We start from the raw sequence: 57,671 nt of genomic DNA, 5'->3' as shown, positions 1-57,671 counted from the left end.
CCAAGATACCCACAGGAAACGGCATGACAGGACGCGACGTAGCTATTAAAATGTTGCATGACAATGGTATTTACGATGTTCAGGTGACTCACACTCCCGGACAGTTGACCGATCATTATAATCCTGCCAATAAGACAGTGAACCTGAGTGAAGGAGTTTATGAAAGTAATAGCATCATGGCTGCTGCCGTGGCTGCTCACGAATGCGGACACGCTGTTCAGCATGCACGGGCTTATGCGCCGTTGACGCTCCGCAGTAAGCTGGTGCCGGTGGTTTCTTTCGCTTCACAGTGGATGACGTGGTTATTGCTTGCCGGCATTTTGTTACTGAATTCGTTCCCGCAGTTATTGCTTGCCGGTATTATCCTGTTTGCTTTGACCACCTTATTCAGCTTTATCACACTTCCGGTAGAGATTGACGCGAGCAAACGTGCATTGGTATGGCTCAGTGCATCGGGAATTACTAACTCGTATAATCATGCCAAAGCGGAAGACGCTCTCCGTTCGGCTGCATACACTTATGTTGTTGCTGCGTTGGGCTCGTTGGCTACGCTGATTTATTACATTATGATATTTATGGGACGCCGGGATTAATCTCTCCTTCCCATACGGAATAAAAAGAAAGGCTCGGTAGAGGAATCTATCGAGCTTTTTGTGTATGGGAAAGTATTTTTTATGTTTTAAGTGCTGATGGTGCTTTTTTTATATATCTTTGAAGAAATAAGAATAATGTTTAAGAAAAAAAGTATTAATATCAATCAATATGGTCCTTATCTTATAACCCTGAGAGGACAAAACGTTTTTGCATATCGCGTGGTAACAGAAACATCTTGTTTTGGACTTGGAGTGATAAACTGTACATCAGGTATAACCGAAAGTTGGGTTCCGGTAAATTGAAAAGTATGAAAATTAGAATAGCCCTTTTTATATTTTGTATTTCTTTATTGTTGGGGGCCTGTAGGCAAGTTGCAACAGATTCTCGGGTGCAGTTAGTTCCTTTTAAAGACGGTTCTCCTATGATAGCTGATACGGTTTTCTTAGATAGCTTATCTCTTTTTATGCCCGAAACAAATGAAGAAGCTTTAATAAATAACATTGATAGAGTATATGAATCTAACGGACGATATTTTATTCTGGATAAGCGGATGAAGCAGGTGCTTTGTTATACTCTTTCCGGGAAACATTTATTTACGATACATGCTGTGGGGAATGGGAAGGGAGAGTATGTTGACCTGTTCGATATCGCTATTGATGAAGCAGAAAATAAATTGTTGCTTTTAACCTATCCTTCGCAAATTCTTTACTATGATTTGGAGGGTACATACCTGTCTTCTTATCCATTAGACGATATGTATCAATCTTTTGCCGTGGATAAAGAATTTATTTATTTGCGGAATGATACTTATGCTAATGGAGTGGTATCAGATTATTCTCTGATAGTGATTAATAAGGAAACGGGTAAACAAACTTCTTTATTAGAACCTTTATACGAAACAGCACCGTTTTGTTCTTTTGGTAATTACCAAATTACGAATACTGCTTCAGTGTTATTTACCCGTAAGTTTGATAATTATATATATCGAATAACGGGAGAATCGATTGAACCACTTTATATGGTAGATTGGAAAAGCAAGGCTTTTCCGGAAAGTGATAAGCAGCGTCAGTTCCAATGTAACGATTTGAATCAGTTCTGTTATCAAGGGAAATATATATATACTATGACTGATTTATGTGATACTCCTTCCTGTTTGTTGTTTAGAACCAATCAACCGGGCGTGTGTCTGCTTTCAAAAGCTACCGGTACAGTGAACAATTATCAGGTAATTATCAATACGGATTATCAGTTACCTTTACCCAATTATATGCCGGTAGATGGGAAACAAAGTCGGATTTTTTTTATTTATTCATCTGAAGTACTATGCGAGCAGAAGAGATTGTCTGCTGAAGAAGGTATTAATGAAAAAATGCGCTGCTTACTGGATCGGATAAAGGAGGGAGATAATCCGGTTATTTTTACATATCATGTAAAGTAAGTCATTTAAAGATTGCCCCAAACATCATAGATTCTATAAATGGCGTTTTAGAGTTGATGTTGTCTATGACGCTTGGGGATAATATCGTTTGGTCTTTTAGGTTTATTCTTGATAAGGTGATTGCCAGAAGTAAGAGTCATTATGTGAGTCGTAGACGGTGGCACCGGGCTTTCCATTGGTACTGTATCCTTCCGGAACTAACGAGATATACATCGACCACTTTTTGCCCGGATAGTTTGTTTCTGCGTTATATTCGCTTTGCAGAGGGCAAGTTACGTAATACAGGTTCTTGGCCATATAGTAATCCAAATAATACTCTTTGGTCTGCTTATTTTTATTATTCCAGTTTGCGTCTTCGTTTAGTACAACGGGTTGATTGTTGCGGAGGCGTTCGCGCACTTCACCAATGCCCAGAAGGTTTCCTTTTTCATCTGTTACATAAGCGTTGAATGTCGGGTCCATCCATAACCATTTGTTGAGGGTGTTGGAGTAGACCGCATTGATGACGTGGCAATCATTGATCATCACTTTGGGCATACAGGTGATGAAACGGGATTTGAATCCCATAGCCAGATAGCACTCGTTCAGCATTTGTGCCATCATCCGGCAGTTTACGCCCCGGTTCTCCTTTTTGCAAAGTTCTACCATGGCTATTGTGTTCCGCTCTTCCGGATTACGTGAATTGCCATCATGTGGAACTATGTTGTGAACCCAGTAGAGAAGGTTTTTGATTTTGGAGATTTCGTCTCCGCTTCCGGCGATACTATCCAGGTTGAAATGTTTCCGTAACTGTACCAGATTACTGTCGTTAGGATTCATGTAGGTGAAGCGGGGTAGAGTGTCAGTTACTGATTCATTATAACATATCGGTTTTGTTTCAGTTCTGTTGTATCCTTCGGCTTGTTGCAGAATATACAGATAGTCACTGTCCAGACGCATTTTAGCCATTACTTCCAGATACTTCTTCTCTTTACGTAAATTGTCGATGTCACTGTCACCTTTAGCATGGTTGTAATCATTCCATCCGGAGTTGAAAGCCTTCTCAAAGTTTTTCAGGGCTGCCTTTTTCTTTCCCTGAAGTGCCTGATAGCAAGCAAGGTCGTAATAAACCAGTCCTGTTATATTTTTTGCTTTTTCCTGAAGTTGTTGAGGCAATCCTTGATACAACTTCAGTTTCTCCCAATTTAATTTCTCGGCCTTTTTGTAATCTTTCTGTTTGCGGGCGTTTGCTACTTCCTGAGTGAGTGCACTGTACTTTCTCTCAAATTCTTTTTTTTCGTTGTTTTGTGCCATTCCCGGTAGTCCAAGGCATAACATTGTAATGATCAAAAAAACTGTTTTCATATGATTCCTGTTAGATAATGTGATTTCTTTGTCTTTCAGAAGGCAAATGGTATACCAAATTAATAAATATCTCTTATTGAGCAGAATGGCATTAAAAAGTATTGTCCGAAAATGAACAGTCTTAACGGAACCGGACACCGGATACATTTGCTTACAGATTCACAGAAAGTCTGTGGTTTCTGTTTTAATAATCAATTATTTCATCTAACTTTGCAACTCAATTCAATAAAACAGTTAAAACAATGGCAGCAAAACCAGGTATACCTAAAGGAACCCGTGATTTTTCGCCCGTAGAGATGGCGAAACGTAACTACATATTCAATACAATTCGTGACGTATATCATCTGTATGGTTTCCAGCAGATTGAGACTCCTTCGATGGAGATGCTTTCTACCCTGATGGGAAAATACGGTGAAGAGGGTGACAAATTACTTTTTAAAATACAGAATTCAGGTGATTACTTTTCGGGTATTACAGACGAAGAGCTATTAAGCCGTAACGCCGCTAAACTGGCCAGTAAATTTTGTGAAAAAGGGTTGCGTTATGACCTTACCGTACCCTTTGCCCGTTACGTGGTAATGCACCGTGATGAAATAACTTTTCCCTTCAAGCGTTATCAGATTCAACCTGTCTGGCGTGCAGACCGTCCGCAGAAAGGACGTTATCGTGAATTTTACCAATGCGATGCCGATGTGGTCGGTAGTGATTCACTGCTGAACGAGGTAGAGTTGATGCAGATAGTAGATACGGTGTTTACCCGTTTCGGTATCCGTGTCTGCATAAAAATCAATAATCGCAAGATACTGACCGGTATTGCCGAGATCATCGGAGAGGCGGATAAGATTGTGGATATAACTGTAGCTATCGACAAACTGGATAAAATCGGTTTGGAAAATGTGAATAAAGAATTGGCTGAGAAAGGGATTAGTGATGAGGCTATTGCCAAACTGCAACCTATCATTCTTCTGAGTGGAACCAATGCTGAGAAGTTGGCTACACTGAAGACTGTACTTTCCGGTAGCGAAACAGGTTTGAAGGGAGTGGAAGAGAGTGAGTTTATTTTGAATACCCTTCAAACGATGGGGCTGAAAAACGAAATAGAGCTTGACTTGACATTGGCACGTGGATTGAATTACTATACAGGTGCTATTTTTGAGGTGAAGGCGCTTGATGTGCAGATTGGCAGTATCACCGGTGGAGGTCGTTACGATAACCTGACTGGTGTATTCGGTATGGCAGGAGTATCAGGCGTAGGTATTTCGTTTGGTGCCGACCGTATTTTCGATGTGCTCAACCAGTTGGAACTGTATCCGAAGGAGGCTGTTAATGGAACTCAGCTTCTGTTTATTAACTTCGGTGAGAAAGAAGCTGCTTTTTCTATGGGTATTCTGGCTAAGGCCCGCGCAGCCGGTATTCGTGCCGAGATATTTCCCGACGCTGCGAAAATGAAGAAACAGATGAGTTATGCAAATGTTAAGAACATTCCTTTCGTTGCTATCGTAGGTGAGAATGAAATGAATGAGGGAAAAGCTATGCTGAAAAATATGGAAAGCGGTGAACAGCAAATGGTTACTGCTGAAGAACTGATTGGCGTTTTAACAAAATAAGGAAAATGCCCTTACCTTTTTAAAACCGGGGACTGTTGGCGTAAAAAAGGTAGGGAGATAAAAGGAACGGGACCTTGGTTTAAAACCAAAGGCCCCGTTCTTTTTTATAAGTCTTTTCAACGCCAATACTGATTGGATTGATGATTGCTGTTTTCATCGGATTCTACCGCCATAAAGATCACAGAGTTTTAACTGTTTTCAGATTAACTTCATAATAAATCAGTGCTCTCCCTGTCTTTTTCAGTGGAATATGTTTTATAAATGACGTTCCGGATACATATCTTCCCACCACTGAGGACTATCCTGCAACCAGCGGGCAAACCATGCCATAATACTGTTATGCCATTGCACGCGTTTCGGATAGTCGGCAATGAAGTGGTTTTCTCCATCTACAGTGATGAACTCTACTGTTTTACCCAATATTTTCAGGGCATTGAATAGCTGGATGCTTTCACCGATAGGTACATTGGTATCTACGGTGCCGTGCAGCAGTAAGAGTGGAGTGTTGATCTTATCGGCGTTGAAGAGCGAGCCTTGTTTGGTGAACAGTTCCGGATTGTTCCAGGGATAACTGTCTGCGGCGGCTATGGCATTATAACCGTATCCCCAATAGCCTTCACCCCAATAACTGGTCACATTGCTGATACCGGCATGTGAAACTGCGGCGGCGAAAATATCCGTCTGAGTCTGGAGATATTGCGTCATGAATCCACCGTAAGATGCACCGAGACAACCGATTTTCTTATCATTCACGAACGGGTGTTCTTTACAGAACTGTTTGGTACCTTCAATGATGTCGTCGGCAGTACGTTTTCCCCAGGCATTGACATGGCGTGCTGAAAACTCCTGTCCGAATCCGATTGTTCCGCTCGGCTGGATAACATATACCACGTAGTCACGTGAGGCAAACAGTTGTGCGCAGTACGGATTGCTGATGCCTCGTTCTGTCGGGGTCGTTCCTCCATAGTAATACACAATCAGCGGATACTTTTTATTAGGATCGAATGAAGGCGGCAAACACATCATACCTTTAATCTCAGTGCCATCTGAAGCAGTGAAATTCCATGGTTCCATTTTACCCAGTTCAATTTTTTCGAGGGTAGGCTTCATCGGGTCGGCTATCAGTCGAGAGGTTTTCTTTTTCAGGTCGTATACATAAGCAACTCCTGCATTGTAGCATCCTTGTCCGATGTAGGCTGCCAGCGACGGATTGTTTTCTGACAGGGCAAATGCACTGGTAACGTCAGTCTCCAGATTCAACTTCTCAAACTTACGGTCTTTGGGAGAGTAGCGATAGATGTTCCGGCAATCTTCGTCATTGGTGCTAAAATAGATGCACCCGTCACCTTTGTTCCATTGCAGGAAGTTGACAGACGGATTGAACTCTTTAGTGATCGGATCGATCTTGCGGGTAGCTAAATCCATGATGAATGCCTGAGAGTCGAAATCATTGGCGATCGGATGATTACCACAATTCTTGCCGATACCGTCAAAAGCTTCCGGGCTGGCGGTGAGCAGTAATTGTTTGCCGTCCGGTGAGTAGCTGGCTCCTCCGAGGAAGCGGTCTTCAAAGAACAGAGTATCGACAGCCAATGTTTCAAGGTTCACTTGGAACAGTGAACTCAGAGAGAAAGGACGTTGCGTGATATTTTCCTTCGAACTGCTGTAAAGTAAATATTTGCCGTCCGGTGAGATATCCTGCATATACGTACTGTGATTGCCGTAGGTCAGTCGTTCGGAAGTTCCGTTGGCAATGTCATATCTGGCCAGAAAACTACGTCCGCGTGTATTTGGAATACGGTCGGCGGGGCTGACAATGCGTTTCAACGGCCCATCATCTTTCACGCCTTCTTCACGAGGATAGTATATCAGGAAGTCTTCGTTGGGCGACCAGCTGAAACCTTGCTCGGGAATGCCCTGCAGGAGAACTTCTTCCTTCAGCGTGATGGGATCGAGAGTGATGACGTCATTTCCTTCGGATGCCACTGCCGTATAATACAGTTTATTACTTTTCGGCATCCATCTCATGCCGTCCCTCAGATTGGTGAGGAGTACTTTTCCTGTTTTCAGTTCAGTCAGTTCACAGTAGGTGCGTGAACGTTTCAACGAATGATTGTCCCAATAGCGGGTCAACAGATATTTCCCGTCCGGTGATACGGAAACAGCAATGGCGCGGTTGCCGTATACGGTATTGTCGAGCGCGAAACGGTGTTTCTGATCGGGATCGGTGCTACATGCCACTTCTTTGAATTTATCATCTTTCACCAGTTCGCACTTCAGTGAAGGCGCAGTCTTATCGTCCGGGGTTGAAAGTAGTTTAATGGCAATTTCATAATCCATTTCCGGTTCCAGGCGTAGGGCAATTTCTTTGGTTGCTGCTTTGGAGATACTGTCTTCCGCAGCATCTTTCACCATTTTCGATTCGCCGTTGATGAAAAGCTCCCACCGGACCGGAGAGGTCACTTTCAGTTTGCCTTTCATGAAGCGTTCGGCCCGTAGCTGAGTCTTCAGCAGATAAAGCAGATTGTCTTTATCGGTTTTCGCAAAAGTGACCAAGCCTGCCGTGTCGGCAGACAGCATTTGTGTCGGTGCATTGGCAAGGTCAAGCATTACCGGCGTTTGCAGCAGTGCTTTGGCGGTGTGTTTTTCTCCTTTTGGGTTGATACTGTCGTTCATGATCGGAGTGCGTACAGTAATGGCATTTCTTACCTGATACTGCGTCAGCCTCTCTTGTGCTTGTGTGGCAAGTCCTGTTGTCATCAACAGCGCCATCATCAGTAACTTTTTGTCCATTGTTTCTTTGAGTTTATAATTGGTTATTTCATTTTATATACCAGCGTACCACCCTTCACGATGTCTTCGTGGGAGATATAGTTTTTAGTATAAAGTTCACCATTTAGTGTGATGCTGTCGATGTACTTATGTTCTTTCGACAGATTTTCGGCAATGACTGTGAACGTTTTTCCATCCGGCAGGTGAAGTACTATTTTCGGCATCTGCGGAGCACCGAATATATAATGCCCGCTCACCGGATCGACCGGATAGAATCCCATTGCATTGAACATATACCAGGCTGACATCTGTCCGCAGTCGTCGTTTCCACAGAGACCATCGGGCTTGTTTTTGTATTGGGTATCAAAGATTTCACGTATCAGCTCCTGAGTGCGTTCCGGCTTGCCGGCCAAAGCATACAGGAAGGTGACATGGTGGCTTGGTTCGTTGCCGTGGGCATATTGTCCGATCAGTCCGGTAACGTCTGCCAGTCCGCTTCCTTCCAGTTTGATAGTGAACAATGAATCCAGTTTGTTGAGGAAAGGCCCTTTACCACCGAATAATTCGATCAATCCCGGTACATCGTGCTGAACATGCCAGGTGTATTGCCAGGCATTTCCTTCAGTATAATCGCCTCCGCGGCTTTCGGCATGTGCCAGATAGCTGGGATTGAAAGGAGTTTTCCAGCGTCCGTCGGCATAGCGCGGGCGCATAAACTGTGTTTCCTTATCGAACAGGTTCTTATAGAATTCCGAACGTTTACTGAAGTATTCCGCATCTTCCTTTTTACCCATTAACTCTGCCATTGTAGCTGCGGCGTAGTCATCGTAAACCGATTCAAGTGTACGTGAAACCGATTCGGCATCTACCTTGTCTGTCGGATAATAACCATATTTCATATAAGTTTCCCAGTCCGATTTCGGATGCGAAACAGTCAGTGTCTGTTTGATGGCATCGAATGCTTTCTCGGCATCAAAGCCACGGAAGCCCTTCTTATAAGCTTCGGCAATAACCGAAACAGAGTGGTTGCCGATCATAGTATTCGTTTCTTTACCCCACAAGGTCCAGATAGGTAAGTAGCCTTGTGCCTGATTTTGTTCGATCATCGAATTGATGAAACCGTCTACTCGTTCGGGTACGGCCAATGTATAGAAGGGGTGGGCAGCGCGGTAGGTATCCCAGATCGAGAAGGTGGAGTAATAGACTCCCGATGCTGATTTTACTACCGAGTCTTTGGCGTTACGGTATCTTCCGTCTACATCGGCAATATTATTAGGCTGTATCAGTGCATGATAGAAGCTGGTATAAAAATTCTCCAGTTCGTCCGGAGTACCTGTCACTTCGATACGGCTCAAGTAACTGTTCCAGATGTCCTTGGCTTTCTGTCTTGTACCGTCGAAATCCCAGTCTGCCAACTCTTGATCCATATTCTTACGGGCACCGTCTACACCGACTGTAGAAATGGCTACTTTCATCAGCAGTTGTTCGTCCGGCTTCATGTCGAAACTCATTAACAGACGTTTTCCTTTTTCAGTTTCTTCCATTGGCAGGGAGATGGAATCGGTCACCGGCTTGCTGAACTTCATTACAAAGTATAAATCCTGATTCACCCATACGCTGCTGCGCACGTGTCCTGTCAGTGTTTGAGCATCTTCCCAATTGATTTCGCAAGCTTTTACGTGCGATTTATATTGTTGGGGATTCCATACCAATCCGTGTTGAAGGTCGAGTAACAGTGAGGCTGAATCGGCATTCTGATAAGTGTAACGATGCAGTGCTACATGATCTGTTGCGGTCAGTTCTGCTTTTACTTTATATTTATCGAGTTCTACAGTGTAGTATCCCGGTGTTGCGCTTTCTGTCTTTTTAGAGAAACCGCTTTTGTAGTCATCCCGTACTCTTTGTCCGGTGACAGGCATTACAAGGAGGTCGCCCAGATCCATACATCCTGTGCCATTGAGGTGAGTTTGAGAGAAGCCCCAGATCAGTGAATCCTGATAATTGTATCCTGAGCAATACTGCCATCCGATGGCATTGGTTTCCGGGCTTGCCTGTATCAGTCCGAAGGGCAGGCAGGCACCCGGGAAGGTGTGACCGTTGTCGGCTGCTCCGATAAAGGTATTTACGTACTGAGTGTAGTCTTGGGGTGCTGTCGGAGTTTCGGGAGTGCAGGATGTGCAAAGACCGAGTCCTAACCATGCAAGCATAAAGGTTGATTTGAACTTCATAGAATGACCTTGATTAATTGTTTTGGTGACAAAGATAAGGAATAAAACCGAAAGATAGTAAAGAATAGAGAAAGAAGGCTGTAAACAAGAGGCTTAGATTTAATTTATTCGTTTCAAGAAGCTACCTGTCGTTATCCTAAATAAGTGAGATGCCGATGGATCGGAAATTAAGTTCTGAATAATGAAAGAGTATCTGTGAGGTATTCAAAAGAGAGCCTGTGAATGAAGTTACTGATATATTCGGGTGAATGATTGTCTATTAATCTATATATTTGTGGAACCGTATGTCGTGATAGTATTGAATACGGTCCGACGATTATGGCGAACTTGGGAATAAGTATTCTCTATGTCATGGGCTATGATTGAGTAGAATACATTCAAAGAAAAAGAAGAAAAATGAAGAGAATGAATGCGTATCTGTTGACAATGATTTGGATTTTGGGAGCGGTATTGGTTCTGATGCTCTTATGTTATGTGATTTCCGGTTTTGATTTAGGGGCACTTGTCCTGGTATCAATATTATGGTGCATTCCGACGTTGCCGTTTCTCCTGTTTATAGCCTGTAGTTTTATATTTGGACTGAAAGGTTTGGACCATTTATATTGGGCGATAGGGTCGTTGTGTGTGTATGGGCTGTTGACCTATATGTTGCTGACTTCGTGCCAGATGGCTGCCGATCCTAAAATTGTTCACGGAACTTTGAAAGTAGTTCTATTTTTTGCCATTGCTTTCGGGTGTGGCTGTTTGTGGCGCCCGACTGTATGCAATTTCTCTGTTGTACTGGGCATTGCAAAGATTTCTGCAACTTTGTGTGCTGTGTTGCTATTGGGTTATGTTATGCTTGCAAATATGCGAGAAATGGGTGGAGTCAATGATTTATACTGGGCAGGACCCCAATATAATGCGGATAAAACACTGTTTTATGATTATAAGATGCGCCTTTCTCCTTTCCCTGCCCGGGTTGTCGGTGTGCGCTATTTCAACAAATATGGGCATTACGTTGGAGGAAGTGCCGAGCAACCGTGCAATAATGTCCTTATGGATATGCGATTGGGGGACATCCCTGACGGGAGTGCCGATATTCTGCTTCACAAACGGTATAAACCCACTGTGGTAGGTTTACTGGCTGACTGCAAAAATGCCTTTTGTTACGATCGGGATCATACCACCATTTATTTATTTTACAAGAGTGATTCTTTGCGTCGTGTGGAAGTAGACCATCACGAAAACGGTATTATTTCGAAGATTCGCAAGTATCAAGCAGGAACTGTCGATGAATATGATACGGTAGAAATGTTCGACGAACTGGGTGTGCCACAAAAGATGTTTTATAATAACAATTCGTGGTTTCGTCTCTGGCGTATAAACGATTTTCAGGTAGAGCCCGAGGTTCCTTGTTTCAAGTATGGATATGCCAGTCCGGATCATCCGGCAATAGATGAACGGCTTCGTAAAGTATTGGACTTCAGTAAACAAAAGGAGCAAACACGCGATTCACTTCGGATGCTGGGAGAGTCCGGGGATAATCTAAACATCGCTCTTCTGTTAGAAGGATTTATAATTGACAACCATACTACGATCTCGGTTGCGGTTGATGCTGATTCATATTACGGGGAGAACCATAATAGTGATTTTGAGAATTTGAAAACCGTTCGGCAGATGGAGACCATCTGTGATGCATTGTCTTTATGCCGTCTGGAATCGGGAATAACCGAACGCATTGTGCACTATTACGATGAATCTATTAAGTGTCCCCGAATCAGGATCAAAGAGAATAGTAAGCGTAACAAGTATATCATTTTCTATCTATTAGAGAATCGGGTTGTCAGTTCTGATTTTAAGCTTTCTTTTGTTTTTGACCCTTCGGCTCATATGGACAAGGTTAAACGGAGAGATGCGGTTGATTATTGGGAAAAGATGCATCAATTAGTGGATAAGTCTGCTGATGATAATGGGGATATGCCGACGATCGAAAGTGAATGATTTAGAAGAAGAACATTCTCGTCACAAGTCCGTCAAACAATTGTAATACGTAAGCTGTTTCTTTGCAAACAGATAATGGAATGCAATGATAGGTCTTTTTAACGATTGTTTCCCTCCGATCATGGATGGGGTATCACTTACTACACAGAACTATGCCTACTGGCTGCATAAGAAGACGGGGAATGTTTGTGTAGTGACTCCTAAGTCGCCTGATGCGAGAGATGCGGAAGAATACCCGGTTTACCGGTATTCATCCATTCCCATTCCTATGAGAAAGCCTTACAGATTAGGTTTTCCGCGCATCGACTGGCCTTTTCACGAGCGTATCAGCCGGCTTTCATTTGAACTGGTACATGCGCATTGTCCTTTTTCTTCGGGAGCACTGGCCATGCAGATTGCCAGAGAACAACATGTTCCGGTTGTAGCTACGTTTCACTCCAAGTACCGGGCGGATTTTGAGAGGGCCATTCCTTCCCGTCTGTTGGTAGACTATCTGATACGAAAGGTGATTCGTTTTTACGAAGCTGCCGACGAAGTGTGGATTCCGCAGGCTGCCGTAGAAGAAACTTTGCGGGAGTATGGGTATAAAGGTAGGGTGGAAGTGGTGGATAACGGAAATGATTTTGCGGGTGTCCCTTCATTGGAGTCCATGCGGCGGGAGGCACGTCGCGAACTGGGACTCTGCTCCGGGGAGTTTATGTTTCTTTTTGTCGGTCAGCATATTTGGGAAAAGAATTTGGGCTTTTTGCTCGATGCACTTGCACTATTACCGGATGTTCCTTTCCGGATGTACTTTGTAGGTTCAGGTTATGCAAATGATGAATTGAAACAAAAAGTGGCGGGGTTGGGATTATCTTCCAAAGTGACTTTTGTCGGTAGTATTGTAGAGCGTGAAGTCTTGAAACGCTATTATGTGGCTACCGATCTTTTTCTTTTTCCTTCTTTATATGATAATGCCCCGTTGGTAGTGCGTGAAGCTGCCGCTCTGGGCACTCCTTCGATACTTATCAAAGATTCGACTGCTTCGGAAATTATTTCCGATTCGGTAAATGGTTTTCTGAGTTTTAATAGTACGGATGCCTATGCCGGTCGGATACGTGAAATATTGCAGGCCCCTGCCGTGATCAGACAAGTGGGAGAGGAGGCGTCGCGAACCATTGCCCGTTCGTGGGAAGATGTCACCGAGGAGGTGTACGACCGTTATAGCCGGTTGATAAAACGGAAAGAAAACCGGTAACTTGTAATATCCCAATTCTTTTAATCATGTCAGATTCTATTAAAACCTTTAAAGCCGGCTATATCCTGCTTCCCGTCCTGATAGGGCTGTCAGTGGTAGGGTGGCTGTTCTACCGGGAGTTCAATCCGGAACTTTTCAGTGATATTCATTTCTCCTGGCGTCTGGTAGGCGGATTGCTACTTGCCATACTTTTTATGTTTGGGCGAGACGGTGGGTTGATGTGGCGTTTCCGCTTTATTACTGACAGGGAATTGACTTGGCGTCAGGCATTTCGGGTAAATATGCTTTGTGAATTCACATCGGCAGTGACTCCCTCTGCAGTGGGAGGGAGTAGTCTGATTGTGTTATTTTTGAATAAAGAAGGCATTAATGCCGGACGCAGTACAGCTTTGACTATCTCCTGCCTGTTTTTGGATGAATTGTTTCTTGTATTGGGCTGCCCGCTGGTTTTACTCTTATTTTCGTTTGATGATTTGTTTGGTAATGTGGCTATATTATCGTCAGGAATTGAGATTCTGTTTTTCCTGATTTATGGGGTCGTTACGATCTGGACTTTCCTGTTGTATCTTGCTTTGTTCCGGCGTCCGGAATGGGTAAAACGTTTGTTACTCACTATTTTCCGCTTGCCACTGCTCCGACGTTGGCACAAGGCCATCGAGACACTTACGGACAATCTGGTATTAAGTTCCAGAGAGATGAGTCAGAAGTCTTTTACCTTTTGGTTGAAAGCTTTTGGGATTACTTGCTTGGCTTGGATTTCACGTTATCTGGTAGTCAATGCTTTGCTGATAGCCTTTACCACTTCGGGCAGCCAACTGTTGGCCTTTGTACGTCAGCTGATTCTATGGGTAGTTATGACTATCAGCCCTACTCCCGGCGGCAGCGGAGTGAGCGAATATATGTTTCGTGAATATTATACCGATTTTTTTGATGTGGCAGGCATGGCTTTGGTTGTTGCTTTCGTTTGGCGGATTATTACCTATTACATGTATTTGCTGATAGGTGCTATAATTATTCCCGGTTGGGTGAAGAAGTTGAGAGATTAAACAATGTTGTCACAAGCCTGTAAAAAGAACGTAAATTCTTGCCGCTATCTTTGTCCTGTCAAAATTAAAAGAGAAAAGCCTTATGAGTAGAGAAGAATTACAGCAGAAAAGTCGTTTCGCCATGATAGGAACATTGATGACCATTGTCAGTCTGGTGTTTTTGTTTTATGTAGGCAGTTCGCTGCTCAATACAACCAAGAAATATAAAGAACAAGCCATTGAGATAGCGTGTATGGACAGATAGTTAGTTACTTAGTATCCGGTGACTACTTGATCAGTTCTTAGGCTGATGAGATTTTTTGGACCTCCTTTTCTACATGCGGATTATTAATAAAATAACTCGATTTTGTGCTGCTTATAATGCATTGTAAATAAGAATATTACTGTTCTTTTCGATGTCTTTATCTCAGCCCGGGTACGAGGTTCCATGGGTTTGTGTACCCAGGACAGGATAATACTCAAACCATTTTTGCTTAATATACTAAGGAGAATAAAATGCTTTATATGATACAAAGAGATAAGTAATTAATGTCATTTTCTTGTTTATTAGGACTTTATAACGAATAAATCCTCTTAAATGAAGGGTGGAAGATGGAAGATCGAAATGCATTTTCTGAGTTCTTCTTCAAATTTGGTGGTAAGTTTTCTTTTACTCATGGAATTTAATTCCGTTTTCGGAAGTGTAAGCCCTCGTTTATAGTTGACAAAAAAGCAAGTATCCCGGCTTTCCCCCGAAGAGTCCATCCATGAGGTGAAGAAGCAAATTTTAAAATAAACCATCTGAAAATCAATATCTTTAAAAAGTAAGATTTCTATCCTCAAAAGCTTTGTTTTAACACAGAGTTAAAGCTTGTTCTTTGGATGTGAATAACAAGTTCTTTAAATGCAAAAGCCTTATTATTTGCGCATAAGAACCTGACAAACTGCAAAAGGCGTTAACAATGTTAATTGAAGAAAGGTATAAGGATGAAGATACCGGTCCGGACGGCGCAAATTCACTTCCGAAACTTGAGTTATCTTATTCAGCCGGTGTCTGTTTTTTCTTATTAAAGCAAGCAAAAAGGACAATTATCAACTTGAAAATAAAGAAATAAAGAATTTACCACCAAATTTGAAGAAGAACCATTTTCTGTATGAGAGGAAGCAAGTAATGTATCTTAATTTATTTCTCTTTTCTCTGAAACTATTTTCTTCTTTTACCGACTAATGGATTAAAAGAGACAAGAAACATGGAAATAGAAAAGGATTTTATAAACCTGTTGACTTTACACAAAGCTCTTATATATAAAGTTTGTTTTATGTATACTTCCAACCAGGAAGATTTGAACGACCTCTATCAGGAAGTAGTAGTAAACTTATGGTGCTCTTATCCGGGATTCAGGAATGAAAGCAAGTTGTCTACGTGGATATATCGTGTAGCTTTGAATACTTGTATTTCGGATTTACGAAAAAAGAAAGCATTGGATTATGTGCCGTTGAGTATGGAACTCGGAGTGTATGATGATTGTTTGCGCTATGAGTCGTTGAAGGAAATGTATCGGTTAATACGTCAACTGGATAAATATGAACGAATGTTTGTCTTATTGTGGCTGGATGAAAATAGTTATGAAGAAATAGCAGCCATCACCGGAAGTAACCGGAATACTGTGGCTGTAAGGTTACACCGGATCAAAGAGAAATTAAAGAAGATGTCGAACCAATAAAAAACAAATATGGAACTGGATGAATTAAAACAAAAATGGATGGAACTCTCCGAACAGGTGGAGAAAAATGAATTACTCAACCGCCAGATAATTATAGATATGATACAGTCAAAGAAAGAAACCTATTTGCAGCAACAATTGCGTGTGGAAAAGATCGGTTTCGGTGTCTTAGGTATCTTTCTGGGTGTGGTATGTTATACCTTTTGGAGAAATGTAGCTCCCGACTGGATTTCATGGTATTTGCTGGGAATGGTGATATGGCTTTTGGTTATGCAAAGTTTCATGTTTCGGATTGTATATACCTTAAAGACTGTAACAGAACATGTAGAGCAACAATACAGGAGGTTACAATCTTACAAGGTGTTGATGAATCTGACATATATTTTTGCGTATGTGGCAATCACTCCCGTCATAATTGCCTTTTTCTGTATATGGCATAACCCTCTTTTTAGAACAATATTGTGTGTGATGATACTGGCTGGCTTTTTGGGAGACTATTTTATTTATCATAAGACCAGTGACCGGTTAAAAGGGTTTAGGGAAGCTGTCCGTTCGTTGCAGAATTTAAAGTCAGGAGGTAAAGAATAGAATTTAAGCCTCCTTTGGTTTAATTAGCTAATCGGATGAAACTTTTTTGCCCGATTCTTTGTATCTTTATTACCGGATTATAACAGGTGTCACTGTAAAAGGTTGCACTCTAAAAAGAAAGGATCAGAAATGGATACAAACGAGTTAAAACAAAGACAGCATTTCATTCTAATCAGGACGTTGCTGGTTGTCACTGCTCTTGCCCTGTTGGTCTATATCGCTTTCTCAATGGCCTATTCATCCAGAAGATTTCAGGAAAGTACTTCAATTATCGAATTGGTTAGTGATTAGCTAAATAACGTCCGAAGAAGATAATAAACAGATTGGCGAAATGAAAAAAGAAATCTTGAAAAGGCTGTTGGCTACTCCCGGAGCGGAACATACCGTTTCGGAATTTGATACTCACTTTACAGGCGATTTGACCAAACAGGAAGCTGGGGCATTACTGGCTGAAGATATTGAGAAACTTTCTGCTTTGCAGGGGAAACTGTATGCACAGGACCGATATTCGGTCCTCGTCATTTTTCAGGCAATGGATGCTGCCGGAAAGGACGGAACAATTAAACATGTAATGTCCGGTATCAATCCGCAGGGTTGTCAGGTATACTCTTTCAAACAACCATCAGCCGAAGAACTCGACCATGATTATCTTTGGCGTATCAACAGATGCCTGCCGGAAAGAGGGCGTATCGGCATATTCAATCGTTCGCAGTATGAGGATGTGTTGATTGCCAAGGTACATCCTGAGATTATTTTGTCTAATAAGTTGCCGGGTGTCACCAGTTTGGAAGATGTCACTCCGAAATTCTGGAAAAAGCGCTATCGTCAGATAAATGATTATGAACGCTATCTGACGGAGAATGGTACGATTGTTATCAAATTCTTCCTGAATGTTTCGAAAGATGAACAGAAGAGACGCTTTTTGGCACGGTTGGAAGATGAGGCAAAGAACTGGAAATTTTCTACTTCCGATTTGAAAGAGCGTAGCTATTGGGATGATTATATGAAGGCTTATTCGGATATGCTGACTCATACTTCGACGGAAGATGCACCGTGGTATGTGATTCCGGCTGATAATAAATGGTTCATGCGTTATGCTGTGGGGCGGATTCTTTGTGAACGCATGGGTGAACTTGATTTGCATTATCCGGAAATGCCTGTTGAGGCACGGCATAAGATTGATGATTTCAAAAAAGCTTTGCTGGATGAATGAATAAAAAGCGGATTATCCGTCACAGACAATCCGCTTACTTTTTAACATTAGATTTTTAGAGAACTATGAAATTATTTATGGAAAGTACTTGCTATTTGAGTATATAAATAAGACTGAATCCGAGCTTGGTTAATCCGAAGTAGTTGGAATGGTCTTGTCCAAGGAATAATCCACATTTGGGACGTTCATATTTATCATAATTCATCGATGCATATCCTATTCCGGCGGACACTTCAATGTTCCATCGTTTTTTCCAGATCCATTGGTAGCCATAAGATATCCCGATCCCGTATAAATCTCCCTGATAGCGATATTTACTGAATCCTCCATTGTACTGGCCATAATGGGCATGAAGTCCCATAAAGTGTTTATAGAAAGGGATGCAAAACCAATATTTGATTTCCGGTTGAACTAAGAAACCACCCATTTTACGATTGTCGGATAAAAAAGTCCACCCTTTATACATGATATCTGTTCCTGCAGTTAGCCGAGGTGAGATTTTGAATTCAGCTCCCAGGTTTACAGTGGTGGTTGCCCAGGAGAGGGCATTGGTTCTCAATGCTATTTCTTGTGAAAGTATGGAGGGCAGCGGAATAAGCAATAGCAAAAGTAGGAAGAAGGCTTTCTTTTTCATACATTATTTCTTATCTATATCTAATAAATCCAGTAAATCTAATACGTCTCCATCTTTTAAAGCAATTTCTTTTAAAGACGGTTTTTGGGCGATGGCGTTCCTCAGGTGAGTAACAGCTTCGCCTATGTTGTCCAACCTGTTTGCAGCGATTGCTCTGACATATTCGCTCTCGGGAGAAGTATCTTCTATGCTTTTCAGGATTTCCCAGGCTTTTTGGTTTTGCTTCATGCTCAGCAGTAGGATGACCTGATTGATTCCCCCTTGTTTCTCGAAAGTGGGATAAGCTTCCTGATACTTTCCATCCATGGCGGCAGCAAGTGCTTTCACCATTTCGGTCTCTTTATTATCAGGCAGAAGTCCTGCAAAATGGTTTGCTTTTTTGAAATCCCGCTTTTGTAGATAGGCTACAGTTTGGTTGACCAGTATGGCCGAAGGGGCATCCTGCGTGATAAAGGGTTTCAGTAGAGTTGTATCGGCACGGTTTTGTTTTATTAAGAGTGATGCCAGATTGTTGGCTGCAATCATTAGGTCGGGATGTACCGAGAGGGCTTCTCTGTATAAAGCTTCTCTTTTTTCGTCAGTGATTTCTTTTTGATTCATGATGTAACTCCAGAACTCACTTGCCGTTAATTTTTTGGGGTCTTTCCGATAGAGAGTATTGATTTCATCTCTGTTGAGTGTACGCAGTTCAGAATACTCGTAGAAATATTCGACTCTTCGCAAGCGGGGTAGGTAGCGGTCGCGAATAAGCGGATAAATTTTCATTCGTCTGGCCCCCCAGGATATTTCATTATGGTTTCCCCGGGCGCGTCTGATCAGATCTTTGAGTTGGGTAACTTCTTTGATGCTGTCTTTTTCCATTAGTTCGCAAATCGTATTCCATGATTCTACTATGGCATCATTTTCAACTTTGGCCTTCCGGATTGTTTCTTCGGAAATATTTTCGAATACTTTCTCTGCTGCGTTTTTCATTCTTTTTTTAGCCAGTTTAAGATTGTATTCATACGTTCCTTCGGGAGAAGTGTATCCTGTGATCTGAAAAGTAGTCAGTGTTTTAGTACGATCTTTATCGATATCATCCAGTGCTTTTCTCATTTTCCTGAGTTCTTCAGCGTTTCTTCCTTCATTTTCGTAAATATTCGCATCTTCAGGACGGAACCGAAGATGCATTTCTCCTTTCTCATTGAAGTTGAGAGGGGTTTGTTTGGGTATATAGCTGTTGTCCAAATCCATTGCACTCAGATTATAGTTGAAAAAACGCATCGGATAAATAATGCCGTTTGTGATACGGACTGTGTCCCGATATTCGTCTTTACAAAAAGTACTTATCTTGATATGCACTTCTGTTGTGTATAAGTCATTGATGTTATCTACTGTGCATGAATCGGCATAAGTCAATGTCTGATTGCAGATCGAGTCAGGGTTTATGACTTGTGCGAAACGGGAATAATATTCTTTTTCTGACGGATCACCACAGATATTTCCACGGCGAAGCAGGATGTCGTAGTTTTTACCGTCGTATACAATGGGGGAAAAGTCTTTTCGGGTTCCCTGGCTACTGTTTACCAGAATTGGCTGAATGATAACCCGGGAGTCGTTTTGAAATCGTTTGGAGGGAATCTTATATCGGGTTTTAAGATAGAGCATATCTTTGATTAATTCCAGATCGGACGGAGCGAAAACAAATTTCATACTGTTCTTTAATGTGGATGTAACCATGATTTCGGGCAACAGGCTTTGTGATTCTTTGAGAATGATCTCCAGCCATTTTTCTTTACCGGAGTGAATCGTGACTGTTTCATAACCGACGGAGGAAAAAGTGATGATGGAATTTTGTGGGATCTCCAGTGTGAATTTTCCTTCTTTCCCCGTAGAGGCTTTCCATTTCTGACCATCTACCTGAATACTTACTCCTGAAATAGGAGCGGCTTCCTTGTCTTTCACGATACCACTAATGGTATGTGATGTTTGGGCTGATAGACGAACAAGCATGAAAGTTTGTAATAAGATAATAATCAGAGTTCGTATTCTCTTTTTCATGATTTACTGCGTTAATGTCCAAAGTTAGGGTATGATTGTTTCATCGTCATTATTTGTACCATCCCAGTCAGGATTGATGGTCACGGAGAAGCTGGAGTTCCCCAGAATGGTATAGTTAAAATCTGTGCTGATACGGGTCAGTTGGTTACGTAGAATGCGTACATTGTTTAGTGTGTTCTGGTAAACCGGAGAATCGGACTTACCATCGGCATATAATTTAAGGATAATGCTGGCATTCTCTGTTCCGGTTGTTGGGAAGGTACCTATATTGAAAGAAACGATACCTTCTGCGTTAGTGGCTTCTGTGACTGTGGTATGGTATTCGGCTATTGTTTCACCTTTATATAAAGTATCAATCTGACAGGTTGCCGCTACTTTATGCATTTCTACTGCGATTCCGGTAATGTTTTCGGGTAACTGTTTTAATTGGAATTGAGTTACGGCTTGAGTACGTCGAAGAATTACGAAGTCTTGATAACCGCATTCACAATCAACGGTAAAATCATAACAGGATGTAAAATAATCTTTTGTTTGTTCGGCTCCCGGATAGTTTAAATTGAGTGCCTCGGGGGTAGTCGTGTCAGAAAGTTCCTCTTCCGAAGCATTGGCAACAAGTCCCAGGCAATACTCTCCGAATGCCAGTTTGGGAAAGCTCAGTGGATGCGTATCAGTGTCCAGATCAGTTGCATTGTCTATAATTCCGGACTGGACCAGTGTGTTATCTTGATAGAGATAATAACGGATGCTACTGATTCTGGCAGACAGATTATCTTCCAATTGCCCTTTATCGGTAGCCGGCTGCTGGAATTTTTCAGCTGCAATTGTCAAGGTAACGTCACCCATCCAGCAGTTTTTCAAATCTTCTTCCCAGCAACTGCTAAAAAGTAGAATGAAAGGAAGAAGGTATAAAAGACGGTTTGTTTTCATTTTGAGAAATTGAGTTCTATGTGTCCCCATGGAATATTATTAGGATCCCAATTATCGGGTGTACCTATTATGAGAGATTGACAGTTTAAAGCAGATCCTACTTTATTTAGGATAAGAGTCGTCACTTGATTGCGCATCGCTTGGGTTTCGACTTCAATAGTAGGCGGTGTTTGATCGTTGTCCTGGAAGATGGTTACAGTAATGTTTTTACCTTCGGGTGGGGTTAATATGTTTTTTAATTTATCCTCCTCTCTCACTCCAAAGTAAGTGAAAAACATGGTCTGATCACCGACTTGATACTGAAATGCTTGTCTTATAATTGTTTTTAATTTACCGAAAGATAACTCAGTGTCTTTTGTGACAGTTTGACCAAGTAGATTTATTCCAGTAATGCTTTGTTCTTTTATGGAATAATTAATCTCTGTTTCTTTATCGAAGATTCCCCAGAAGTCGTCTCCTGTTGTAGATAGGCGTATTAATGAAGAATATCGCTTTAGAGTTAATTGTTCTGTTAATGGGTGGTGATGACTGGAGTCTTCAAGTTTTTCAGTTTTTTTAATCGTAACAATGTCTGATGTTGCGAAAAATATTTCATAACTGCAATAGTCTGTATCAAGGCTTGTTAGCCATGGAATATCGCTTTCTGTAAAGCTTTGATTAGGTTGTAATGTATTGTTTTTCGGACCATTAATGAGAAGTATAAATTTATAATTTCCCGGGCGTAGCGTCTTTTGGAGAGTATAGTTAAATGAATCGGAAGATTTTATGTATCCTTGGGGAATAACCTTATCTTCTATCTCTTCTATCACCCATGTGGAGTTATCTACTTCTTTTATAATGATCAATCGGCTATCGTTGATTGCTGTCACATTGTAGTCTGCTATGCTGTTGGTTCGTGTCCTCATCGGTACAATTTCGTTGTCTGTTGAGAACTCTTTACTGTTTATAGTGGCAGTTAATCGGACTGTAACCAGTTCATCCTTACTATCAGGGAATTCCACCTCATTACTACAGGAGGTATATAAGAATAATAGACTTATCCATCCTGATAGAGTATATAATAATCTATGTCTCATCATATTCTCATTATTTTTTAGTCCCATTTCCAGTCTATTCCGTAATTACCCGAAACAGAAAGATCTATGATACGATTGTTTCGAAGGCGTATATTGGTTACGGTATAATGATCTTTCACGATAGTCAATGGTTTGTCGGTAAGAGATAGAGTGAGTTTTTGGGTATTGTAACTTCCGGGAGGAAATGGAGTTGTGTCATAATACGAAAATTTGAGGACAGCTTTGACTCCTTCTTCTATCTCTGCCACTCCTGTTTCCGGATTATCTAAAGTTATCTTGGAGAAGAGGTATGGACCACAGATGCGCGTTGCTCCATTTACGGCTTTATTACCAATATCCAACGGAGCATCGTTAAGTAACTCTATGATTCCTTTATTGTCTTCGAAAACAGGGAAGTATGTATCCTCTTTGAGAGTGACTGTTTTAGAGAAACAAATATCAATTCGTTCCGGCTTTTTCGTTTCGTTGGTTAAAGACACTTTGGGTGTCACTCCGCTTACCTCCATATCTATTTGAAATACTCTGTCTAAAGTTGAGGAGCATTCTGCGTCAATATCGATGGGATTACCCTTTTCATCGCACTTCATTACATCAAAAACCAGTTCACCCACTGCCCGTTTTAATTTGAACTCGATAGAAGTTTTTCCTTGTGTTATGTCTTCCGGGGTAAGAGCCTGGATGGCATAATAGTTATCTTTGGAAAGAGGAATATAGCTGTTATCGTTTTCTCTAACCATACTGATCTCTGAGTCTGTGAAAGTCATACCTTCTCCACTTAAGACTACAGACTCCGGTTTCTGTTTTGGAGTGGCATGGAGTAGTAACAGATAAAATCGATCAGTATATTCGGTCGGGATGGATAATGTGTAGTTTTGGATTTCTTCCAGATCGAGCCCTTTCTCTTCGGTCCGTTCCCAAAAGATATAATCGGAACCATCATTGGATGAAGGGGTAGAAGTTTCGGAACGGAAAATGAAAAGATGGTAAACCAATTGGGGTAATACTGTATTATCACCGGGGACTACCTCTCCGGCAGGAGGCACCAGACTAAGGCTGAAGGCTGAAGTTTCAGGGGCTCCTTCGGGTTGTTCACACGAAAAGACCCCCAACAATAGAATTCCTAAAATCAGAAAAAGTGTATGTGGTTTCATTGCCTGTGTGTTGTTAGTTCCAAAATCCGTCGTTACCGGCAACCTGACTATTGAATTTTAGTTCTTCTAAATTCAGTTCGGCGTCAGGGGAAATGGAAATATCAATATTTTCATTTAAAATCCAAAGGGTGAACAGGTACATCTTGTTGCGTTCTAAAGTGATATTTTTTAATGTGAAAGTTTTGCTCTTCAGAGTTCCTGTGTAATCGATATCGATGGTTATGCAAATCGTTTGATTGAGAGGGGCAGGGAATAGTAGCGGACCTTCGCAATAGGCTGCTCCTTCGTACTTTTGATAGTCTGCTTTTTCAATAGCCGGACTGAACAGAGAAACAAATTTGTCTACATCAAACTTTTTAAAAGAGAAATTTCCGTCTTGAAGCCGTGCCGAACAGTGGTAGGACATCGGATTTTTAAAGATTAATCCGGTTTCACTTAAATAGCAGCGGCTACTGCTTCCTTCTATTGTAAGATTGATGCCATCAATCTTTTTCAGTGCATTATCAAAGGTGTTTTCAGGTGAATCAATTGATATGTATTGTCCGTTTTCTTTTCTGGCTCTTTGCACAATAAAGCATAATTGTCCTTGTAAATGGTTTATTTTCCGGGAAATTTGTGCTTGATTCGTTGTTGATAAATCATATTCTGTCTGACTGTCTTGGATCTCTTCTTGGTCTGAGTCCGTAAAGAGGGCTGTTGTGCAGTGATTGAGTTCCGTTTGTTCGTTTACAACATGGGTAGGATACTGAAAATAATAGTTCCGGTCATATGAAGTTGAAATTAGATTTTCCGGATTATCTTCGGTCACGAATGAAATTTTTTCAGAACTTACCGCATTTTGAGAAAATCCTTTTGCCAACAGAAATCGATAGATTCCTGTTGGCAATAAGATGTTTTTTTGCAAGTGTTCTTTCTCGGTAAACCATGGACTCTCTTGGATACTTTCTGTTTTGGTAAATTGGTTCTCTTCTTTTTTAAATATGAGAACTGACATTTCGTCGTCATCTCCTCCTTTGGTGGAAGGTGACTGTTGGGCCTTAAATGTGACATTGACGGAAGTATCTCCTTCGATTATTTCCCGGTGGTTAGTACAGGCACTTCCCAGCACAAGTGTTCCCAAAAGTAATTGTCCGATGTAGTGTTTCATCATATTAGGCTCTGCAGAAGGATTTTAGTGGATTTATTCGACATCAACATCCGTTTGATGGATACCGTCATAAGTTTTTTCTATTTCTACAATGAAAGTAGATTTTGGGTTGAATAGATGTTCGTCATCATTACCTTCACCATTGTTTTCGGCTTCAGTCGAAGAATTTAATTTAATGGTAATCACAGAAACATAGTTTTTGGTGACTGTGAACGAAGGGACTTTGATCGTTCTTTCCTGATTTGCTTTGTTAAGTTGAATGTTGGCGTTCAGCGTTTGAGAAACAGATGGTGAAAATGGTAGTAAGTAAGATCCCATAAAGTAGGCTCCACCGTTTGCTATACCATTTTTGATATTAGTTTCCATATTTTGGTTGATTGCATCTGCATCTTTAGGGAATGGTTGGTACTCTGTTGACTTTACTGCATCCGCGCCGGATTCTCCATATCGAAATGTAGGAGTATTGTAGGTTACTTCACATGGGATGCCTGCTGTATAGTCCGGATTTTCTCCATAAAGGTTATATTTGAGAGGGATATTTGTTGGCTTGAAGATCAACGATGTCAATGGGTTCGCCTCTGTACTTCCAAATATATTACCTGTTTTATATGGTACTTCTATTGTGGGATTGTTTGACGCTACTTTGATAAACTTAATATCTATGCGTGATACAATACGTGCCAAAGTTAATTCTATTTTTATTTCATTGTCATCTCCGCCTACACCACTGGAAATATTTATCTCTTCCGTATTACCACAGAAAATTTCATTCATGTCCGTTTGGTATTGGGAAGAGGTAGAGGGGTAATGGGTAATTACGATACTTTTTAATACAGTCTCCCAACTTATATTTTTTATGTTTTCTATAATTTCATTGAGATTAGTTCGGTTGCTTTCGTCCAGATTGTAAAATGCAATAAATTTATAGGTACCTACCGGAAATGCAGCATTATATTTCCAGGTTTCCCCATTAATGGCAGCTGCTGGGTGTTTAGCCTCTTCATAACTAAAGTTACCTTCTCCGTTTTTTTTGAATGCATACAGCACGAAATGGTCCTCGTCCAGACTTGTTGGTGCGGATCCTCTTGTTTGGGCGGAAGAATGAGTTGTTAATTGAGTGGTACAACTGATGTTTCTCAATTCTGTTTTAGGGATTTCTGTTGTAGCTTTTTCGCTGCAACTTAGAGTCATTGCAGACAATGCAGTAATAAACAATAGTTTTAATGTTTTCATAATGTTGAGTATTTGTTATTGCTTTGATGAATAATCGAATGGGAGATACTCCCCCCTTGTGTAAGTTGGCGTAATACAAAAACAGCAATGTTGAGGTTACAAAGCGTTTTGATAAGAAATTAAAAATGATTTGTTGATAAGGCACGCTACGCTCTTACCTCTTACAGAGGCGTTATACGATAACGTAATAATAAAGATTAGGAAAAGACTTTTCTCATACTTAATAGGTAAGAGAATTTATTTTATGGACATATGCTCTTACGGGTAGTTTTGAGTTAAATTCATAATCTCATGGCAAGAAACAGTCATATAGATATATATTATTTTATAATAAGGAATTATATTTACTTTAAAAATCATTCATAGATAACAATTTAATAAAAAGAACTGGTGTAAAAGGCAAATATTAAATAGTTTCATTTAAAAAAAAGAAAAGAAATATTTTGGATACATTAAAAATTATCCATACATTTGCAACGATAAAATGAATGACTTATCATTCTCTTACCTATTAAGTAAGCGCCTGTTTTTCCAATGTCATCAGTCATTTTGGCAGTCCTTCTCTGACAAACAATCATTCTTCCCTTTTGGCACACTTTTCGCAATAGGTTATTCGTCCTGCTAAAAGGACAAAATATTACTATAATAAGTATAACATATAAAAAATAAAAAGTAACTATGAACATTAAACCATTAGCAGACAGAGTGCTGATACTCCCTGCACCTGCAGAAGAAAAAACAATTGGTGGTATCATTATTCCTGATACAGCAAAAGAGAAACCTTTGAAGGGTGAAGTTGTGGCAGTTGGTCACGGTACGAAAGACGAAGAAATGGTATTAAAAACAGGCGATACGGTTCTTTATGGAAAGTATGCCGGAACAGAACTTGAAGTAGAAGGTACAAAATACCTTATCATGCGTCAGAGCGATGTTCTCGCTGTTTTGGGTTAATAAACGTAGTGTTTAATCAATTAATTAAATAGTAAAATCATTATGGCAAAAGAAATATTATTCAATATCGAAGCTCGCGATCAATTGAAAAAAGGTGTTGATGCTTTGGCAAATGCGGTAAAAGTAACACTGGGCCCGAAAGGACGTAATGTAATTATTGAGAAAAAATTCGGTGCTCCTCACATCACTAAAGATGGTGTGACAGTGGCAAAAGAAATTGAACTGACAGATGCTTACCAGAATACCGGTGCACAGTTGGTAAAGGAAGTTGCTTCTAAAACAGGTGACGATGCCGGTGACGGTACAACTACTGCAACTGTTTTGGCTCAGGCTATCGTAGCAGAAGGTTTGAAGAATGTAACTGCCGGTGCAAGCCCTATGGATATCAAACGTGGTATTGACAAGGCTGTTGTCAAAGTGGTTGATTCTATTAAAAATCAGGCAGAGAAAGTTGGTGATAACTATGACAAGATCGAGCAGGTTGCTACTGTTTCCGCTAATAATGATCCGGTTATCGGTAAACTGATTGCTGATGCCATGCGTAAAGTTTCTAAAGATGGCGTAATTACTATTGAAGAGGCTAAAGGTACTGATACTACTATCGGTGTGGTAGAAGGTATGCAGTTCGACCGCGGTTATCTGTCGGCTTACTTCGTGACTAATACGGAGAAGATGGAATGTGAGATGGAGAAACCTTACATCCTGATTTACGACAAGAAGATTTCTAACCTGAAAGATTTCTTGCCTATCCTCGAACCGGCTGTACAGTCAGGCCGTCCTTTGTTGGTTATCGCGGAAGATGTAGATAGTGAGGCATTGACTACATTGGTAGTGAACCGTCTGCGTTCTCAGTTGAAGATTTGTGCAGTAAAAGCTCCGGGCTTCGGTGACCGCAGAAAAGAAATGCTGGAAGACATTGCCGTATTGACCGGTGGTGTGGTGATCAGCGAAGAAAAGGGTCTGAAACTGGAGCAGGCTACTATCGAAATGTTAGGTACTGCTGACAAAGTGACTGTTTCTAAAGACAACACTACAATTGTAAACGGTGCCGGTGCTAAAGAAAACATCAAAGAACGTTGCGACCAGATCAAGGCTCAGATTGCTGCTACTAAATCAGATTATGACCGTGAGAAATTGCAGGAACGTTTGGCTAAGCTGTCAGGTGGTGTAGCTGTTCTTTACGTAGGTGCTGCTTCTGAGGTAGAAATGAAAGAAAAGAAGGATCGTGTGGATGATGCACTTCGCGCTACTCGTGCTGCTATTGAAGAAGGTATCGTACCGGGTGGTGGCGTAACTTACATCCGTGCAATCGATGCTTTGGAAGGTATGAAAGGCGACAATGCCGACGAAACAACCGGTATCGAAATCATTAAACGTGCTATCGAAGAACCGTTGCGTCAGATTGTAGCCAATGCCGGTAAAGAAGGTGCTGTAGTAGTTCAGAAAGTTCGTGAAGGTAAAGGTGACTATGGCTATAATGCCCGTTTGGATGTTTACGAAAACCTTCATGCAGCCGGTGTGGTAGATCCTGCCAAAGTAACACGTGTTGCTTTGGAGAATGCCGCTTCTATCGCAGGTATGTTCCTGACTACCGAATGTGTGATTGTAGAAAAGAAAGAAGATAAACCCGAAATGCCGATGGGCGCTCCCGGAATGGGAGGAATGGGTGGAATGATGTAATTTATTCCCAGGATTGAAAAAAGAAAGCTGCTTTCGGAAACGGAAGCAGCTTTTTTTGTTGACCTTTGCGGATATTTTGCAGAACGTTTGGACGCGGTTGTAGGATTGTGTATATTCGTAGATATAAACCAAAGCTAATTAAAATGGAGACACATAGTATTTCTCTATGGATTATTGCTTTTGTGGTGGCTTTCGTTTCCCCGGTTCGGGAATAATTGATGTGGATTATAATATAAAATGTGTATGCGTATAGTTTTATTCCTATGTATCCTTTTTTTAGAAATATCAGTCAGCAGGGCTCAGATCAGGGGGATTGTTGTAGATGGAAAAAAAGGACAGCCTTTGTCCGGTGTGAATATCTATATGCAGAAAGATTCCATAGGAATTGGAGTGACGGACATTGAAGGAGAATTTCGATTTGCACATAATAAGATGGGGCTCAGCGATACCATTGTTTTCTCGTATGTCGGCTACTCGTCTTTTAAATGTACATTATCCGAGTTACGGCATCTTGAGTATAAAGTGTTCATGTATGAACTTCCCCAATTATTGCATGAAGTGGTAGTTAGTGGAGAGCGTCCACCCTTCTTTCTGGAATGGACTTCGTTGGCTTCTTTACCTAAACCTTTATATTCTTTTGGTGGGTTTCTGCACGATGGCAAAATTTATGTGGTTGCGGGGGATGAGACTCTTGTCCGAATGGTTTCCAATAAATACAGGCAAGGTACTGAAGCTTGGGAATATCGTTCCAATAATATGTATGTATATGACATTGCATCGGATGTGTGGAAAAAATGTGCGAAAGGTTTTGTGCCTCGTGCGGGACATACCGCTCAGTTTTATAAGAATAAAATATTTGTTTTGGGTGGAAAAAGATTATCCACCAATCGACAGTTGGAATATACAGATGCTACAATGGAGGTTTATGATCTGAATAAAGATACTTTGTATGTTGATCCTGTGAATCCTCATCAGGCAGTTGACTTCGCTTCATTCATTTATGATGAATGCCTCTATGTGATGGGCGGGGCGGTAAAGGAGAAGATGTTTTCTAATCAGATACATATGCTTGACCTGAAAAGGGGTGTTTGGTATGAACAGGAAAACACAATTCCTGCCGAATGGTGTGGTAGGATGAATGGCATTCTGGTGGGAGATAAAGTTTACTTTTTTGGTGGTTACCGTACAGCACCGATGTGGTTTACAGTTAGTTATGACCTGCGGACAGGAAAATGGCAACGGTTATGTGATCTGAAAGACGGAGTTTCTTATCCCGGCCTGGCTTCTGATGGCGATTGTATCTATATTTTTGAGAATCGTAATTTACAAGTTTACGATATAAAAACAAATACCATGCGTATTTACGAACTGGCTGCTTTGGATTTAGAGAGCGCAGGACTTTTTTATTGGAAAAATACGCTTTACATAGTAGGCGGATGTACTCGCCGAGGAATATATGTAGCTCCTCATAAAGGTGTTATCGCTGTGGATGTGAGTCAGATAAATCCGCAATGAGGCGGGTACATTGCATCGTTTTCGTTTACCTTTATCCGGTTTGTAAATTTAGAGATCATCACGGTAAATTGTGTTAAATTGTGCCTGTGTATCAATAATAAAACAAAATAGGAGGGCCGGAACCAAGGGCACTTTTACTCTAACATATTTTACTAATTTATATTTGCATTTTAAACCTATAAAAGAACAGACAAAATGAAAATTGTGGCGTTTAACGGAAGTCCCCGTAAAGGTGGCAATACAGAGATGCTAATTAATGAAGTGTTTAAACCTATACAGGAAGCCGGTATAGAAACCGAATTGGTACAGTTGGGTGGGAAGTTGCTGCGTGGCTGTGCTTCATGTTATACTTGTTTCAAGACAAAGGACGGACAATGTGTCATCAAGACCGACCCAATGAATGAGTTTATCCGAAAAGCCCAGGAGGCAGACGGAATAATTCTGGCATCACCTACTTACTATGGTAGTGTGAGCGCGGAGATGAAAGCTTTTATGGACCGATTGGGGTTGACCACTATCGGACAAGGGCGTACACTGACACGTAAAGTTGGAGCTGCCGTGATTAGTGTCCGCAGAGGTGGTGCCGTAACGGTTTATGATGAACTTAACCGTTTTATGCTCGGAAGCGGAATGATTGTTCCCGGATCTACTTACTGGAACTTCGGTATTGGTGAAATGCCGGGAGAAGTTTATGATGATGCAGAAGGGTTGAGAAATATGAAAGACCTGGGAGTACAATTGGCGTGGTTGCTAAAGGCTGTACATGATAAATGATGAATGTTGAATGGTGTACGATGAACGCAAGGTGTGGATCATAATTATCCATTATTTGCCGTTCATCGTTTACCATTCATCATTCAACCAACCCTGTTCATCATTAAAATACCTCTCTGATATGTTTAAAGTTCGAATTGATCGTATCGATAACTTCCTGTGAGCGTCCGTTGATCAGTAGTTTATACATGGATTGGGCGAAGCCTACCATTTGGCCTAATTCTATTTTCGGAGGCATGGCCAAAGCATTCGGGTCGGTCATGATATTTACCAATACGGGACCTTCCAGTTCGAATGCATTACATAATGTATTTAATACCTCTTCCGGATCGGAAACATTGAAGCCTGTCATACCCATTGCTTCGGCTACTTGTGCGAAGTTAGGATTCAGCATATTCGTCTGCCAATCCGGCAGTCCGTCTACTTCCATTTCCAGTTTTACCATTCCCAAGGACCGGTTGTTGAACACAATCACTTTTATAGGGAGTTTATATTGTACCACAGTCTCCAGATCTCCCAATGTCATGGATAATCCTCCGTCACCACAAAGGGCGATTACCTGTCTGTCCGGGCAAGCCAACGCTGCTCCTATAGCTTGGGGCAGGGCATTTGCCATCGAACCATGATTGAAAGAGCCCAGCATGTGCCGCTTTCCGGTCGCTTGCAGATAGCGGGCTCCCCATACACACGTCATACCTGTATCTACCGTATAGATGGCGTCATCGGATGAAATCTTATTGATTTCGGACATCACATATTCCGGATGAATCTGATCCATTTTGCCTTTATCTTCCGTATAGGCAGCCAGATCTTTCTTTACTCCTTCGTAACGTTTCAGCTGTTTGCGTAAAAAAGAGTCATCCTTTTTCTGTTGTAGCATGGGCAATAAGGCACGAAGAGTAGAGCGTATATCTCCACAAAGCCCCAGATCCACTTTGGCACGTCGTCCCAGTCTTTCGGGTTTAATATCCACCTGGACGATTTTTATATCATCGGGTAAAAAGGCGGAATAGGGGAAATCGGTTCCGAGCATGACAAGCACTTCTGCTTCGTGCATGCTGTAATAGCCGGAAGGCATACCCAGTAGTCCGGTCATACCTACTTCATAGGGATTGTCATATTGTACTTCCATTTTTCCTTTAAAAGTATACGCGACAGGAGCATTTAGAATCTCGGACATCCGGATGATTTCCTCATGTGCTCCTTTACAGCCTATACCACAAAACAAGGTGATGCGTCCGTAGTGATTCAGCATGCCGGCCATCCGGATCAGGTCTTCTTCGGCCGGACATACGGACGAAGCTAATGGATAAATCTGTTCAGAGGACTCTACTTGGGCTGCCGGTTTCTTTGCCAAGTCACCGGGAAGCCCGATTACGGCTACTCCTTTTCGGGTAGTGGCTGTTTGCAAGGCCGATTGCAGCATGCGGGGAAACTGTTGGGGAGTAGTAGCTACTTCGTTATAGAAACTACAGTCATTGAATAGCTTGATCGTATTGGTTTCCTGAAAATATTCAGTTCCGAATTCTCCGGTTGGAATAGTTGAGGCAATGGCTATCACAGGAGCTCCCGAACGGTGAGCATCGTAAAGCCCATTGATTAAATGGACATGTCCCGGTCCGCTGCTTCCTGCACAACATCCCGGCAGTCCGGTCAGTTGTGCTTCCGCACCTGCGGCATACGCACCGGTCTCTTCATGACGTACATGTATCCACTTCATTGCTTCGTTTTGCCTGACGGCTTCATTCACTTCGTTCAGGCTGTCGCCTGTTACTGCATAAATTCTTCTGACGCCTGCCTCAATCAGAGTGTCGACAAGCTGTTCTGCTACCTTCTTTCCCATATCTATCATTCAGTTTAGGTTATTCAATGATGCAATAACAGGTGATTATATCAAAAAGTTGTATATTTAACGTATGCTAATAACCTTGGTATATTGGTATATAAGATAGATTTTATGTTAAAAATATCGTATGTAGTATGTTTTTAGTGTTTTTGTAGTAACAATGCTTACATAATTTTGTTAACTTACACCGCGTAAATAGTAACTTTATGTGTTTTAACCTTTAAACTTTTGTATCAAATGGATAAAAATGAAATCGGCTTGAATGCCGGAAAAGTTTGGCAATTGTTGAGCAACAATGACAAATGGAGTTATGGTAACCTGAAAAGGAAATCCGGGTTGAAGGATAAGGAATTGGGGGCAGCTCTGGGCTGGTTAGCCAGAGAAGATAAGATTGAGTTTGAACAAGAAGAGGAGGAACTTTATGTTTACCTCTGTGTAAATGTTTATATTGGGTAGATGATGCTGCTTATTATGAAAAAAATCCCCGGAACAGTCCATTGGTATTGTATTCCGGGGATTATTTTTTATTCCTCTTTCTTTTTATTGCAGGAATTCCGTTCTATCAAAAAAGAAGTCACTAATCCAGCTCCTCCGAAGAGAAGTGTGCATGATCCGTAGATAACTCCTACCATTTCGCGGGTATATCCCCTGTCGAACCTATCAAAGTCATACGGAGAGAAGCTTACGTAACTGATAATGAAACCGGTTAATAGTCCCAGTCCTACTCCCAACAGCAGGCAGCCACCTTTCAAGGTTCCGAATGACAATTGAGAACGGTTATAGTCAGGCAAACAAATCTTCCCATTCAGTTCGAGATTGCCTTCTGACATTTTCTCTCCTAACTTTTCAATAAGAGTGATGCGTTCGCGTCTGCACGCAAAAAGTTCAAACAATTTGTAAATACCTAAGGTAATGATGCCCACAACTAAGGGGACTGTAATGAAATCCATCATGATCGTATGTTTTTAAGTGAATAATTCCGTTCTTTGCACTGTTTGACGCAATAGACTACGGAAAGGTTACAAAGAAAAAAATATTTTTTTGCCTGTAACCTTTCTGATTCGCTTGCGTCTAACCGAATATCATGGTACAGAACGAAGAAACACAATACATAGCACGGATACTGAACGGGGACACAGAAGCTTTTTCTGTATTTCTCGACCGTTACAGCCGTCCGCTTTATGTGCTGATTGTGCAGATTGTCGGTTGTCCCGAAGATGCGGAAGAGTTGGTACAGGATGTTTTTCTGAAAGCCTTCCGCTGTCTTGACAGTTATAAGGGAGAGTGCCGCTTCTCTACCTGGCTTTATCGGATTGCTTATAATGCGGCTGTATCCGCTACCCGCAAAAAGAAACAGGAATTTCTTTATATTGAGGAAGGTACCATAAATAATGTACCCGATGAAAAGGCCGACGAAATACTTTGTCCTACCGATGACGAAGAACGGACTGCGAAACTGATTCAAGCCATCGACTTGCTGAATGTTGAGGAAAAAGTCTTGATTACACTTTTCTATTTTGAAGAGAAGTCGATAGAGGAGATAGGAGAGGTGCTGAAACTTTCATCGGGAAATGTCAAGGTGAAGTTGCACCGTACCCGCAAAAAGATTTATTTATTAATGAACGGAGATGAGTAATTATGGAAGCAAATAAGAAATGTACGGAAAATGCATTGAAGCAGGCCCTTCGGAAAAGGCAACCTGGTAATCTGCCGTCCAATTTTAATTACCGGATGATGGAACAGGTTCGACTGGAGGCCGAAAAACAGCGGAAACGGAAAGAACGGACTATGCTTTGCGGCATGATTCTGGGTATATTGCTATTGATAGGGATGGCGGTCTATACACTCGTTTTCAAATTAGAATTCAACTTAAAGGAGTGTTTGTCCAGAGTCGATTGGTCTGATACCGCTTCTCCGATGATGGTTTTCTATAGCTATATTGCAACTTTGGTTCTGCTCCTGCTCGGATTGGATTATTGGCTGCGTAAGAAGAAGTTTCATTCCTGAGTGAGTTTGATTTCACTACAGATTACACAGATTTCCACAGATTAATAATTTATTCCGTTGATATTTAAAATTATTCGTTGATATTTAGGACTAAAGATTCGGTGAAAATTCGTGTAATCTGTGGTGGAACCGATTCATTCCTATTTTGGATTGTCCATTCATCAGCTGAGGATATAATATCAGAAAACCTCTGTGCCCTCCGTGTAGTCTGTGGGGAAATCTTTTCTTTTTCTGCGAATAATTTTCTTCCTTTGCAGAAAAATTTATCTTTATAGACTATGAGAAGTTTTGCCTCTGATAATAATTCGGGTGTACACCCTGCCATCATGGAAGCTCTGACACGGGCTAATCAAGATCATGCGCTGGGCTATGGTGATGATTCGTGGACAAAAGAAGCTGTCCGAAAAATTAAAGAAATATTTGTTGCCGACTGTGAGCCGTTGTTTGTTTTCAATGGAACAGGTAGTAATGTCATCGCTTTGCAACTGTTGACTCGTCCTTATAATTCTATTATTTGTGCCGAAACTGCACATGTTTATGTAGACGAATGTGGTTCTCCGGTGAAGATGACCGGTTGCCAGATCCGTCCCGTAGCCACTCCCGACGGAAAATTGACACCTGAATTGATCGCTCCCTATCTGCATGGCTTTGGTGACCAGCACCATTCGCAGCCGGGCGCTGTTTATCTTTCGGAGTGTACGGAGTTGGGTACTATTTATACGCCGGAAGAGTTGAGAGCAATTACCTCACTGGCCCACCAACACGGGATGCGGGTACATATGGATGGTGCACGTATAGCCAATGCCTGTGCTGCCCTCGGCCTTTCACTGAAAGCATTGACCGTAGATTGCGGTATCGATGTGCTCAGTTTTGGCGGAACCAAAAACGGATTGATGATGGGAGAGTGTGTGATCGTATTTGATGATTCGTTGAAAGCGGAAGCTCGATTCGTACGCAAGCAATCGGCTCAACTGGCATCGAAGATGCGTTATCTTTCCTGCCAGTTCACGGCTTATCTGACAGAGGAACTGTGGTTGAAGAACGCAATGCATGCCAATGCGATGGCCAAACGTCTCTATGAAGCTTTGAAGCAGATTCCCGGTGTGCGTTTCACCCAAAAGGTGGAAAGTAACCAATTATTCCTGACCATGTCTCGCGCCGAAATAGATCGTATGCTGCAATCTTACTTTTTTTATTTTTGGAATGAAGAGGCGGATGAAATTCGTTTGGTTACTTCGTTTGACACAACGGAGGAGGACATCGATACGTTTATCCGGATATTGAAAAAATAGGATTGCATCCAATAGCGCCAGATGCTCACCACGGAGTAGCACAGAGTCTCACAGAGGGAGAATGATAGAAATTCAATTCTTTGGGATTCTGTGTTACTCCGTGGTGAAGTCTTCTTATTCTTTTCTTATTTTAGATTCTTTCAGGAATTTTTCGATGTTGTACATCGGAAAATCCCCGTTCAGCAGTTTTCCGTCCCGGTCCAGTAATACGTAACGGGGGATACCGTTAAAGTGGAATAGCTCCCTCAAATAGTTATAGTCGCTTTGCGGAAGGCGGAATATGACTTCTTCTTTCAGATTCTTCTCTACATAATCGTTGTAAGCTTTTTCAGGTGATTCACTGTCACTGGTGATGAAGATGAACTTGATATCCGGACTGTTCCGGTACTCTTTTCGCAAATCTGCATGATGCTCGATGCTGGCACGGCAAGGCCCGCAAGTAGTTGCCCAAAAGTCAATGACCACCAATTTTCCATGATAAGGTGCTACGATTTTGCGGATGATATCCGTTCCTTTCCCTGCCGGAAGTTCTTGTGGCTGGTTCCCTTGTGGCGGATAAATCTGACGGTACATACGTTCGGACTCTGCCATAAGGAATGGCTCGTGCAAATAGCTTTTCAGGATATTGAGTAGTGTGAAAGCTTTTTTCCCATCCTTGAGAGTTCCGGCCAGGAAGGGGTAAGAACGGGTGAGAATGAGTTCTCCGGCCATTGGGAATGGGATTCCTGTCGTGTCCTCCAATATCTCCTTTTTCTTTTGCCAGCTTTCCGCATATTTTTTCACATGGTCGTCTGTGCCGATCTTGATTTGCCAACTTGCCCGGTTTAAAGGGTTCATATACTCAAGTCGGTTGATGAAGGTTGAAAAAGAACTGCAACCGATGGCACGGACGTCATCGAGCGGCATTTCTTTCAGGAAATCATAATAGTCCGGAGCCTCTTTTATTTTTAATATCGCGTTGGTGGTATCTTTGTGGGTATTCATGTCTCTTTGCAGGATAAAATCGAGAAGCCAGCTGCCGTACATCATTTTCACATTATTCTTCAGCATTTGCATTCCTTCGGGTTGCAGCGTTTTTGATTGTTCCAACGAGTCGAGCCGATGCATCCACAGGTCGTACATCGGCTTTTGCTGTGCTTTAAATTCATCGGGAGTCAGCGTGCCGCATGCTTTCAACAGGATGTTGAAGTCTCTTGGGAAGAGCGGTTCACAAGGCATCAATTCTTGGTTGAAAGTGCTTGAAGCCCCCATATATTGAGTTTCTGTCAGCATGGGTTTCAACCTTCTTTGCCGGTTGTAGTCCAGCAGGTCTTCCCAACTGAGGTAAAGGATCAGTGTTTCGCCCGGTTTGACATAAAACCCTATCCAACAGCTGCCCAGACTAAGGTGATGTACCCCAGGATAATTGACAATGAAGTCCGACTCGAAACGTCCGTCCGGATGGATGGTCACCAGGGCGGGACTACTCTCGCGGGTGATATGATTGTCTGTATAGATCAGGGCGGTGGTAAATCCTAACTGCGGGTTGTATCCATCCAGAAAACCACGTATGTGAGCCGTATCTTTCCGGAAAAAATCAGTCCGGGGAGTAGTGGAAGCAGTTGTTACCGATGCGTAATTTCGATGGGGCAGTCCGGCGCGGATATACTTTTTCTCTTTTTCACCGTTTTTGCCGATGCGTATGTTGCCGTCTTTTTCTTGTGTTATTTCAAGTTGGCACTGTCCGTCAGTTTCATTCCTTAAATTCAGTTTGAGCTTTTTCCCCTGTTTCCGGCAAAGTTCATATTTCCAGAACCGGTTATCCATGATGGCAAGTGAATCGTAAATTCCGATGTCCCATCCGTTTCCTGCATCTGTCTGCTGCCAGTTTCCACGGATTTCGCGAAGGAAGGCCTGCTCTTTGGTCTCCTGCGGTTTCACCAGCAGAATGCCATAGGTGTTGGTTTCCGATTTAAGATCGTCCTCCATCCAATCTATCCGGGTTGTGCCTTCGGGCAGGGGAGGATAGGTGATGACACAGTCGTTTTCTATTATTCCTGAGGCGGGAGTCGTTACGCGTTCGCCAAATTTGCGCCCTTCTATGCGGAGAGGATAAAATTGCTTTCTGCTTTCGGGGGCATAAATATAAGTCAGGCTGTCGATGCTGGTCCACCATTGGGGGCGGAATACCGTCCGTATCGTGAGCCGGGTTTCTGTCGGAGATAGTTCTATCTTCGAGATGGTGTGTGCACTTCCCTGGCGTGTTTCGAAAGAAGGGTTTTCAATTACGGTTTGTGCTGCGGCATACGTACTTCCCAGAAGTAGCAGTAGCGGGAGTATCTTGTTTTTCATATCCGTATGATTAAAGTTGTGACGGTAAAGATAAATATTTCATGGGAGAAACCTTACTGTATAGCGTTTTATTTTTGTCCGGGAGGCAAATTCCTTCTCTTTTAGGAGATATGGCATACCAGTTGTGCAACTTGGCAAACAGATGTCTCGGAGAAACGGAGCCGGTCTTGGAGGGAAGGCATAATCACGGCTCTTTCATTTAACAACCGTCTTCCTCCCTTGCCCCCCACAAAACCTTCCATTCGCACACAGCCATGCGGAAGCAGCGCTTCGTTGTTTCTTTTTTAAGAAAGAATCCGGCCGACTATTACCGAAGAAATCCAGCAGATTAACCATTATCATATAACTCTTTATCCCAGCCCGCATACCCGGGCTGATGAGCCCACATGCCCGGGCTGATGAGCCCACATGCCCGGGCCGATGAGCCCGCATGCCCGGGCCGAGATAAGGATCCGACCATTTGCACTAAAGAGAGTAAGGGAAATGAAATGCTTTTAGAGAGATAAACGGATAAGAAATTGGACATATCCATTTGTTTTCCAAACCGTTACTACTGAAATATCCCCTAAAACAGCGGGTGGAAGATGGAAGATGGGGGTGGAAGATAAATGGCATAAAAACCGCATCTTCCACCAATCTATACATCTCACAATCAACGGAATGCACTCTAAAAGGTGGAAGATGGAAGATCGAAACGTGTTTTTTGTATGAGAAGAAGGCTGAGTATGAAAGAGCCGTGAGGGCATAATAAAGGTCCGGACCTTCGCAGGCGCGGACCTTCGCTTATTCAAACCACGCTCCTTGGGGGTGGAGGGGTTTGTTTACTGAAAACAATCCGGTCGATTGTCTACCTTAAATACCTATTATGATAACCTTCTTAACTAACCTTTATCTTGTAACTGAATTATATGCCAACGGCTTCTCGCAGTGGGACAAATTTATATCCTTTATTCTTCAGGACTTTAATCAACCGTTCAAGGTGACCTTTATAGAATTTATCCGTGCGGCGGGCGTCCGTCCCGAAATGGATCAGCATCAGGTGACCGTTCAATCCTTCGGCAGCTTCTACCGAAAGGATTTTATCGTAGATTGCCTGGCTGCTCCGGTAGTTCTTCATGTCCGGTGTGGTATAGTCGGCATTGCTGGCTGTGCCGGCGGTGAAGTTAACCACCTGGATGCCCATATTCTTTGCCCACGCTGCAATCTGCCGGTTGTAATATTCGTAAGGCGGTATATAGAGCGGAGCATCTTTAAATTCAATGCCGGCCTTTCGCATCACTTCGTAGCTTTTCAACAGATCTTTTTCAAACTCTTCGCGCGTCACCAGCAGCGAATCGCGGTTTTCCCACGGGCTGTACAGCAAATGTCCGTAACTGTGACTGCCGACGTAGTGCCCCTCTTTCAGCAGGCGTTGCACTACGTCCGGATAGAGTTCGTAAAATTCTCCGGTAAAGAAGAATGCCCCTTTGATACCTTGCTTTTTCAGGGTACTGATGATGGTGTCCGCTCCGTCCGCTCTATCGGCGGCGGTGAATACGAGCGTGATTTGTTTTTTGGAGGGGTCGGTACGTACAATGCCGCCATTGCTGTAGATGTTCTTATCTGCTGCTGCGTTTGCCTGCTTCATTCCGTCTTTCTGCAAAGAAGATAAGTAGTAGGTCAGGCAAGCGGTTCCGTCCATGGTCGGTTCGTTGGTCGAATAATCGTGAAGGGCGTCGTGATAGACCATTAAGTCCGGTTGGAAACGTTCGTAATCCTGTCCGGGCATTCCCGGAATGCCCTCCATGTTCACTCCCCGGAGACTTTCGAAAATGGTACGGTATACCGGGCCGTCCACCAGTCCGCCGGTAGTGTTGCCTACTCCTGCGTTCAGCAATGAAGAGTGAGGCTGTATCGGATAATCTCCGGATAAAGGTAGCTCTACAATCATGCTGGTTCCCCACGGGTTGCACCCCAGGAGCCAGTCGCGCAGAGAGGCTTCCATCTCTTCATAAGTCGTGTCGCCTGTCAGCTCACGGTAAAGCCGGCATTGCGTAAGCATGGCGGTGGTCAGGTTATTCGAACACCAGATATAAGGTATGCCGTGCAGGAAAGGACTACCGACGGCTTTTTCATACGTTCGCTGTATTCCGGTTCGCAGGTTCCGGATAAATTCGTCGCGCAGGCGCTCGTTGCCCGAAGCTTTGGCTACCCAGTAGTGTCCCATGTTCATAAACGGATACCATTGGTAGTGGCGGGCACTGTCGGCACCCATCCACGGTGTCACCGGTTCACGCCTTCCGTATTCTACTGCCTGCTCCAGATATTTGGGGTCGCCGGTAGCTTTGAACAGTTCCATGGCTCCGAGTTCCATATCGTCCACCCAATTGTCTTCTTCATAAATATAGGGTGACTTTACCGAGGCCGTTTGGCAGGGACCGGGTTTCTTTATACCCTCCTGATAGGCGTTATCTGCTTTAGAGGCTATTTCTTGGGCGAAGTCCGGATAGAAATCTTTCAGTACCTTTGCCCCCAGTGCAAAGCAAGAGGCGAATTTGCCTGCGGTACTGGCCACTCCGGTGGTTGCATTCTTGAATTTGCCGCGAACCTGAGGCTCACCACTGCAAAAGTAAACCGGGCGCCCTTGTCCTCGTCCGTAGCCGTAGTCCACCGAATCTTTGCCGGGCAGGCGCATCCCTGCATGGTCCCGGTCATCGGCAATCTGGTTGTAAAGTTCTCCTTGGGCAGGGTTCATCCGGTTCAACCAGTCGAGCCCCCATTTTATTTCGTCCACAATGTCCGGGATGCCGTTAGCTCCAGGGTGTCCGGCAGCATCGTAAGCATCGCCGAAAGCTTCCGGGTTTTGCAGATAGGCAAACATCATCTGGTAAATGGCATTGGCCGAGGTTGTGGTATATTGCAGATAGTCGGTCGCGTCATGCCATCCTCCCCGGACATCGGTGTGCTGTCCGGTCTTTGTGGGATGATACACGATAAAGCCGTCATGTACATGGCAACTGTCTTTCAGGAAGGGGTTGTAACCGCATCGCTGCTGGCGCATGTAATTCAGCAGGAAGTCGGCCGTTCCGTTGTATACGCGGTGGTTGATGGGGAAGTGGGGCGATACTGCTTTTCCGGCTTTTAGATAGTAGGTTCCGGGTGTATCAAAGGTACTGAAGTCCAGCCGGTAGGTTGATTTCATTTGTCCGATCGGGCCTGTCTTCCGGGGAGATGTGAAAGTACGTACCGTTTTTCCGGTGAATACATCGACCAGTGAATAGTTGTTCACTTCAACCGGTACTTCACTCATAAATACGGCTACCTTTTTAGATTGGGGGAGGTAGCCCAGTTGGTTGATCCGTATCCATTCACCTGCCTGAGCGTGCAGGGTGGAAAGCAAGAAAACAATGGCCAAAAGCCAGTAATTCCGTTTCATAATGGAAGCATTGTTTAAGGTTGGGGAATGTGTTAAGTTGTATAATGCAAATAAAGCGGATTTAATTTACTTAAAGAATAATAGGGTAGTTTTATTAGCTGATATTATGTGTCGTTTACAAGTTTTTAGAATTTGATGTTGCTTTATATGGCATATTCTGAACTTTTTTCGTTTATTAAGTGTTAAATGGAGGCAATAAATGATAAAAGAGAATGTAATATGATTGTAACAAGGAATGATAAAACTACTTTTGTAGATTGAGTTTTCTTAAGAGGGAACAATATATGAAACCTAAACACAAAAACTGGCTATTACTTGGATGCTTTTCCGCACTGTGGACTGTATCTTTGGCACAGGGGGAGAACTGCAACGATAGTCTCTCACCGATTACGTATATTCCTGTTGCGGAGGATTCCGCCTCTACTGCTGTCGTTGCCGACTCTGCTGCGGTGAAGCGTAGTTTTTTAAAGAAATTCCTTGATTACTTCAATGATGCCAATAAGGAGAAGAAGAACAAGAAGTTTGATTTCAGTGTAATCGGCGGTCCGCATTATTCCAGTGATACCAAGCTTGGGCTGGGACTGGTGGCTGCCGGATTATACCGTACCGACCGTGCCGATACACTTCTGCCGCTTTCCACCGTATCATTGTATGGCGATGTGTCCACTGTCGGATTCTATCTGCTGGGCGTTCGGGGCAATCATATCTTTCCGAAAGATAAATACAGGCTGAATTATAACCTTTATTTTTATTCTTTTCCCAGTTTGTATTGGGGAATAGGATACCGGAATGCGGTGAATGACGAAAATGAAAGCAGTTACAAGCGCTTCCAGGCACAGGTGAAAGTCGACTTTATGTTCCGTTTGGCAAAAAACTTCTATCTGGGACCTATGGCAAGTTTCGATTATATCGACGGACGCAACTTTGAGAAGCCCGAACTTTGGCAGGGGATGGACGCCCGTACGACCAACGTCAGTGCAGGGCTTTCCCTTGTGTATGATTCTCGGGACTTCCTCACGAATGCCTATAAGGGGTATTATCTGCGCATAGACCAGCGTTTCAGTCCTGCGTTTCTGGGGAACGACTACGCATTCAGCAGTACGGAGCTGACCACAAGCTACTATCGTAAGGTGTGGAAAGGTGGAATACTTGCCGGACAATTTCATACGCTGCTGACTTACGGCAATCCGCCCTGGGGATTGATGGCAACATTGGGAAGTTCGTATTCCATGCGCGGATATTACGATGGCAGATTCCGTGACAAGAATGTGGTGGATATGCAGGTTGAACTCCGGCAGCATGTATGGAAACGTAACGGAGTAGCTGTCTGGGTGGGAGCCGGAAATGTTTTTCCCGACTTTTCTTCGTTCGAGGTGAAACATATACTTCCCAATTATGGATTCGGCTACCGGTGGGAGTTCAAGAAGAGAGTGAATGTACGATTGGATTTAGGGTTTGGAAAAGGCCAGACCGGATTTATATTTAATATCAATGAAGCTTTTTAATAAGATAAAGAAATGGTTCGATAATCAGGAGAACTTGTTCTACCTGTTTTTGTTTGTGCTGATTGTGCCCAACATAGCACTGTGTTTCACGGAACCTTTACCGCTTGTGGCCAAGGTTGCCAACGTTCTGTTACCTTTGGGTTGTTATTATCTGATTATGACCCTGTCCAGGAATTGCGGAAAGATGCTCTGGATATTGTTTCTTTTTGTATTCTTCGGGGCCTTTCAGATCGTGTTGCTCTATCTGTTCGGGCAGTCCATCATAGCGGTGGATATGTTCCTCAATCTGGCTACGACCAATTCTTCCGAAGCCATGGAGTTGCTCGATAATCTGCTGCCGGCCCTCGTTACGATCGTGATACTGTATATACCCGCCCTGATACTGGGTATGATTTCCATAGTTCGTAAACGCAGGCTCTCTGTCGACTTTATCCGTAGGCAACGGAAACGTGCGTGGGGAGTACTTGCCGTTGGCTTTCTTTCGTTGGGAGCTGCCTACTTGCTGGATAAGAAATATGAGATGACCATCGATTTATATCCGGTCAATGTGTGCTACAACGTGGTGCTTGCCGTAGAGCGCAACGCGCAGACCCTTGACTATGCAGAGACTTCGAAGGATTTTACTTTCCATGCTGTTGCCACCCATCCGGCGGAGGACCGCGAGATATACGTGCTGGTTGTGGGGGAGACATCCCGTGCTCTCAACTGGTCGTTGTATGGCTATGACCGCGAGACGAACCCCAAATTGTCGGAAATACCCAATCTTACGGCTTTCACGAATGTGCTGACCCAGTCGAACACAACCCATAAGAGCGTTCCGATGCTGATGTCCGCTGTTTCGGCAGAGAATTTCGACTCTATCTACCATCAGAAAGGTATTATTACGGCTTTCAGGGAGGCAGGTTTCAAAACGGCTTTTTTCTCCAATCAGCGTTACAATAATTCTTTTATAGACTTCTTCGGAAAAGAGGCCGATCATTGCGATTTCATCAAAGAAGATTCGCTGACCGCCGGTCAGAATCTTTCGGATGACAACCTGCTGGCATTGGTGAAAGAGGAACTTGCCAAAGGAAACCGCAAACAATTCATTGTGTTGCATACCTATGGTTCGCACTTTAACTACCGTGAGCGCTATCCTGCCAGGGCTGCGTTTTTCCGGCCCGACAGTCCGGCGGATGCCGAATTTAAGTATCGGGACAATCTGATTAATGCCTATGACAACTCCATCCGCTATACCGACGATTTCCTGGCAAGGCTGATCGGCTTGTTGCAGCAACAGGATGCCGGTTCGGCCATGCTCTATACTTCGGACCATGGAGAAGATATTTTTGACGACGACCGTCACCTTTTCCTGCATGCGTCGCCTGTGCCTTCGTATTATCAGTTGCACGTGCCGTTTATTGTCTGGACTTCGGATACATACCGGGAGAAATATCCGGAGCATATCGCTGCTTTACAGCAAAACCGTCAAAAGTCTGTCGCTTCGAATCGGGTAGTGTTCCATTCGGTACTCGATCTGGCCGGAGTGACTACTGCCTATGTGAACGACTCGCTGTCCGTGGCAAGCCCGTCCTATACGGAGTTCCCCCGCTTTTACCTGAATGACCACAATGAGCCGCGGGCTTACGACGATATCGGATTGCGTAAGGAGGACTTTGAGATGTTCAGGAAAATGAATATTCGCTGAAAACGCATTTAAACTATAGACTTGGGGATATAAGTGTAGTATCTCGAAACTTTGTTCCCTACAGGTGCTTTTGTTTCATATTGTGGTGAAAGTCGGAGAATAATTTCTATATTTACCGTCAATTCATCACAATATGCAATTATGGCAACCAAACTACTATTGGTAATGGGGGTAACCGATAATCTATGGCTTTATGTGTTATCCGTATTTTTGTTTCTGACCGTTTGCTTCCTGCTCTTTCAGAACTTCCGGCTTCGTAAATCGGCTTCGGCAGACGATGACTATCGTCGCTTCCTGTTTGAGATATTAGATAATCTTCCGTTTCCTATTATGGTGAAGGATATTCAGGAACAATTCAAGTACACGTACTGGAATAAGGAGGCCGAGTTGCAGTCGGGCATCAGCCGCAAAGATGCCGTCGGCTTTTCAGATGCCGATATTTTTGGTGAAGAACGGGGTAAACAGTACCGTAAAATAGATGAAGATCTCGTTAAAGCCGGAAAACCCTATAAAGCGGAAGAGAGGTATGTGACTGCCGATGGAAAAGTGCATGATACCCTTGTGGTGAAATCAATCATATCTTCGGGCAAACTGGGCAAATGGTTACTGGTGGCCCGTTGGGAGATCACTCAGCTTAAGATGTACGAAAGGGAGCTTTTGGCTGCCAAAGAGCAACTGGAGGGAGCCGTTCGTAAACAGAAACTGGCTTTAAGAAGTATTGATTTCGGCCTGATTTATATTGACCGAAATTATAAGGTGCAATGGGAAGAGACCAGTAATATAAAGAATCTGGTTGTCGGACGTCATTATATTCCCGGCACTACTTGCTACCGGACAACGGGGCGAGGGGACAAACCGTGTAAAAGATGTGCTTTTCAGGAGGCCATCAGTACCGGCAAAATGGTGAGGCATATTACCCATGTGGATCATGTAGACTTTGAAATTACCGCTACCCCCGTTTATAGTGATACGGGAGGTGAAATTATCGGTGGATTGCTGCGCTTTGAAGATATCACCGAGAAACTGAAAGTAGACCGTATGCTTCAAGAGGCCAAGGAGAAAGCAGAGGAGTCCAATCGGCTGAAGTCGGCCTTCCTTGCCAATATGAGCCATGAAATACGTACACCGCTCAATGCCATCATCGGTTTCTCCGACCTGATCTGCCAGACAGATGATGCCGAAGAGAAAGAGGAGTACATCCGGATTGTTACTTCGAATAACGAACTTTTGTTGCAGCTTATCGACGACATTCTCGACCTGTCGAAGATAGAAGCCGGAACGATGGATTTTTCCTATGCCCTGACGGATATCAACGAACTGATGGAGGACATCTGCCTGCAAATGCAGCAGAAGAACCAACGCCCGGGGGTACAGATTCTGTTTACTGAAAAGGAACCCTGCTGTGTGATCAATACGGATCGTTTGCGTTTGTCGCAGGTCATCATCAATCTGATGAATAACGCAATGAAGTTTACCGCCGAAGGTTCCATTACGTTGGGATACCGGCTGAACGGACAGAGGAATGAACTTTATTTCTTCGTGAAAGATACAGGTATCGGTATTCCCGCCGATAAAGCTGAAAAAGTTTTTGAACGTTTTGTCAAACTGAACTCCTTCGTTAAGGGCACGGGGCTGGGACTCGCCATCTGCCGGGTGATCATAGAGCGCCTGGGAGGAACGATCGGGGTCGATACGGCAGTAGAAGAGGGTGCCTGCTTCTGGTTCCGTCTTCCTGTTCAAGAGGACATACCGCTCGATATTCCTATTAATTTGTGCTAAAAATTGAACCTAAAACTCCGGTTGGCGTGTTGTTTGTATACACTTAATATAGAGGTTTAAATATATAAAAAACATGGCTTATATAGATTATTACAAGATTCTCGGAGTTGACAAGAATGCTTCTCAGGATGATGTCAAGAAGGCTTTCCGCAAATTAGCCCGTAAATATCATCCCGACCTGAATCCGAATGACCCAAGCGCCAAGGATAAGTTTCAGGAGATTAATGAAGCCAACGAAGTATTGAGCGATCCGGAGAAAAGGAAAAAGTACGACGAATACGGCGAACATTGGAAACATGCGGACGAATTCGAAGCGCAGAAGAAGGCCCGCCAGCATGCCGGTGCGGGTGGAGGCGGCTTCTCCGGTTTTGGCGGAGACGGTGGTTCCTATTGGTACTCGTCCGATGGAGAAGGATTCTCGGGTGGTGATGCCGGAGGATTCTCGGATTTCTTCGAGTCTATGTTCGGGCATAGGGGCGGAGGCGGACGAGGCGGCTCAGGTTTCCGCGGACAAGATTTTAATGCGGAACTACACCTGTCTCTTCGCGATGCGGCACAGACCCATAAGCAGGTGTTGAATGTGAATGGAAAGCAGGTTCGTATCACAATACCGGCCGGTGTAGCCGACGGACAGGTGATTAAACTGAAAGGATACGGTGGTGAAGGTATTAACGGTGGTCCGGCAGGCGATCTGTATATCACTTTCCGGATAGCCGAAGATCCTGTATTCAAGCGTCTCGGAGATGATCTGTACGTGGATGTGGAAGTCGATCTCTATACTGCCGTACTGGGTGGTGAAAAGGTGGTTGATACGCTGGAAGGTAAAGTGAAACTGAAGATAAAGCCCGAAACCCAGAATGGTACGAAAGTACGCCTGAAGGGTAAAGGTTTCCCCATATATAAGAAAGAAGGACAGTTTGGCGATTTGATTGTCACTTATTCAGTCAAGATACCTACGAGTCTGACAGATAGGCAGAAAGAACTGTTCAGAGAGTTACAACAGAGTATGAACTAATAATGAAAGAGCGCTATGCAGACCGAATTAATAATAGTCAGTGAATACTGTCACAAATGTCATATTGAGCCTTCATTTATCGACCTGTTAGAAGAGGGTGGCTTGATTGAGGTACGCACCGAGGGCGGCGAGCACTATCTGCTTGCGTCGCAACTTCCCGATGTGGAACGATACAGCCGTATGTATTACGACCTGTCCATCAATATGGAGGGTATCGATGCCATTCATCATTTGCTGGAAAGGATGGAACTGATGAGACGTGAAATCAGTACTCTCCGGAATCAGCTTATCGTCTTTAAAAGGGAAGGTGTAATGGAGGACTGGTAAAAGGTTTATTTCATGTGTTGGATAAAGAGGCTTTTCCGGTTTCTATCAGAGCCTCTATATGATATAAACAGAGCCTTTATCAAGGGTGGACAGAGTGTCTGTTCCGCCCCGATAAAGGCTCTGTTTTTTTATGCTTGGCCGTACTCTTATTCAGCCAGAATCGTCAGTTCGGCACCCGAAGCGTAGTCTTGTCCGCGTTGTTCACTCAGAGCGGTGAAGCGGATGTAACGGGCTTTTACAGGTTTCTCGAACATTACTTTCTTCTCTTTCAGGTCTCTTGCGAAAGTACCTTTCAGGATTGGTTCACCCCATTCTTTGCCATCCTGGCTTACGTGTATGGTGTAATCTTTCACATTACCGTTGCTGCTGTCCTGACGTGGAAGGTAAGTGAAACCTTTAATTGTTTTCACTTCACCGGCATCCAGATCTACCCAGTGCGGGTGTTTAGCCACGGTTACAGAGAACATGGTGTGCCAGATGGTATTCGGGTCACCGTCGGTCAGGTTCTTGGCTTCGCCTCCATCCGATTCTTCACTACTTGCATAGATCACTTCCGTCTGGATGCTTTCGATCTTGTCGAATGTCATGGTTGCTTTGATGAAAGGTGCATCTTTGAACCAGGCAGTCACTGTACCGCCATTGCGTAATGCGATCGGTTCGGTGTAAGTTTTGGGTTTACTCTTATCTACTGTGTAGAGGATAACCGCATCCTTTTTCTGTGATGATACAGATACTGCACCGGCACGGTTGCGGGTAATGGACAACGGCACCTCTCCGGCAGGGGCTACATTGGCTGTTGCAGTCAGGTCTTTACCCGCAGGGCGGATGATGAAACCTGTGTTGTGATGGCTGGCGAAGACACGGTCTTGTTCCAGCGGGCCACCTTGGCCGCAACTGTTGCCACCCAGGCCGGTTACGGCTGCATCCAGATGAAGATAAGTATCACCGGCTTTCGGCAACTGATACGGATGTGAAGCCAGGATCAGGTCGAGTGCGGAGTAGGGCAGAGCCGAAGCCGACAAGCGGTCGGTAGCTACAAACACAGCACCGTTGCCTGCGTTGTTGGTCAATGCACACCAGCGCACATCTTCGTGGTTACCCATATCCTGTGGTTTGGGGAAGTTGACGAATTCTCCGGCAACCGTGTTCTTATGTTGCTCGATGAACTGTCCTACCTTGCGGTCGGCATAGTTGTCAATAGGTCCGCGTCCGTAGTAAGTGAAGTTATCATATTGCTGAGGCACGCGTATCATATATCCCAGACGAGGTAATACGAGGCTCGGCTGATTGGATGTGATACTTGCTTCCAGTTCGATGGAGCCGTCTTTATAGACAGTCCATACCTGATTGGTGGTGAACTTGAAATCATTGCTGCCGAACTTCTTGTCCGTCAGTTCTTCAATTTTGTTCTTGCCGGAGCTCGTTCCACCCAAAATCTTAGCTGCGTTTGGAGCTTGGGATTTTACTGTGAATGACAATACGACTGTGCCATCTTTTTTGGTAGTCATATCGAAGCCGGTAGCTGAGTGCTTCAGGTTGTGCAGTCCGTTGTCGAACCACTGAGAGTAGAACCAGTTATCATTGTTCGTGAACGCGCGGAGCGCATCCAGTTTCGGACCGTTACCGTCAGTAATTACTTTTTCGTTTCCGTATGTCAGGCTGTAGATAGTACCTGTTTTGATATCGAATTGAGCTGTGTAGCCATTGCCTTTAATGGTAATGATATCGCTCGCTTTAATCATAATTATTTCCGGTTTGTCGCTTCCGGATGCTACAGTGTTGATGGCAGGACGTGCAGTAGCTTCTTTAACGAGTATCTGTTCTTCTGCCTGCGCAAAGTTCTTGTCAGCCCAAGGCATGCTGTCTTTCAGCAGGAACTGAATCTTCACGAAATATTCCGAATCGGCTTTCAGTTTACTGAACTGATAAGGAACCGTGATCTGCGTACGGGTACGCGGAGCCACTTCACCCATAGACAATATGCCCGATTGTGCTTCCTTACCGTTTTCGTAAAGTGACCATTTAACTTCATAGTCCGAAAGGTTTTTGAAGTAATACTTGTTGAATACTTCGAACTGTCCTTTTTCTACATCGATTGGTTGTACGCCGATGTGTTGGTACACTTTCTTCACTTCATAATATTGTGGTTTCGGTTCCAGGTCACCGAATACGATACCGTTCATAACGAACTGTCCGTCATTCGGAGTATCACCGAAGTCACCACCGTAAGCCAGATAGCGCTCTCCGGTTTTCTTATCGTAATTGTACATCGATTGGTCTACCCAGTCCCAGATAGCTCCACCACAGAAGAAGTTAGTCGACTCGATAGCTTCCCAATAGTCCACCAGGTTACCGCAGGCGTTACCCATAGAGTGAGCATATTCCGAAACATGGAACGGATATTTGATATCATAATTACCTTTCACGGCACCACGCATCCAGCCGATGGAAGGATACTGGTTGGAACCCATGTCGACGATGTCGTTGTTACGTTCGTACTGAACAGGGCGTGACAAGTCGAATGCTTTCAGTGCATCATAGGCTGCTACGAAGTTCTTTCCCGGTCCGGCTTCGTTACCCAATGACCAGATGACAATCGAAGGATTGTTTACGTTGGCATGAACCATTTCCATCACACGGGCTACGTGGGCGTTTTTCCATTCCATCGGATGAGACAGTGAAGCGGCTCCATAATAGTACTCGTGAGACTCGATGTTGGCTTCATCTTCCAGATAGAGTCCGTATTTGTTGCACAGATGGTACCAGTACGGATCGTCCGGATAGTGAGAGTTACGTACGTGATTGATGTTGGCACGTTTCATCAGCATTACCTCTTTCTCCATCATTTCGCGAGTGATGGCATGACCTACGGCAGGATTTGATTCGTGGCGGTTGACACCTTTCAGTTTCACGGTCTTGCCATTTACGTAATAGTAACGGCCTGCCAGTCCGAATTCGTCTGCAGAAGCAGGGGTGTCTTTGATTTCCACTTTACGGAAACCTACAGTAGTTGAAACGGTTTCTATTGTTTTGCCTTTCTTGTCTTTCAGTTCGGCAACGAGTGTATAGAGGTAAGGGAACTCAGCCGACCACTTGTTGGGTGACTGCACGTTCAATATCGCTTTTTCAGCCTCTGCGGTTTCGTTCGGGTTCACCAGGTCCACAGTAGCATTGGCAACCGCATTGGCAACGGGGGTATTTTCGTCCGAATACAGTTTGTTTGCATAAAGTGTATAAGCCATCTGGTATCCTTTGGCAGCTTTCTTGCCATAGTTACGGATGTCAGCGCTGATAGCCAATGAACCATTGGTGTATGTCTCGTCCAGGTCGGGGATTACAACAAGGTCGCGTACCTGTACTTTCGGAGTAGAATAGAGGGCTACGGTACGGAAGATACCCGGCAGGCGGAACATATCCTGTGCTTCAAGGAATGAGCCGTCCGAGCTGCGGTATACTTCGGCAGCAACGGTGTTCTTTCCTTTTTGCAGGTAAGGAGTGATGTTGAAGTTGGCTGTGTTGCGTGAGTTCTTGGAGAAACCTACATACTGTCCATTGATCCAGAGGTAGAAGAAAGAGTCCACGCCGTCGAAGCTGATAAATACTTCACGACCGTCCCAGTCCTGCGGGATGTCGAAGTCGCGACGGAACGAACCCACTTCGTTACGGTCTTTATAAGTAGTCCAATTGGTCGGAGGGGTACGCATCACACCTCCGCGCCAGTCGTCTACTTTCACTTTGTGCATGAAAATTACAGGTTGGTTCACGTAGATGGGTACTCCGTATTTCAGGCTTCCGTCCTTCTGGATGCCATAAATATTCCAGCTTGAAGGAACCGGGATATTGTCCCATCCTGAAACATCGAAGGTTGTTTGATAAAAATCTTTAGGGCGGGAGTCCGGATCGGGTGCCCAATTGAATTTCCAGTCACCATTCAGTGACAACCAGTATTTACTGTTCTCAGGCAACACCTTTCGTGCGCTTTCCACATCCTGGAAGGAAAAGAACCAGGCGCGCGGTTGTTCTTTGTTGAGTGCTAAGTTTTCCGGTGATTCCCATTCGTTGCCCACCGGGGCTTTTTCCGAGGCATACTTAAATCCCTCTAAAGGTCTTTGACCGGCAAAGCAAAGCGTAACCATGCTGCATAGTATCAGACCTAACGTGATTTTCCGCATAATTGTTTTTCTTTTAATAGATTATTTACTGAAGTTTTTTCGTGTTATATTGATCCGTAATCCGGTATCTCTCTAATTTTGTTGCAATATTCGTAAAAACCAGTCACATAGCCAAATCATTTGACATTAATTGGGTATTTTCGGGAGATAAAAATAACTCGCCTCTCTCCGGTAGTAGAAAAAGAAAAGGGATCCGGTTGTCCGAATCCCTTTTTTTAGTCTTGAAGTAAACTCTTTACTTTCTGTAGTAAGCCAGATCGTCTTTATCGAATTTGCGAATAAAGTTGATATGTTTTTCTACTTCAGCCTCAGCATAACGTACGTATACCTGAGCCGATTCGGAGAACAGATCGCTCTTCGAAGCATCTTGAACCATCAGGTGACCCATGATGATGTGGGCAGCCATTTCTACCAGACGGCGTGCGCAGAAGTCGAGCAGTTCCTGGTCTTTTGCTTCTGTGATTTGAGTCACGCAGGCTGCATATTTGCTTGCCATACTTTTCAAGCGGTTCTGCAAGCCTTCCAGTTCTGGAGCTACCGGCATGTTCTCGTATTCTTGGATACGTGCCAGATAAGCACCGGTCGTTACGTAACGGATAGCAGCCACAACCTGCAACTGGGTGGTACCTTCGTAAATGGAAGTGATGCGTGAGTCACGATAGATGCGTTCGCAGGCGTAATCTTTCATAAAGCCCGAACCACCATGAATCTGAATGCAATCGTAAGCGTTCTGGTTGGCAAATTCACTGCCCATACCCTTGCCCAGCGGAGTAAAGGCGTCAGCCAGTTTGGCGAATGTTTTCTGTTCGGCACGTTCTTCCGGAGTCAGTTTGCGCTCCTTGGCAATGTCGTCCAGTGCTTTGTAAATGTCTACAAAACGAGCTGTCTCGTACAGCAGTGAACGGGAAGCATCCAGTTTAGCTTTCATCAAAGAAAGTATCTCGGCTACGGCAGGGAATTCGATGATTGCTTTGCCAAACTGTTTACGGTCTTTGGCATAAGCCAGAGCTTCATTGTAAGCTGCCTGTGACAAACCTACCGATTGTGCGGCAATACCCAGGCGGGCACCGTTCATCAACGCCATTACGTATTTGATAAGACCCAGTTTACGGTCACCGCAAAGTTCGGCTTTGGCATTTTTATATACCAGCTCGCAAGTAGGGGAGCCTTTGATACCCATTTTGTTCTCGATGCGGCGTACGTTAACTCCGCCATTGCGCTTGTCGTAGATAAACATAGACAGACCGCGTCCGTCGTGTGTTCCTTCTTCCGAACGTGCCAATACGAGATGAATATCGGCATCACCGTTTGTGATAAAGCGTTTCACGCCGTTCAGATACCAGCATTGGTCTTTTTCACTGTAAGTGGCTTTCAGCATGACAGATTGTAGGTCGGAACCTGCATCCGGTTCGGTCAGGTCCATTGACATGGTTTCGCCTTGGCATACACGGGTGATGTAGCGCTGCTTCTGCTCTTCGTTGGCAAACTCGTAGATGGTTTCGGCACAGTCCTGCAGTCCCCAGAGGTTCTCGAAACCTGCATCACTGCGGCTCACGATATCGGCAGCCATGATGTATGGAGTGATTGGGAAGTTCAGACCTCCAAAGCGGCGGGGCATAGCCATACCCATCAGCCCGGCTTTACGGCAGGCATCCAGGTTCTGGGCAGTTCCGCTGGCATAAGTTACGCGGTTGTCGGCACAAACCGGACCTTCGTGATCGACGCCTTCTGCATTGGGAGCGATGATGTCACCACAGATTTCCCCTACAATTTCCAGTACTTTATCGTAGCTGTCCATTGCATCTTCGAAGTCTACCGGAGCATAGTCGAATTTATCTTTATCAGCATAGTTGCGCTCTTTCAGCTCAACAATTCTCTTCATCAACGGATGGTTCAAGTGATGCTTGAGTTCCGGAGTATCTAAATAAAAGTTAGCCATTTCTTACTTACTGTTTTGTTTATAATACTTAATCATCTTCGGTACAACTTCTTCGATTGTTCCGTTGATCACATAGTCTGCAATCGTATTGATCGGAGCTGACGGATCGTTGTTGATGGAGATGATGATACCGCTTTCCTGCATACCGGCAATGTGCTGAATTTGTCCGGAGATACCGCAGGCAATATAGAGTTTCGGACGTACTGTAACACCGGTCTGGCCGATCTGACGGTCGTGGTCAACGAAGCCTGCATCTACAGCGGCACGGCTGGCGCCTACTTCTGCGTTTAACACCTTTGCGAGATCGAACAGCAAGTTGAAGTTTTCTTTCGAACCTACACCGTAACCGCCGGCAATGATGATCGGAGAACCTTTCAGGTTGTTCTTGGCTTTTTCTACATGGCGTTCGATGACTTTTACTACGTAATCGGTGTCGGCTACGTATTTCTTCACATCATGCTTAATGATTTCACCTTTGTAGTCGGCTGACAGAATGGCTTTTTTCATCACACCTTCGCGAACGGTTGCCATTTGGGGGCGGTGTTCGGGATTGACGATGGTAGCAACGATGTTACCTCCGAATGCCGGACGAATCTGGTAAAGCAGGTTTTTGTAAACCTTACCTTCTTTCTTATCTTCGTGGTCACCGATTTCCAGTGAGGTACAGTCCGCTGTCAATCCGCTGGTCAGAGCTGACGATACACGCGGGCCGAGGTCACGACCGATCACGGTTGCACCCATCAGGCAGATTTGCGGCTGTTCTTCTTTGAACAGATTCACGAGGATTGAAGTGTGGGGAAGTGAAGTATAAGGATAGAGTCCTTCACCATCGAATACATGGAGTTTGTCTACTCCGTACGGGAGAATCTGTTTTTCAATATCTTTGAGACCGGTTCCGGCAACAACTGCTTCAAGCTGGCAGTTTAACTGATTGGCCAACGAGCGTCCTTTTGTCAGAAGTTCGAGGCTTACGTCTGCGACGATGCCGTCTTCTATTTCGCAATATACAAATAAGTTATTCATATCTTTTCTCTCCTCTTACCCTATAGTGTGGTTCTCCAACAGTTCAACAATCAGTTCTTCCACTTCACGGTCGCTGCCGCTGATGGTTTTACTCTCTTTCGCCTGGAACACGATGTTCTGGATAGCTTTTACCTTTGTCGGCGAACCGCTGAGGCCGCATTGTTTCAGATCACCGTTTACGTCTGCTACACTCCATTCCACCAGGTTCAGGTAGTCGCGGGTGTCGTAAAGGTCGGTATAGTCCAGGTTGCCCTGTTGCTTCTCGGTAACGGTTTTGGCGTGTTTGTACTTCTGAACCAGCTTTGCATTGCGCGGGCGGCAGGGAGCTGCACTTCCGTTGACAGTGATGACGATGGGCAGCGGGCCTTCTACGGTTTCCACACCACCGTCAATGTGACGCTTCACGGTAATGCTTCCGTCACCTACTTTCAGGATTTCTTCCGCATACGTAATCTGAGTCAGTCCTAACTTTTCTGCAACCTGCGGTCCTACCTGCGCCGTATCTCCGTCGATGGCCTGACGACCGCCGATGATGATGTCATATCCACCGATTTTTTTGATGGCTGTTGCCAGAGCGTACGAAGTAGCCAGTGTATCAGCACCGGCAAAAGCACGGTCTGTCAGCAGATAACCATTGTCGGCACCACGGAAAAGTCCTTCACGAATAATGTCGGCTGCACGTCCCGGTCCCATGGTCAGGATGGTAACGGTAGAGCCTGGGTGGGCATCTTTCAGTCGGAGAGCCTGTTCAAGAGCGTTCAGGTCTTCGGGGTTGAAGATGGCAGGGAGTGCCGCACGGTTAATGGTTCCGTCGGCTTTCATGGCATCTTTCCCAACGTTGCGTGTGTCGGGAACTTGTTTTGCCAATACAACAATTTTCAAACTCATGTTATTAATTTTAGTATTAGTATTTCTACAAGTTAGCAGCCAGTAGTCAGTAGTAAGGTTCTTGCTATTCACTATCCGGTTAACTATCAGCCTGCAAATTTAAGCAAACGCTTGGTTCTGACAAGAAATCTGTCTGAAAAATGCACAAGTTTAAAGATTCTGAGCAACTTGTTTGGTTCTTACGATCATGAATACCGGGTTATCGTCGGCTTTCAGATCTTTTAATTCGGGGATGTTTTTCAGCTCCGGATCTTCTTCTGCCAACTCCAGTATGTCACTTGCTTCCCAATAATACAATAAAACATCATCTGCCACACGCATTGCCGGGTAGAAAGGGACTTTGCCATACATATCGTTCTGTATCATTCCGTCTTTTACACCGAATAGCTGTCCTTTCTGTTTGTCGTACATAGCCAGGCGGGGAGCTTCCGACTTGTCCGTTACGTTCCATGAAGTATAAGGGATGAACAGGTATCCGGGCGTTTCCAATATATCCGGGCGGAGATAGTTGGAAGCCGTTGTTTCATAAACGTTCCAGTTGCCGTCGAGAACTTCGAAGCGTTTCTCTTTGGGCAATTTATATTTTCCAAGTTGTAGGATATAGCGGGGCAGGAGTGTATCCGGACGGACGGTAAATACTGTGTCATTATAGTATTCTTTCATGCAAACCTGATTCTGGAACTGGTATAAATATTTGTCGCATTTTCCCCATAAATAGAGGTTTAGCCCGCTGGGAATGGTGAAACGGTCGTATTGGGGAAATGAAGTCAGTGTATCGCCTTTAGAGTCGATTATTAATAATCTGAAAAGCTTGTTTCCCGTATTGTTGTAAATGTAGGACGCAAAAGTGCTGTCGTTCAGTGCCGAAAATTGCCAGGCAAATGGAAACTTACATTCATTCATGAACTCTCCGTTGCCGGAATATGCCAGTAGTTTTCCATGGTCCATCAGGAATACTTGTTTGGAAACATCGTCTGTTGATATAAAACGAATACCGGTATATTCTCCGGGGCCTTGTCCCATCCGGGCAACTGTCCGGACAAATTTACCTTCGTCCGTGAACTGAAAGACCTGTTTTTGCGTAGGGATGTATAAGTTATGTCCGCAGAGTGTAATGCTGTTTTTTATGATGGCCGGCAGTAAACATTGGTCGGTGGTTTCCAAAGGGATGATTTTCACTTCCCGGGCTATTTGGCTCAAGGTAACTGTTTGTTCCGTCCCGATTCCGGTTTCAAAAGGGAGAGTGACGGGAAATGTTGTTTCGGAAATTGGTTCTTGTGACGAAGAGGGTTTATTGGTACATCCCAAGAAGAGTAAACCGGAGGAAAGGAGTAAGCTGAAAAGGGTTGTGTTCGTTCTCATAGTCTATGCTTTTTAGTAAATGGCATAAAACTACGTAATATTCGTAACTTAAATCAAACCTGGTAGTTAAACTATGTTATCCTTTAGTGCTATCCTTCTTATAAGGAATATATAAAAAGGGAAAAAGGGTTGAATAATGGAGGTATGCCTCAGATTTATAATTACTTCTGACATACCTCCGGAGTACTGTTGTTATTGGATT

Annotated in this window: 44 protein-coding genes (2 of these 44 only partly in view); 24 read left to right on the top strand and 20 right to left on the bottom strand. The window is 43.7% G+C overall.

Annotated features, from left to right (window positions below; all coding sequences use genetic code 11):
• On the top strand, positions 1 to 593 hold the 3' portion of the coding sequence (locus R3O62_RS20345; protein WP_005780840.1) for a zinc metallopeptidase. Its footprint begins 94 nt before the window's first position; only the last 593 of its 687 coding nucleotides appear in the window; the start codon falls outside the window, past its left edge; the stop codon is at positions 591 to 593.
• A 308-nt stretch (positions 594 to 901) separates the two neighbouring features.
• Positions 902 to 2,032, top strand: a complete 1,131-nt coding sequence (locus tag R3O62_RS20340) for a 6-bladed beta-propeller (protein ID WP_269110475.1) — start codon at positions 902 to 904, stop codon at positions 2,030 to 2,032.
• A 102-nt stretch (positions 2,033 to 2,134) separates the two neighbouring features.
• Here R3O62_RS20340 and R3O62_RS20335 read toward each other — a convergent pair whose 3' ends face one another.
• Positions 2,135 to 3,523: a TPR end-of-group domain-containing protein gene (locus R3O62_RS20335; RefSeq protein ID WP_217738035.1), complete on the bottom strand. Its 1,389-nt coding sequence runs from the start codon at positions 3,521 to 3,523 to the stop codon at positions 2,135 to 2,137.
• Between the two features lie 95 nt (positions 3,524 to 3,618).
• On the opposite strand from R3O62_RS20335, the gene hisS reads away from it, so the two are divergent.
• Positions 3,619 to 4,983, top strand: coding sequence for a histidine--tRNA ligase (gene hisS, locus R3O62_RS20330; protein WP_005780834.1), 1,365 nt, complete (start codon positions 3,619 to 3,621; stop codon positions 4,981 to 4,983).
• A gap of 255 nt (positions 4,984 to 5,238) precedes the next feature.
• On the opposite strand, the gene R3O62_RS20325 is transcribed toward hisS, so the two are convergent.
• Both R3O62_RS20325 and R3O62_RS20320 read right to left on the bottom strand, forming a co-directional pair.
• Positions 5,239 to 7,776, bottom strand: coding sequence for a S9 family peptidase (locus tag R3O62_RS20325; RefSeq protein WP_032540226.1), 2,538 nt, complete (start codon positions 7,774 to 7,776; stop codon positions 5,239 to 5,241).
• A 23-nt stretch (positions 7,777 to 7,799) separates the two neighbouring features.
• A complete protein-coding gene (locus tag R3O62_RS20320) occupies positions 7,800 to 9,983 on the bottom strand; it encodes a GH92 family glycosyl hydrolase (protein ID WP_317472999.1) in 2,184 nt (727 codons plus the stop codon).
• Between the two features lie 396 nt (positions 9,984 to 10,379).
• Between R3O62_RS20320 and R3O62_RS20315 the strand changes: the two genes are divergently transcribed.
• The 8 genes from R3O62_RS20315 (at position 10,380) to R3O62_RS20280 (ending at position 17,753) form a co-directional block, all read left to right on the top strand.
• On the top strand, positions 10,380 to 11,966 hold the full coding sequence (locus R3O62_RS20315) for a hypothetical protein (RefSeq protein ID WP_234165081.1): 1,587 nt from the start codon (positions 10,380 to 10,382) through the stop codon (positions 11,964 to 11,966).
• 85 nt (positions 11,967 to 12,051) lie between these two features.
• Positions 12,052 to 13,203 (top strand): glycosyltransferase, encoded by a 1,152-nt coding sequence (locus R3O62_RS20310; RefSeq protein WP_005807832.1) that lies wholly within the window; start codon positions 12,052 to 12,054, stop codon positions 13,201 to 13,203.
• A 26-nt stretch (positions 13,204 to 13,229) separates the two neighbouring features.
• On the top strand, positions 13,230 to 14,249 hold the full coding sequence (locus R3O62_RS20305) for a lysylphosphatidylglycerol synthase transmembrane domain-containing protein (RefSeq protein ID WP_032535613.1): 1,020 nt from the start codon (positions 13,230 to 13,232) through the stop codon (positions 14,247 to 14,249).
• Between the two features lie 82 nt (positions 14,250 to 14,331).
• A complete protein-coding gene (locus R3O62_RS20300; protein WP_005780825.1) occupies positions 14,332 to 14,493 on the top strand; it encodes a hypothetical protein in 162 nt (53 codons plus the stop codon).
• Between the two features lie 985 nt (positions 14,494 to 15,478).
• Positions 15,479 to 15,952: a sigma-70 family RNA polymerase sigma factor gene (locus tag R3O62_RS20295; protein ID WP_005780820.1), complete on the top strand. Its 474-nt coding sequence runs from the start codon at positions 15,479 to 15,481 to the stop codon at positions 15,950 to 15,952.
• A 9-nt stretch (positions 15,953 to 15,961) separates the two neighbouring features.
• The gene (locus R3O62_RS20290; RefSeq protein ID WP_234165083.1) at positions 15,962 to 16,540 is read left to right on the top strand and encodes a hypothetical protein; all 579 of its coding nucleotides are present in this window, start codon (positions 15,962 to 15,964) and stop codon (positions 16,538 to 16,540) included.
• 129 nt (positions 16,541 to 16,669) lie between these two features.
• Positions 16,670 to 16,831 (top strand): hypothetical protein, encoded by a 162-nt coding sequence (locus R3O62_RS20285; RefSeq protein WP_005780817.1) that lies wholly within the window; start codon positions 16,670 to 16,672, stop codon positions 16,829 to 16,831.
• 40 nt (positions 16,832 to 16,871) lie between these two features.
• Positions 16,872 to 17,753: a polyphosphate kinase 2 family protein gene (locus tag R3O62_RS20280; RefSeq protein ID WP_005780815.1), complete on the top strand. Its 882-nt coding sequence runs from the start codon at positions 16,872 to 16,874 to the stop codon at positions 17,751 to 17,753.
• Between the two features lie 91 nt (positions 17,754 to 17,844).
• Here the strand turns inward: R3O62_RS20280 and R3O62_RS20275 are convergent, their stop codons facing one another.
• The 7 genes from R3O62_RS20275 to R3O62_RS20245 form a co-directional block, all read right to left on the bottom strand.
• A complete protein-coding gene (locus tag R3O62_RS20275) occupies positions 17,845 to 18,387 on the bottom strand; it encodes a DUF3575 domain-containing protein (protein WP_005780814.1) in 543 nt (180 codons plus the stop codon).
• Positions 18,388 to 18,390: 3 nt separating this feature from the next.
• A complete protein-coding gene (locus tag R3O62_RS20270; protein ID WP_005780813.1) occupies positions 18,391 to 20,427 on the bottom strand; it encodes a tetratricopeptide repeat protein in 2,037 nt (678 codons plus the stop codon).
• 24 nt (positions 20,428 to 20,451) lie between these two features.
• On the bottom strand, positions 20,452 to 21,270 hold the full coding sequence (locus R3O62_RS20265) for a hypothetical protein (protein ID WP_317473000.1): 819 nt from the start codon (positions 21,268 to 21,270) through the stop codon (positions 20,452 to 20,454).
• An 80-nt stretch (positions 21,271 to 21,350) separates the two neighbouring features.
• A complete protein-coding gene (locus R3O62_RS20260; RefSeq protein WP_032540254.1) occupies positions 21,351 to 22,433 on the bottom strand; it encodes a hypothetical protein in 1,083 nt (360 codons plus the stop codon).
• 14 nt (positions 22,434 to 22,447) lie between these two features.
• Complete coding sequence (locus tag R3O62_RS20255; RefSeq protein ID WP_217737787.1) at positions 22,448 to 23,581, bottom strand: DUF5031 domain-containing protein; 1,134 nt, start codon at positions 23,579 to 23,581, stop codon at positions 22,448 to 22,450.
• A gap of 13 nt (positions 23,582 to 23,594) precedes the next feature.
• Entirely contained in the window at positions 23,595 to 24,728 is a 1,134-nt protein-coding gene (locus R3O62_RS20250) for a hypothetical protein (protein WP_032529992.1), read from the bottom strand.
• Between the two features lie 33 nt (positions 24,729 to 24,761).
• Positions 24,762 to 25,961 carry a FimB/Mfa2 family fimbrial subunit gene (locus R3O62_RS20245; protein WP_317472998.1) on the bottom strand — a complete coding sequence of 400 codons (1,200 nt, stop codon included), beginning with the start codon at positions 25,959 to 25,961 and terminating at the stop codon, positions 24,762 to 24,764.
• 678 nt (positions 25,962 to 26,639) lie between these two features.
• Between R3O62_RS20245 and R3O62_RS20240 the strand changes: the two genes are divergently transcribed.
• From R3O62_RS20240 to R3O62_RS20225, 4 genes are all read left to right on the top strand, one after another.
• A complete protein-coding gene (locus tag R3O62_RS20240) occupies positions 26,640 to 26,912 on the top strand; it encodes a co-chaperone GroES (RefSeq protein WP_005780804.1) in 273 nt (90 codons plus the stop codon).
• A 42-nt stretch (positions 26,913 to 26,954) separates the two neighbouring features.
• Positions 26,955 to 28,592 carry a chaperonin GroEL gene (gene groL, locus R3O62_RS20235; protein WP_005780800.1) on the top strand — a complete coding sequence of 546 codons (1,638 nt, stop codon included), beginning with the start codon at positions 26,955 to 26,957 and terminating at the stop codon, positions 28,590 to 28,592.
• 243 nt (positions 28,593 to 28,835) lie between these two features.
• Entirely contained in the window at positions 28,836 to 30,107 is a 1,272-nt protein-coding gene (locus R3O62_RS20230) for a Kelch repeat-containing protein (protein WP_032529986.1), read from the top strand.
• Positions 30,108 to 30,302: 195 nt separating this feature from the next.
• On the top strand, positions 30,303 to 30,881 hold the full coding sequence (locus R3O62_RS20225; protein ID WP_005807817.1) for a flavodoxin family protein: 579 nt from the start codon (positions 30,303 to 30,305) through the stop codon (positions 30,879 to 30,881).
• A 103-nt stretch (positions 30,882 to 30,984) separates the two neighbouring features.
• On the opposite strand, the gene R3O62_RS20220 is transcribed toward R3O62_RS20225, so the two are convergent.
• The gene (locus tag R3O62_RS20220; protein ID WP_032529991.1) at positions 30,985 to 32,724 is read right to left on the bottom strand and encodes a thiamine pyrophosphate-dependent enzyme; all 1,740 of its coding nucleotides are present in this window, start codon (positions 32,722 to 32,724) and stop codon (positions 30,985 to 30,987) included.
• Between the two features lie 240 nt (positions 32,725 to 32,964).
• Between R3O62_RS20220 and R3O62_RS20215 the strand changes: the two genes are divergently transcribed.
• Entirely contained in the window at positions 32,965 to 33,183 is a 219-nt protein-coding gene (locus R3O62_RS20215; protein ID WP_005780792.1) for a winged helix-turn-helix domain-containing protein, read from the top strand.
• 68 nt (positions 33,184 to 33,251) lie between these two features.
• Here R3O62_RS20215 and R3O62_RS20210 read toward each other — a convergent pair whose 3' ends face one another.
• Positions 33,252 to 33,677, bottom strand: a complete 426-nt coding sequence (locus R3O62_RS20210; protein ID WP_220654165.1) for a DUF6249 domain-containing protein — start codon at positions 33,675 to 33,677, stop codon at positions 33,252 to 33,254.
• 134 nt (positions 33,678 to 33,811) lie between these two features.
• On the opposite strand from R3O62_RS20210, the gene R3O62_RS20205 reads away from it, so the two are divergent.
• The 3 genes from R3O62_RS20205 (at position 33,812) to R3O62_RS20195 (ending at position 36,026) form a co-directional block, all read left to right on the top strand.
• The gene (locus R3O62_RS20205) at positions 33,812 to 34,363 is read left to right on the top strand and encodes an RNA polymerase sigma factor (RefSeq protein WP_005807811.1); all 552 of its coding nucleotides are present in this window, start codon (positions 33,812 to 33,814) and stop codon (positions 34,361 to 34,363) included.
• Positions 34,363 to 34,734 (top strand): hypothetical protein, encoded by a 372-nt coding sequence (locus tag R3O62_RS20200; protein WP_050496807.1) that lies wholly within the window; start codon positions 34,363 to 34,365, stop codon positions 34,732 to 34,734. The genes R3O62_RS20205 and R3O62_RS20200 overlap by 1 nt, the downstream gene beginning before the upstream one ends.
• Positions 34,735 to 35,012: 278 nt before the next feature.
• Positions 35,013 to 36,026 carry a low specificity L-threonine aldolase gene (locus R3O62_RS20195; RefSeq protein ID WP_317472997.1) on the top strand — a complete coding sequence of 338 codons (1,014 nt, stop codon included), beginning with the start codon at positions 35,013 to 35,015 and terminating at the stop codon, positions 36,024 to 36,026.
• A 114-nt stretch (positions 36,027 to 36,140) separates the two neighbouring features.
• On the opposite strand, the gene R3O62_RS20190 is transcribed toward R3O62_RS20195, so the two are convergent.
• Together R3O62_RS20190 and R3O62_RS20185 are read right to left on the bottom strand one after the other, a co-directional pair.
• Entirely contained in the window at positions 36,141 to 38,357 is a 2,217-nt protein-coding gene (locus tag R3O62_RS20190; protein ID WP_317472996.1) for a TlpA disulfide reductase family protein, read from the bottom strand.
• Positions 38,358 to 39,261: 904 nt separating this feature from the next.
• The gene (locus R3O62_RS20185) at positions 39,262 to 41,772 is read right to left on the bottom strand and encodes a glycoside hydrolase family 9 protein (RefSeq protein WP_005780780.1); all 2,511 of its coding nucleotides are present in this window, start codon (positions 41,770 to 41,772) and stop codon (positions 39,262 to 39,264) included.
• A gap of 284 nt (positions 41,773 to 42,056) precedes the next feature.
• Between R3O62_RS20185 and R3O62_RS20180 the strand changes: the two genes are divergently transcribed.
• The 5 genes from R3O62_RS20180 (at position 42,057) to R3O62_RS20160 (ending at position 48,085) form a co-directional block, all read left to right on the top strand.
• Complete coding sequence (locus tag R3O62_RS20180; protein ID WP_217737784.1) at positions 42,057 to 43,277, top strand: BamA/TamA family outer membrane protein; 1,221 nt, start codon at positions 42,057 to 42,059, stop codon at positions 43,275 to 43,277.
• A complete protein-coding gene (locus tag R3O62_RS20175; RefSeq protein WP_317472995.1) occupies positions 43,264 to 44,964 on the top strand; it encodes a phosphoethanolamine transferase in 1,701 nt (566 codons plus the stop codon). Before R3O62_RS20180 ends, R3O62_RS20175 begins: the two co-directional genes overlap by 14 nt.
• Positions 44,965 to 45,105: 141 nt before the next feature.
• Positions 45,106 to 46,743: a PAS domain-containing sensor histidine kinase gene (locus R3O62_RS20170; RefSeq protein WP_032529981.1), complete on the top strand. Its 1,638-nt coding sequence runs from the start codon at positions 45,106 to 45,108 to the stop codon at positions 46,741 to 46,743.
• 73 nt (positions 46,744 to 46,816) lie between these two features.
• A complete protein-coding gene (locus R3O62_RS20165) occupies positions 46,817 to 47,758 on the top strand; it encodes a DnaJ C-terminal domain-containing protein (protein ID WP_005807793.1) in 942 nt (313 codons plus the stop codon).
• A gap of 15 nt (positions 47,759 to 47,773) precedes the next feature.
• Positions 47,774 to 48,085 carry a chaperone modulator CbpM gene (locus R3O62_RS20160; RefSeq protein ID WP_005780772.1) on the top strand — a complete coding sequence of 104 codons (312 nt, stop codon included), beginning with the start codon at positions 47,774 to 47,776 and terminating at the stop codon, positions 48,083 to 48,085.
• A gap of 146 nt (positions 48,086 to 48,231) precedes the next feature.
• Here the strand turns inward: R3O62_RS20160 and R3O62_RS20155 are convergent, their stop codons facing one another.
• From R3O62_RS20155 to R3O62_RS20130, 6 genes are all read right to left on the bottom strand, one after another.
• Entirely contained in the window at positions 48,232 to 52,257 is a 4,026-nt protein-coding gene (locus tag R3O62_RS20155) for a glycoside hydrolase family 2 TIM barrel-domain containing protein (RefSeq protein ID WP_269109972.1), read from the bottom strand.
• Positions 52,258 to 52,492: 235 nt separating this feature from the next.
• Entirely contained in the window at positions 52,493 to 54,196 is a 1,704-nt protein-coding gene (locus R3O62_RS20150) for an acyl-CoA dehydrogenase family protein (RefSeq protein ID WP_005780768.1), read from the bottom strand.
• Between the two features lie 3 nt (positions 54,197 to 54,199).
• Positions 54,200 to 55,219: an electron transfer flavoprotein subunit alpha/FixB family protein gene (locus R3O62_RS20145; protein ID WP_005780766.1), complete on the bottom strand. Its 1,020-nt coding sequence runs from the start codon at positions 55,217 to 55,219 to the stop codon at positions 54,200 to 54,202.
• A 15-nt stretch (positions 55,220 to 55,234) separates the two neighbouring features.
• Entirely contained in the window at positions 55,235 to 56,107 is an 873-nt protein-coding gene (locus R3O62_RS20140; protein ID WP_005780764.1) for an electron transfer flavoprotein subunit beta/FixA family protein, read from the bottom strand.
• 150 nt (positions 56,108 to 56,257) lie between these two features.
• Entirely contained in the window at positions 56,258 to 57,469 is a 1,212-nt protein-coding gene (locus R3O62_RS20135) for a 6-bladed beta-propeller (protein WP_195341495.1), read from the bottom strand.
• A 192-nt stretch (positions 57,470 to 57,661) separates the two neighbouring features.
• Positions 57,662 to 57,671: the 3' portion of an alpha-L-fucosidase gene (locus R3O62_RS20130; protein ID WP_317472994.1), read on the bottom strand. It continues 1,871 nt past the right edge of the window; 10 of the gene's 1,881 nt are visible here — the last part of the coding sequence; its start codon lies beyond the right edge, outside the window — the gene reads right to left on this strand; its stop codon occupies positions 57,662 to 57,664.

Origin of the sequence: Bacteroides hominis (assembly GCF_033042785.2) — a bacterium.
Taxonomy (GTDB): domain Bacteria; phylum Bacteroidota; class Bacteroidia; order Bacteroidales; family Bacteroidaceae; genus Bacteroides; species Bacteroides hominis.
This window is presented reverse-complemented; position numbering and strand designations above follow the sequence as displayed.

Coding starts and splice junctions, on each gene's coding strand:
- R3O62_RS20290 (WP_234165083.1), top strand. CDS start 15,962: ATGGAACTGGATGAATTAAAACAAAAATGGATGGAACTCTCCGAACAG.
- R3O62_RS20210 (WP_220654165.1), bottom strand. CDS start 33,677: ATGGATTTCATTACAGTCCCCTTAGTTGTGGGCATCATTACCTTAGGT.
- R3O62_RS20205 (WP_005807811.1), top strand. CDS start 33,812: ATGGTACAGAACGAAGAAACACAATACATAGCACGGATACTGAACGGG.
- R3O62_RS20285 (WP_005780817.1), top strand. CDS start 16,670: ATGGATACAAACGAGTTAAAACAAAGACAGCATTTCATTCTAATCAGG.
- R3O62_RS20250 (WP_032529992.1), bottom strand. CDS start 24,728: ATGAAACACTACATCGGACAATTACTTTTGGGAACACTTGTGCTGGGA.
- R3O62_RS20190 (WP_317472996.1), bottom strand. CDS start 38,357: ATGAAAAACAAGATACTCCCGCTACTGCTACTTCTGGGAAGTACGTAT.
- R3O62_RS20195 (WP_317472997.1), top strand. CDS start 35,013: ATGAGAAGTTTTGCCTCTGATAATAATTCGGGTGTACACCCTGCCATC.
- R3O62_RS20255 (WP_217737787.1), bottom strand. CDS start 23,581: ATGAAACCACATACACTTTTTCTGATTTTAGGAATTCTATTGTTGGGG.
- R3O62_RS20310 (WP_005807832.1), top strand. CDS start 12,052: ATGATAGGTCTTTTTAACGATTGTTTCCCTCCGATCATGGATGGGGTA.
- R3O62_RS20185 (WP_005780780.1), bottom strand. CDS start 41,772: ATGAAACGGAATTACTGGCTTTTGGCCATTGTTTTCTTGCTTTCCACC.
- R3O62_RS20225 (WP_005807817.1), top strand. CDS start 30,303: ATGAAAATTGTGGCGTTTAACGGAAGTCCCCGTAAAGGTGGCAATACA.
- R3O62_RS20215 (WP_005780792.1), top strand. CDS start 32,965: ATGGATAAAAATGAAATCGGCTTGAATGCCGGAAAAGTTTGGCAATTG.
- R3O62_RS20275 (WP_005780814.1), bottom strand. CDS start 18,387: ATGAAAAAGAAAGCCTTCTTCCTACTTTTGCTATTGCTTATTCCGCTG.
- R3O62_RS20150 (WP_005780768.1), bottom strand. CDS start 54,196: ATGGCTAACTTTTATTTAGATACTCCGGAACTCAAGCATCACTTGAAC.
- R3O62_RS20240 (WP_005780804.1), top strand. CDS start 26,640: ATGAACATTAAACCATTAGCAGACAGAGTGCTGATACTCCCTGCACCT.
- R3O62_RS20325 (WP_032540226.1), bottom strand. CDS start 7,776: ATGGACAAAAAGTTACTGATGATGGCGCTGTTGATGACAACAGGACTT.
- R3O62_RS20340 (WP_269110475.1), top strand. CDS start 902: ATGAAAATTAGAATAGCCCTTTTTATATTTTGTATTTCTTTATTGTTG.
- R3O62_RS20135 (WP_195341495.1), bottom strand. CDS start 57,469: ATGAGAACGAACACAACCCTTTTCAGCTTACTCCTTTCCTCCGGTTTA.
- R3O62_RS20300 (WP_005780825.1), top strand. CDS start 14,332: ATGAGTAGAGAAGAATTACAGCAGAAAAGTCGTTTCGCCATGATAGGA.
- R3O62_RS20245 (WP_317472998.1), bottom strand. CDS start 25,961: ATGAAAACATTAAAACTATTGTTTATTACTGCATTGTCTGCAATGACT.
- R3O62_RS20270 (WP_005780813.1), bottom strand. CDS start 20,427: ATGAAAAAGAGAATACGAACTCTGATTATTATCTTATTACAAACTTTC.
- R3O62_RS20320 (WP_317472999.1), bottom strand. CDS start 9,983: ATGAAGTTCAAATCAACCTTTATGCTTGCATGGTTAGGACTCGGTCTT.
- R3O62_RS20265 (WP_317473000.1), bottom strand. CDS start 21,270: ATGGGTGACGTTACCTTGACAATTGCAGCTGAAAAATTCCAGCAGCCG.
- groL (WP_005780800.1), top strand. CDS start 26,955: ATGGCAAAAGAAATATTATTCAATATCGAAGCTCGCGATCAATTGAAA.
- R3O62_RS20295 (WP_005780820.1), top strand. CDS start 15,479: ATGGAAATAGAAAAGGATTTTATAAACCTGTTGACTTTACACAAAGCT.
- R3O62_RS20260 (WP_032540254.1), bottom strand. CDS start 22,433: ATGATGAGACATAGATTATTATATACTCTATCAGGATGGATAAGTCTA.
- R3O62_RS20160 (WP_005780772.1), top strand. CDS start 47,774: ATGCAGACCGAATTAATAATAGTCAGTGAATACTGTCACAAATGTCAT.
- R3O62_RS20280 (WP_005780815.1), top strand. CDS start 16,872: ATGAAAAAAGAAATCTTGAAAAGGCTGTTGGCTACTCCCGGAGCGGAA.
- R3O62_RS20140 (WP_005780764.1), bottom strand. CDS start 56,107: ATGAGTTTGAAAATTGTTGTATTGGCAAAACAAGTTCCCGACACACGC.
- R3O62_RS20145 (WP_005780766.1), bottom strand. CDS start 55,219: ATGAATAACTTATTTGTATATTGCGAAATAGAAGACGGCATCGTCGCA.
- R3O62_RS20175 (WP_317472995.1), top strand. CDS start 43,264: ATGAAGCTTTTTAATAAGATAAAGAAATGGTTCGATAATCAGGAGAAC.
- R3O62_RS20165 (WP_005807793.1), top strand. CDS start 46,817: ATGGCTTATATAGATTATTACAAGATTCTCGGAGTTGACAAGAATGCT.
- R3O62_RS20315 (WP_234165081.1), top strand. CDS start 10,380: ATGAAGAGAATGAATGCGTATCTGTTGACAATGATTTGGATTTTGGGA.
- R3O62_RS20170 (WP_032529981.1), top strand. CDS start 45,106: ATGGCAACCAAACTACTATTGGTAATGGGGGTAACCGATAATCTATGG.
- R3O62_RS20335 (WP_217738035.1), bottom strand. CDS start 3,523: ATGTATCCGGTGTCCGGTTCCGTTAAGACTGTTCATTTTCGGACAATA.
- R3O62_RS20155 (WP_269109972.1), bottom strand. CDS start 52,257: ATGCGGAAAATCACGTTAGGTCTGATACTATGCAGCATGGTTACGCTT.
- hisS (WP_005780834.1), top strand. CDS start 3,619: ATGGCAGCAAAACCAGGTATACCTAAAGGAACCCGTGATTTTTCGCCC.
- R3O62_RS20180 (WP_217737784.1), top strand. CDS start 42,057: ATGAAACCTAAACACAAAAACTGGCTATTACTTGGATGCTTTTCCGCA.
- R3O62_RS20220 (WP_032529991.1), bottom strand. CDS start 32,724: ATGGGAAAGAAGGTAGCAGAACAGCTTGTCGACACTCTGATTGAGGCA.
- R3O62_RS20230 (WP_032529986.1), top strand. CDS start 28,836: ATGCGTATAGTTTTATTCCTATGTATCCTTTTTTTAGAAATATCAGTC.
- R3O62_RS20305 (WP_032535613.1), top strand. CDS start 13,230: ATGTCAGATTCTATTAAAACCTTTAAAGCCGGCTATATCCTGCTTCCC.